Origin of the sequence: Pantoea brenneri (assembly GCF_038594305.1) — a bacterium.
Taxonomy (GTDB): domain Bacteria; phylum Pseudomonadota; class Gammaproteobacteria; order Enterobacterales; family Enterobacteriaceae; genus Pantoea; species Pantoea brenneri.
In genome coordinates this window covers 403701-461371 of record NZ_JBCGBG010000003.1, presented here as the reverse complement: position 1 = coordinate 461371, position 57671 = coordinate 403701, and the positions used below count along the sequence as shown (strand labels likewise).

The following is a 57671-nucleotide window of genomic DNA, read 5'->3' as shown; positions in this document are numbered from 1 at the left end:
CATGCTGCATTTCCTTGTTCAATCAGGCTGAGAATAGCATGAATAGTAAGGGTTTCTTGCGTCTTAATGCGTCATCAGGCCGCAGTCCGATCGGCTCTTGTTAAGGATACTAAACAAAACTCCGCTCATCACTGGTACGCTGCGGCGGTTCAGGCTATTGTGGACGCCTTACTCATCATCCCTTTTTGGAGTTGATCGCTTATGTCTTCGCGTGGTTATGATCCGGACAGTCGCCGCCAGGCGCTGATTAGACGCATTGAAGGTGACATCCCTGAGGCTGTCGCACGCGCTTTACAGGAAGATCTCGGCGGCGAAATTGACGCCGACCGTGATATCACCGCCCAGCTGTTACCTGCCGAAACGCAGGCCCATGCTCAGGTGATTACCCGTGAGGCGGGTGTTTTCTGTGGTAAACGTTGGGTTGAGGAAGTGTTTATTCAGCTTGGCTCGCACGCCACCCTGACCTGGCATGTAGAGGATGGCGATCGCATCGAGCCTGACCAGCCGCTGTTCGACATCGACGGTCCGGCGCGACTGTTGCTGACCGCTGAGCGTACCGCGCTCAATTTTGTCCAGACGCTTTCTGGCGTTGCCACCGAGGTCAGCCGCTATGTGGCGCTGCTGGCGAACAGCCAGACGCAGCTGCTGGACACGCGAAAAACCCTGCCCGGGCTGCGCACCGCCCTGAAATATGCCGTGCTGTGCGGCGGCGGCAGTAACCATCGCCTTGGCCTGTCCGATGCCTATCTGATTAAAGAGAATCACATTATTGCCAGCGGATCGATCCGTCAGGCGGTAGAAAAGGCGCAGTGGCTGCAGCCGGATGTGCCGGTAGAAGTTGAAGTCGAATCGCTGGAGGAGCTGGACCAGGCGCTGGACGCAGCGGCGGATATCGTCATGCTGGATAACTTCAGCCTGGAGCAGATGCGGACGGCGGTGGAGCGTAATCAGGGTCGTGCGCTACTGGAAGTCTCTGGCAACGTCACGGAAACCACTCTGCCTCAGATTGCGCAGACCGGCGTCGATTATGTCTCGGTAGGGGCGCTGACCAAGCATGTGCGCGCACTCGATTTGTCGATGCGTTTTCAGCAACAGTAAGACACTACGCCGTGTAACCGCACGGCGTTTTCTGCGATCCCGCTTCCATGACCCTTTCGGCTGTACTGCAAGCCACAAATATGTTCTCGCCCCCTTTTCCATTGTTTCATTCTGTGACTGTGATTCTTCTGCCCGCCTTTTTAGTCTGACGTTTTCTTAATCAGGAGGCGATGTAATGAATTATCAAGGCGGATTTACGCTGGTTGAACTGATGATTGTGGTGGGTATCGTGGCGATCTTAAGCGCTATTGGCCTGCCCGCTTATCAAAACTATCTGCAGCGCGCGGCGCTCACCGACATGCTGCAAACCATGGTGCCGTACAAAACGGCAGTGGAACTCTGCGCCATGGAGCGCGGCGATCCGGCGCAGTGTCAGGCTGGCGAGCACGGTATTCCTGCCGTCAGAAGCTCACGCTACGTTTCTGCCCTCAGCGTGACCAAAGGCATCATCACCCTGACCGGTCAGGAAAATCTGAAGGGCTTAAGCGTGGAGATGCTACCGGTGTGGGACAGCACGGAAGGTAGCATCAGCTGGCAACGGAGCTGCACCAGCAGCAATATCAGCCTGCGTGACAACTGCCTTGCTCAGTTCCGCTTTGCCGATAAAGGGGCGAATGATGAACAAGCCTGATGCAGCGATTGCGGCATTATGCCAGCGCTATCGCGCTCTGGTGCTGCACCACGATGCCAGCCAGTTACGGGTTGCCGTGGCGGAAAGTGTGCCGCAGGGGCTGGCTGAAGCGCTTAACTTCGCCAGCCAGTGTCAGATTGAGATTGAGTGCTGGCCGCAGGCGCGCCTCGATCAGCTGCAGCATGCTGAAACGCCGCTGTCAGCCCGCGAAGATGCACCGGCAGAGTCAGCCGTTGAGGCAACGCAACAGATACTGCATCAGGCGCTGGAACGTCGCGCGTCTGACATTCACATTGAGCCCTGGCGGGAGGGTCTGCGGGTCAGGTTGCGGATTGACGGCGTCCTGCATCCGCTCTCCTCACTGCCCGCCACCCAGCCTGCGGCACTGCTGGCGCGCCTGAAAATTCTCGGCGGACTGGATATTGCCGAACGCCGGTTACCACAGGATGGTCAGTTCAGCCTGGAGATTGCGGGCAAACCGGCTTCTTTTCGCCTCGCCACGTTGCCGATCCATGGCGGTGAAAAAGCGGTGGTGCGACTGTTGCAGAGCGAAAGCGCGGCATTATCGCTGGATAAACTGGGGCTTCCTGCCGCCCAGTTACGCCTGTTGTGCTCAGCGCTGGCCCAGCCGCAGGGGCTGATCCTGGTGACCGGACCCACCGGCAGCGGCAAAACCTTTACGCTTTACAGCGGGCTGAGCGCGCTGAATACGCCAGACAAAAACCTGTGCAGCGTCGAAGACCCGATTGAAATCCCGCTGCCCGGCATCAATCAGACCCAGATTAACAGTAAAAGCGGGCTCGACTTCCATCGCGTACTGCGTGCGCTGTTGCGCCAGGATCCGGACGTGATCATGGTCGGCGAGATCCGCGATGCGGAAACCGCTGAAATAGCCGTTAAGGCCGCGCAGACCGGACACCTGGTACTCTCCACGCTGCATACCAATTCAACCGCCGAAACCCTGACCCGCTTACGCCAGATGGGTATTCCCGGCTATCTGCTGGGATCGGCGCTACGGCTGATCGTTGCGCAGCGTCTGGTACGGCGGCTCTGCCCGCACTGTCGTCAGCCGGCTCAGGCGGTGGCGCACTATCCTTCCGAACTCTGGCCCGGCACCCTGCAGACCTTGCGCGCGCCTGGCTGCGATCACTGTTTCTCAGGCTACTTTGGTCGGCTGGCGCTGTTTGAGCTGCTGCCGGTAAACGCCAGGCTGCAAAATGCCATTGCAGCAGAAATGCCGCTTGAGAATCTGCTCAGTCTGGCAAAACAGCAGGGGCTGCGTACCCTGCTTGCCTCCGGGCTGGAAGCGGTAAGTCGCGGTGACACCTCGCTGGAAGAGATGCAGCGGGTTATCGGGCTGGAAGATGGCTAATCCGGCGTTGTTTCGCTGGCAGGCGGTTGACAGCCAGGGCGCGCTACAAAGCGGTCAGCTACTGGCTGTCGACAGTGAGAATCTGCTGCTGATGCTGGCGCAGCGCGATCTGCTGCCGGTCAGCTGGAAATGCGAAAAGGTCTGGCGGCAGTCCGCCTGGACGTGGCAGCACAAAACCGATCTGATACGCCAGCTGGCAACTCTGCTTAAGGCGGGCTTACCACTGGCGGAGAGTCTGATTCTGCTGGCTGAGGGACATCCGCACGCGGGCTGGCGGGCACTGATGCTGGCGTTGCATCATCGGGTTTTGAGCGGTCAGCCTTTTTCACAGGCGCTGCGTGAGTGGCCGCAAATCTTTCCGCCGCTCTATCCGGCCCTGATGGAGGTCGGCGAGCTGACCGGGCAGCTGGATGTCTGCTGCAGCGAACTGGCACAACAGCAGACCCGGCAGCAACAGCTGTGGCAACAGGTAGTAAAGGCGCTACGCTATCCACTGTTCATTCTGTTAGTCGCGATCGCTGTCAGCTGTGGCATGCTACTGTTCGTGCTGCCGGAATTTGTCACAGTGTATGCCTCGTTTGACGCACCGTTACCAGCGTTTACCGCTGCGGTGATGCAGCTTTCTGCCACATTGCAGCAGTGGGGACTGTTGTTAGCCAGCGTGCTGCTGCTGGTACTGGTGGGCTGGCAACAGCTGCGGCGACGTTCAGCCAGCTGGCAGCGGCGGGAGCAGCGTTTTTTTCTCCGCATCCCGCTGCTTGCCGGACTATGGCGCGGTTCGCAGCTAACGCAGATTTATACCATCCTGCAGCTGACACAGCACGCCGGACTCACCCTGTTGCAGGGTCTTGCCGCTGTTGAGGTTACCCTCTCCTCCCTGCTGTGGCGGGAAGCGATTGCTGCGCTGCAACAGCATATCGCCGCAGGCAAACCGCTGCATCAGGCGCTGGCGCAGCATCCGCTATTTACTGCACTTTGTGGCCAGCTGATTCGCGTCGGTGAAGAAGCAGGGGCGTTAGATCTGATGCTGGCCCGACTGGCGGAATGGCATGAAGCAGAGACCCGTGAGCGTGCTGACACGCTTGCTGCCTCACTGGAGCCGATGATGATGGTGGTGATAGGTGGCATTGTCGGTACGCTGGTGATTGCGATGTATCTGCCGGTGTTCGGGCTGGGTGATGCGATGCATTAAGGGGCGCGTTATGCGCCCCTTAACATGAAATCAGGTGAGTAATTGATGAAGTCTGATCAGTGACACCGGATAAGTAGCTGTCGAGGCTGAGCATCAATGGGCCACTGCCGGTGCGTCAGTATCGGAAATACCATCAAGTGCCTGATTGTCATTGAATCTCCATCAGTCACTGTCGGCCACTCCCTGACCCTGAATCGCTGACAACCGGCAGCTAACTATCGGTTAAACACCCGGTTTTCCTGCTCAGTCACCCGGATAAAAGTGGTGCGCTTGGTCAGTTCCTTTAGACGCTCTGCCCCTACGTAGGTACAGGCTGAACGCAGGCCACCCAGAATGTCGCGTGCCGTATCAGCTACCGGACCACGTAATGGCAGCTTCACGGTTTTGCCTTCTGCTGCACGGTACTCCGCAACGCCACCTACGTGACGCTTCATTGCCGACTCCGAACTCATGCCGTAAAACAGCATGAAGCTTTCGCCATTCTCTTCGATGACCTCGCCTTCACATTCATCGTGCGCTGCCAGCATACCGCCCAGCATTACAAAGTCGGCACCGCCGCCAAAGGCTTTAGCAATATCACCCGGCACCGCACAGCCACCGTCACTGACAATCTGTCCACCCAGTCCGTGCGCCGCATCAGCGCACTCAATCACCGCCGAGAGCTGTGGGTAGCCCACGCCGGTCTTTACGCGCGTGGTGCAGACTGAGCCAGGGCCAATGCCCACTTTGACAATATCGGCACCAGACAGAATCAGCTCTTCCACCATTTCCCCGGTTACTACATTACCGGCACAGATCGTTTTGCCAGGAAACGCTTCGCGGGCACGCTGCAGAAAATCGACAAAATGCTGCGAGTAGCCGTTAGCCACATCAATGCAGATAAACTGTAATTTCTCTGACAAGGCCATAATGGCGTTCAGCTTGGTAAAGTCCGCTTCAGAGGTGCCGGTAGAGACCATCACCGCGTTCAGTACCGGCGCGGGCACACGCTGAATAAACGCTCGCCAGTCATCTACGCTGTAATGCTTATGCACCGCCGTCAGGATATTAAAGCTGGCCAGCGCTTCTGCCATCAGAAAGGTACCGACGGTATCCATATTGGCGGCAATGATTGGGACACCGCTCCAGCTCAGGCCGGAGTGCTTAAAGGTAAAACTGCGCTCCAGCTCAACCTGTGAGCGGCTTTTCAGCGTGGAACGTTTTGGGCGAATCAGAACGTCTTTAAAGCCCAGTTTCAAATCTTCTTCAATACGCATGTGTCATGTCCTGGTGAGTGGCAACGAACCGCAGTTCGCGAAGCCAGCACGGCTCCAGTGACCTTATGATACGCGCCTGCCGTCCGGCGACAAGACTGCGAATTTCACTTTATTTACGCTACAATCCGTAAAATTTAGCTGAGCATTATCGTTGTGATCTGGCCCGCATTTTTGCGTTACTGATCCAGACCATTAACATGAACCTGTGTCCAAAAGAGAAGTCAGATGGGAAATAGGCCCTACACCATAGCGCTGACAGGGGGAATCGGTAGCGGTAAAAGCTCGATTGCCAGACAGTTCGCTGCGCTCGGGGTCGACATTATCGATGCTGACCTGATTGCGCGCGAAGTGGTTGAGCCAGGGACGCCGGCTTTACAGGCGATTGAAGCACGTTACGGTGCCGCGATCCTGACCGAACAGGGCACCCTGAATCGCGCGCGGTTACGCGAGATTATTTTTCAGACGCCAGAAGAGAAAAGCTGGTTAAACGCGCTGCTGCATCCGCTGATTAACGCCCGCACCCAACAGTTGATCGCTGCCGCCTCTTCACCTTATGTGCTGTGGGTGGTGCCGTTACTGGTGGAAAATCAGTTACAGCACCAGGCTGACCGGGTACTGGTGATTGATGTCGACGAAGCGACACAGATAGCCCGGACTCAGCAACGCGACCAGCTTTCTCTCGCCCAGGTGCAACGTATTCTTGCGGCACAGGCCACGCGGCAGCAACGCCTCGCCTGTGCTGATGACATTATTGATAACAGTGGCGAGCCTGAAGATGCATTGCCACAGGTTGCCGAACTCCACCAGCGCTACCTCAGGCTGGCGGCAACGAAACAGGATTAACACCATGAGCACACCCGTTCTGTTTGAACATCCCCTGAATGAAAAAATGCGAACCTGGTTACGGGTTGAGTTTCTGATTAATCAGCTGGATGAGACCACCCCGCTGGATAAAACCGTTAACGCCCTGACCTTTTTTCGTCTGATCGGTGAACTGCTCGATATTTTCGAGCGGGGCGACATGCGTACCGAGTTGTTGAAAGAGCTGGAGCGCCAGCAGCAGAAATTGCGCGCCTGGGCTGATGTGCCTGGCGTAGATATGACGCTGGTAGATGCCCTGCGTGAAAAGTTAAAAATGCAGTCAACCCAGCTGATGAATGCGCCGCGGATGGGGCAGCAACTGCGGGAAGACCGTCTGATTGCGCTGGTGCGTCAGCGCCTGAGCATTCCTGGCGGCTGCTGCAGTTTTGATTTACCCGGCCTGCATATCTGGCTGCATTTACCTCAGGAAGCGCGTGATGCCCAGGTGGAAGCCTGGATGCAGACGCTGGTGCCGCTGCATCATGCGCTGGCGATGATCCTCGACCTGATCCGTCAGTCCGGGGCGTTTCGCAATCAGACCAGCCTGAATGGCTTTTATCAGGACAACGCTGAGGGTGCCGACCTGCTCCGCCTGCAGCTGTCGCTGGAGGATGCGCTTTACCCGCAGGTCTCCGGACATAAAAGCCGTTATGCCATTCGTTTTATGCCGCTTGATAGTGAGCGTGGTGAAGTACCAGCCCGACTCGACTTTCAACTGGCCTGTTGTTAGAGGTGAATATGCAGCAAGAAGTCATGACCGTCGCCTGTCCACAGTGCGGCAAAGATGTTATCTGGGATGAACTCAGCCCGTGGCGGCCGTTTTGCAGTAAGCGCTGCCAGCTGATTGATTTGGGTGAATGGGCCGCTGAAGAGAAACGTATTCCCAGCAGCGGTGATCTGAATGACAGCGATAACTGGAGCGAAGAAGACCATTAATTGCCGGATGGGGTGAGTCGCCCCATCCTGTCAAAACTCGCCGGCAATCAGGCGGGCAATCAGTTGATGATTCGCCGGAGGAAACTCTTCGGCGATCAGCGCCTGTTGATCAACCCAACGCTGCGGCTGCCCCTCCTTGCCCCACGGCTCTCCCTTCCAGCCTTCAACCAGGAAGAAATGCAGCGTTACCCGCAGATCTTCATAGCTATGATCAGCCTGACCAATCGGTCGCGCTTCGGTGACCTCAATGCCGGTCTCTTCCTGCAACTCGCGAATCAGACCCTGTTCGGCGCTCTCACCCGCTTCAATCTTGCCGCCGGGAAACTCCCATTTATTGGCCATATAGGATGTCGCCGCGCGCTGGGCAAGGAAAATCTGTTTATCGGCATTGCGGATAATACCAACCGCGACCTGCAGGTGCTTCATGAAGAATATCCCGAGATTATTGGGTGAATGAGCAGTGAGTTTAAAACAGGGTGTGGCGGAAGTTAACCGCTTTAACCTGCTGAAACAACCAAACTCAGCGTCTGTCGCGGCCAGGCAGCAGCCAAAAAAAAGGAGCCAGTGGCTCCTTTTTCATCAGCGGTTAATCTCAGGCCAGGCGGCCGTGACACTGCTTATATTTTTTACCTGAACCACATGGGCAGGGATCGTTGCGTCCGACTTTGCGTTCACCACTCTGCTGCGCCAGCGCTTCGGCCGCCAGCGTCTCTTCTTCAACGTGGCTCAGTTGTTGCTGCTGAGCCAGACGTTCAGCCTCTTCGCGACGCTGCTGCTCCATCGCTTCAACTTCTTCCGGCATCCGCACCTGGACCTTGCTCAGGGTGCTGATCACTTCATATTTCAGTGACTCAAGCATGGCGGCAAACATAGCGAACGATTCACGTTTGTACTCCTGCTTCGGATCCTTCTGCGCATAGCCACGCAGATGGATGCCCTGCCGCAGATAATCCATCGCCGCCAGATGCTCTTTCCACAGCGAATCCAGCGTCTGCAACATCACGCCTTTTTCGAAGTTACGCATCATCTCAGCACCAACCACCTCTTCTTTGGCGGCATAGTTCTCCATCGCATGGGTCATGATGCGCTCACGCAGCACTTCTTCATGCAGATCGGGCTCTTTATCCAGCCACTCCGCAATTGGCAGATTAAGATCGAAGTCAGTACGCAGGCGCTCTTCCAGCCCTGGTACATCCCACATCTCTTCCAGTGACTGCGGTGGAATATAGGTATCAATGGTCGCTTTGTAGACGTCATGACGGATGCTGTTGATGGTTTCGCTCACATCCGACACATCCAGCAGTTCGTTACGCTGGCTGTAGATGGCACGACGCTGATCGTTGGCCACATCATCATATTCCAGCAGCTGCTTACGAATATCGAAGTTACGGCTCTCAACTTTGCGCTGCGCATTGGCAATCGCTTTGGTCACCCACGGGTGCTCAATCGCTTCACCCGGCTTCATCCCCAGTTTGCGCATCATGTTAGAGACGCGATCCGAGGCGAAAATACGCATCAGCGCATCTTCCATCGACAGGTAGAAACGGGAAGAACCGGCGTCGCCCTGACGGCCAGCACGACCACGCAGCTGGTTATCGATACGGCGCGACTCGTGGCGCTCAGTACCCACGATGTGTAAACCGCCGGAGGCCAGTACCGCGTCATGGCGAATCTGCCATGCGGCTTTAATCTCTTCGATCTGTGCTTCGGTCGGGTTTTCCAGCTCGGCCACTTCGGCGTGCCAGCTGCCGCCCAGCATGATGTCAGTACCACGACCGGCCATGTTGGTGGCGATGGTGACCGCGCCCGGCTGACCTGCCTGTGCCACGATTTCCGCTTCGCGGGCGTGGAATTTGGCGTTCAGAACGTTGTGTTTGATACCGGCACGTGTCAGTTCGTTAGAGACCACTTCCGATTTCTCAATCGAGATGGTCCCGACCAGCACCGGCTGGCCGTTGGCGGTACGTTCACGAATATCTTCGATGATCGCGTCGATTTTCTCTTTCTCGGTCATATAGACCAGATCGGCCAGATCTTTACGCACCATTGGACGGTTAGTCGGTACCACAATGGTATCGAGCTTGTAGATAGAGCTGAATTCGAACGCTTCGGTATCCGCGGTCCCGGTCATACCGGCCAGCTTTTCGTAGATACGGAAGTAGTTCTGGAAAGTGATAGAGGCCAGCGTCTGGTTCTCGTTCTGGATCTCTACCCCTTCTTTGGCTTCAATCGCCTGATGCAGTCCGTCTGACCAGCGACGACCCTGCATGGTACGACCGGTGTGCTCATCAACAATCACCACTTCGCCATCTTTCACGATGTAATCCACATCGCGGGTAAACAGCGCATGGGCGCGCAGCGCCGCAGTAACGTGGTGCATCAGCATAATGTTGGTCGGTGAATAGAGTGATTCGCCGGCTTCCATAATGCCCTGGCTGACCAGCAGCTCTTCGACCTTAACCAGTCCACGTTCAGACATGTGCGCCTGACGGGCTTTTTCATCCACCCAGAAGTCGCCTTCCCCCTGATGGGTTTCAGTGTCTTCTTTATCCTGACGAATCAGGTGCGGAATGATTTTGTTTACTTTGGTATAGAGCTCAGAACTGTCTTCCGCAGGTCCCGAAATGATCAGCGGGGTACGCGCTTCATCGATCAGGATGGAGTCAACTTCATCCACCAGTGCGTAGTGCAGTTTACGCTGCACGCGCTCTTCCGGGCTGAAGGCCATGTTGTCGCGCAGGTAATCGAAGCCATATTCGTTGTTGGTACCGTAAGTAATGTCAGCGGCGTAAGCTTCACGCTTCGCTACTGCAGGCAGACCCGACATGTTGATGCCGACGGTCAGACCGAGGAACTCAAACAACGGACGGTTATTCTCGGCATCACGCTGTGCCAGATAGTCGTTGACGGTAACGACGTGAACCCCTTTACCGGAGAGCGCATTCAGATAGGCTGGCAGCGTGGCGGTCAGGGTTTTACCTTCACCGGTACGCATCTCGGCGATGCAGCGATCGTTCAGTACCATGCCGCCGATCAGCTGGACGTCGAAGTGACGCATGCCGAACACGCGCTTACTCGCTTCACGCACGGTAGCAAAAGCTTCCGGGATCAGGCTTTCCAGCGTCTCGCCTTTTTTCAGGCGTTCACGGAACAGTTCGGTTTTGCCTTTCAGTTCATCATCAGAGAGCTTTTCAAAGTCCGGCTCCATCTTGTTGATGACATCCACCACTTTACGCATACGACGCAGAGTACGATCGTTACTGCTACCAAAAACCTTGGTTAACATTTTGATTAACATAGTAAATATATTCTCAATTCAGCCGGATCATTCCGGACTGCAAAATCTAAACAGAGTGAATAAAACCAAAAATATTAGCAGGACAATTGGGTGGGTCCGGCGCGGATGCCATGAACGCGGGCATGCCATTCAACCCATGAGCGGGTTACAGCCGTAAACAGCGGTGGAGTCGGGGTCGTCTGCGGCACAGCACGCAACGCAGAGTGTGACGTCAGTAAGTCATGCAGCGAATCGATCAGCGCCAGCTTTTGCGCCGCCAGCGGCAGAGTTTGTTGTTCCGCCTGCGCCTGGGGCGTTAGCGTGAAAGAGAGGTGTCGAATAACGGTGCGGATGGCGTGCTGGTGCCAGTAATCCACATTGAAGCTGGGGCGGCGTGCCGCTTCCTGCAGGCGAATCAGGTGATCAAACCGCGCGGCGTTGCCCATGAACAGGCTACTGGCCGGCGATTCAGATGAAGCATTGAGTTCAGAACTTTGCGCACAGGCAGGTAAGCCGAGACTGGCCGCGACCATCCCTAACAGGAGATGAGGCCAGAAATAGCGTCTACTTAATTGTCGCCAGCGCAGAAGAATTCCGATCACAACCTTTCCATCGCGCATGCTCTGTTGCGCTTCCGTTTTCGTTCGCCCGCCGCGAGCGGCAGCGGTATTCAGCCTGTAAAAGCGCCAGAGATAGTATCACTAATGTGGGGCATCCACACCTGGGATTAAAGTGGCGGTGCGAGAAATTGCGCGCGTTTGTTCAGCAATTCAGCAAAACGGACGGCGCGATGCGAGCAGGCTCGACATCAGCAGAGGCGGGGACCGGAGCAATAAAAAAACGGCTGGCGCCGCTGACCGGAGAGGGTGTCAGCATAACCAGCCGTTTCACGTTCTGAGGTAATTAAGCCAGAACCAGATTCGGTGCTTTGAATGCCAGCGGCAGTTCAGCTTCGTCTTCGAAGGTTGCCCATTCCCAGGCTTCCTGCTTAGCCAGAACCGCTTGCAGCAGCTTATTGTTCAGCGCATGACCCGATTTGAACGCCGTGAAGGCGCCAATGATATTGTGGCCACACATAAACAGGTCGCCGATAGCGTCCAGCATTTTGTGACGGACAAATTCGTCCTCAAAACGCAGGCCTTCTTCATTCAGTACGCGGAAATCATCCAGACCTATCGCACAATCTAAGCTACCGCCCAGGCACAGGCCTTTAGACTGCAGATATTCGATTTCACGCATAAAGCCAAATGTACGCGCCCGGCTGATTTGACGAACAAAGGCGTCAGCAGAGAAGTTCATCGCATAACGCTGCGAGCTGGAATCGATCGCCGGGTGTTTGAAGTCAATGGTGAAGTCGAGCGAGAAACCGTTGTACGGTTTGATCTCGGCCCATTTGTCACCCTCTTCCACACGCACGGTCTGCTTAACGCGCACAAATTTCTTCGCGCTGTTGAGCTGCTCAATGCCTGCATCCATCAGCAGATAGATAAACGGTGCTGCGCTGCCATCCATAATCGGGATTTCCGGTGCATCGACTTCAACAATGATGTTATCGATACCCAGACCCGCCAGGGCGGCATTAAGGTGTTCAACCGTTGAAATACGCACGCCTTCATCATTCACCAGGCAGGTACTCAGCATGGTGTCGCGCACGTATTTTGCATCAGCCGGAAAATCTACCGGTGGATTCAAGTCGGTGCGACGATAGATGACCCCGGTATTAGCCGACGCAGGGCGTAATGTCAGTGTGACTTTCTTGCCGGTATGTAAACCGACACCAGTCGCCTGAACAATACGTTTTAGTGTCCTTTGTTTGATCATCGTATTATCTCGCAATATTACCTTTCCGACCGCTAGTATACTTTACCAGCGGGCAGACACTTTAGCACAAAGAGCGGGGAAACCCAATTATAGGGTTAATCCTAGTCGGCCTGCTTACGCAAAAATGCCGGAATATCAAGGTAGTCTGGCTCTTTGTTTGACTGCGCAGCCTGGTCATTAACCACTTTAGCTGCCGGTTTCTGCTCCTGCGGCAGCGGTGACATACCGTGCTGCTGATAGCGATGATCCATAACCGGCTGGCTGGCTGGTTTATTGGTCACCAGGGTGATTTCCGGACGTTTGTCCATGCCGATACCGGTTGCCACCACGGTGACGCGCAGTTCGTCATTCATTTCTGGATCCAGTGAAGTACCGATCACCACTGTCGCGTTGTCAGAGGCGAAGGCGCGGATAGTGTTACCCACGGTTTCGAACTCATCCAGACGCAGGTCGAAGCCAGCCGTGATGTTGACCAGCACGCCGCGCGCACCAGACAGGTCGATATCTTCCAGCAGTGGGCTGGAGATCGCCATTTCAGCCGCTTCTTCAGCGCGGTCTTCACCACAGGCAACGCCTGAACCCATCATGGCGTAACCCATTTCGGACATCACGGTACGCACGTCAGCAAAGTCGACGTTCATCAGACCCGGACGGGTAATCAGTTCGGCGATACCCTGAACCGCGCCTTTCAGCACGTCATTGGCTGCGCCAAAGGCGTCCAGCAGGGAGATACCGCGACCCAGAACTTTCAGCAGCTTGTCGTTTGGAATAGTAATCAGTGAATCGACATGCTTAGAGAGTTCCGCGATCCCCTGCTCAGCAAACGCCATGCGTTTCTTGCCTTCGAAGTTGAACGGCTTGGTGACAACGGCCACGGTCAGGATACCCAGATCCTTCGCCACTTCCGCTACCACAGGCGCTGCACCGGTACCGGTACCGCCGCCCATGCCTGCTGCGATGAAGACCATGTCTGCCCCTTCCAGCGCAGAACGCAGTGCTTCGCGATCTTCTTCTGCAGAGTTACGGCCGACTTCCGGGTTCGCACCCGCACCCAGACCTTTGGTAATGTTATTACCGATCTGAATCGTCTGGCCGACAGCTGTTTTACGCAGCGCTTGCGCGTCGGTATTCACAGCAAAGAATTCCACACCTTCGATACGCTCGCGTACCATGTGCTCTACGGCGTTGCCACCGCCACCGCCGACGCCGATGACTTTAATCACCGCGTCATTGGTTAATTCCATAGGTTCAAACATGATTTCTCTCCGTTATGTGCCTGTCGCCTGGAGATCACTAAAGAAAACAGCATGATCCCCTTTTACAAAAATTAAAACTCTTTTTTCAACCAACTATTGATGCGCTTGAACCAGTTGCCTACTGAAACCCGTTTTTCGGTCTCTGCATCGCCGTTCATGTGCGACTCTTTGCCGTAATGCAACAGTCCCACCGCGGTGGAGTAGTACGATTCCTGCGCATAGTCAGTTAAGCCGGTAATATTCAGCGGTTGTCCGATACGCACCTGCGTATGGAATACGCGTTGCGCACAGGCCGCCAGTCCTTCGATTTGCGCGGCACCGCCGGTCAGGACAATGCCCGCCGCAAGATGGTGCTTCACGCCCTGCTGACGCAGTTGTTCCTGTAACTGCAGAATCTCGTCATTGACCAGATTCAAAAGCTCGGTATAACGCGGCTCAATCACTTCGGCCAGCGTCTGACGCTGCAGGCTGCGCGGTGGACGTCCGCCCACGCTCGGCACTTCAACGTTCTCATCTTTGCCGACAATCGAGCCCAGCGCGCAACCGTGACGCACTTTGATCGCTTCCGCATCGGTTGGCGGTGTGCCAAATGCATAGGCGATGTCGCTGGTGACCACGTTGCCTGCATAAGGAATAACCTTAGTGTGCCGTAAAGCACCGCCGGTATATACGGCAATGTCCATTGTACCGCCACCGATGTCGACAACACAGACACCCAGCTCACGTTCGTCTTCGGTCAGAACCGCAAAACTGGATGCCAGGCCGGCAAAAATCAGTTGGTCAACTTTCAGGCCACATCGTTCAACGGCTTTAACAATATTTTTCGCCATATCGTTGTGACAGGTGATCAGATGCACTTTTGCCTGCATCCGCACCCCGGAAAGCCCGACCGGATTTTTGATCCCTTCCTGATAATCAATGGCGTATTCCTGAGGAATAACATGCAGGATGCGATGCTCGTCACGCACACGCACCGACTTAGCGGTATGCACTACGTTCTCTACATCATCCTGAGTCACTTCCTCTTCGGAAATCGGAACCATCCCGATTTCGTTCTGACAACTAATATGTTTGCCCGATAACGCAAGGTAGACGGAGGAAATCTGGCAATCTGCCATCAGCTCAGCCTGATCGATGGCGCGCTGTACGCATTTCACCACCGACTCAAGGTCATTCACGCCACCTTTATCCATACCGCGGGACGGGCAGCTGCCCACCCCAATAATATTGACCATACCATCGGGCAGAATTTCCCCAACCAGGGCGGCAACCTTCGCGGTGCCAATTTCGAGTCCAACTACCAGTTTTCTGTCCGTTGCCTTGATCATTGTTGTTTAGCCTGTGCCTGGTTCTGTTGCTGATTACTGTCCTGTGGCTCCATCACGACCGGCGTCCAGCCAACAGAGGCGCCCGAGTCGTATCGTAAATCCACGTAGCTGATACGTTTGCTCTCGTTCTGACCTTGCTGTTGCAGCACCGGGTAGAGCTCAATAAAGCGGTTCAGACGCTTCATGGTGTCGCTGCGCCCCAGTTCGATGCGCACATCGTCACTGGTAACCAGCTGCCATGAACGCCGGGCCGTCATCGACGCGACCTTCAGGGTAAACTTTCTGGCCTTCAGTACATCGTCCATGCTGTGATAACCCGCCAGCACCTCTTTCTCACTGCCTTCTGGTCCATACAGCATCGGCAGGGTTTCTTTGCCGATATGGTTAGCCGGGACGCTGAAGGAGACGCCATCCGCGTCAACCATATGCAGATCGTTCCAGCGCGCCACCGGGGTATATTCCACCAGATGGATCTTCAGCTCGTCCGGCCACTGTTTACGCACGCTGACCTGCTTAATCCACGGCAGCCTCTCTATCTGCTGCTGCAGAATATCCACGTCCTGCGACATGAACGTGCCCGGCGCGCCAAGTGACAGAATCGCCTGGCGAATGTCATCGTGGGTGGTGTAATGGGTTTGCCCGGTCACCACCAGTTTCGATAACGGCAGCCGTGATGCATCGTTCATCCACTTCAGCACCACCAGCCCGCCAGAAATCATAATGCCTATCACGATCAGCAAAAAAACGATGCCGAACAGTCGGGCTCCGTTACTGCGCCCGGTGCGTATACGCTCCTGCGGTTCACGGTTTCGAACTCTCATCGCCGCCTGTGACATATCAGTCGGCCAACTCCAGAATATGCGCAACCAGCTGCGCGAAGCTCATGCCGGCCTGTTTCGCCGCCATCGGCACCAGGCTGTGGCTGGTCATTCCCGGTGAGGTATTAGCTTCCAGCAGCTGGAAATTGCCCGCACCATCGGTCATCACATCCACCCTGCCCCAGCCGCGACAGCCAAGCGCACGCCAGGCCGCCAGCACCAGTTGCTGTAATTCAGCTTCACGCGCCGGGCTCAGGTCGGCCGGACAGACGTACTGAGTATCGTCAGAAATATATTTTGCTTCATAGTCATAGAACTCGCTGGCGCTCTTTATTTCGATAGAGGGCAGGATGCGATCGCCCACAATCGCCACCGTGTACTCCGCGCCGCTGAGAAACGCCTCGACCAGCACGTTATCGTCGTGCTCAAAAGCGGTTGCCAGCGCGTCAGGCAAGGCGCTCAGCGCATTGACCCGGCTGATTCCCACGCTGGAACCTTCACAGGCGGGTTTGACGAATAACGGCAGTCCGAGCGCAGCAATGGCCGCTTCCGTCTCTGCATCCAGCCCGGCATCGAACTGCTGGCGCGTCAGCCAGACAAACTGCCCGGAAGGCAAACCGCGTCCCTGCCACAGCAGCTTGGTGCGCAGCTTGTCCATGGTGACCGCTGACGCCATCACGCCGCTGCCGGTGTAAGGCAGCTGCAGAAATTCCAGCACCGCCTGTAGCGTGCCATCTTCGCCGCCACGACCATGCAGAGCGATAAACGCTTTGGTAAAGCCCTGCTCTTTGAGCGTCAGTACCGACACATCGCGGGTGTCGACAGCGTGCGCGTCAATCCCGCTTTCACGTAGCCCGGCCAGCACCGCCTGACCAGACATCAGCGAAACCTCACGCTCGGCGGACGTCCCGCCCATCAATACTGCAACTTTGTCAGCCATGACGATCCTCCGCTTTACGTTCCGGCTGGAGCTTACAATCCGCCAGCTTGCGGGCAACCTTGCCGACGTTACCGGCACCCTGCACCAGAATCAGATCGTTGCCAGACAGCAGCGGTGCCAGCATTTCTGGCAATGCGTCATGCTCAGGCACCAGAATCGGATCAACCTTGCCGCGATTGCGAATCGCACGGCACAGCGAGCGACTGTCAGCACCAGGAATCGCCGTCTCGCCGGCAGAGTAGACATCCAGCATCAACAGGACATCGACCTGTGACAGCACGTTAGCGAAGTCATCAAACAGATCGCGGGTACGGGTATAGCGGTGCGGCTGAAATACCATCACCAGCTTTTTATCTGGCCAGCCGGCGCGTGCCGCTTTAATCGTCGCATCGACTTCGGTCGGATGATGACCATAATCATCCACCAGCATCGCACTGCCCACCTGACCGTTTACCGGTTCGGTCGGGAATTCACCCAACAGATCGAAACGGCGGCCGGTGCCCTGGAAACTCTCCAGCGCGGCCAGAATCGCGTTGTCATCGATGCCCTCTTCGCTAGCCACGGCTACGGCCGCCGCCGCGTTCAGTGCGTTATGACGACCCGGCGCATTCAGGGTAATCTGCAGCAGCGGTTTATCCTGACGGACCAGCGTAAAGTGCCCTTGTGAGCCGCGCTGATGATAATTTTCAATGCGGAAGTCCGCATCATCACTGAAGCCGTAAGTGGTGATTTGACGTCCCACGCGCGGGATCAGGTCACGAATAACCACATCATCCACACACATCACTGCACGGCCATAAAACGGCAGGTTGTGCAGGAAGTTAATAAAGGTCTGCTTCAGGTTCTCGAAGTCGCCCTGATAGGTATCCATATGGTCGGCTTCGATATTGGTGACAATCGCCACCATCGGCTGCAGGTGCAGGAACGACGCATCGCTCTCATCGGCCTCCGCAATCAGGTAACGACTGCTGCCCAGGCGCGCATGGGTACCTGCGGCTTTCACCAGACCGCCGTTAACAAAGGTCGGATCGAGACCGCCCTCTGCATAAATACTCGACACCATCGCCGTGGTGGTGGTTTTGCCATGGGTACCGGCAACGGCGATGCCATGACGGAAACGCATCAGTTCAGCCAGCATTTCGGCCCGGCGGATCACCGGGATGCGCTGCTCACGTGCAGCGACCAGCTCAGGGTTGTCCTGCGCAACGGCGCTGGAGACCACAACCACACTGGCGTCGGTCACATTCTCAGGGCGATGGTTGAAATAAATGGTGGCACCCAACGCAATCAGGTTCTGGGTCACCGGGTTAGGGGCCAGATCTGAACCGCTGATATGGTAGCCTTCATTTGCTAACACTTCGGCAATACCGCCCATGCCAGCACCGCCGATGCCGACAAAGTGGATGTGCCGGACGCGACGCATCTCGGGCACGATAGTTCGCAGTTTTGCCAATTGTTGTGTATTCATCGCTCTCAATTACCTGCTCTTTCAGTTTGTGCTCAACCCGAGCACGGGTCAGACGCGCTGACCGGAATGATTACTTTGCCGCGCGAGCCACTTCCTGCGCGACCCGCTCGGTCGCATCGGGGATCGCAACCTGACGGGCCTGTTCGGCCATCGTCAGTAATGTCGGGCGATCCCAGTGGCGCAGCAGATCCGCTACCGCCTCCGCCGTAAACTGCGGCTGCTCAAAAATTCGGGCCGCGCCCGCTTTCTCCAGCGGCAGCGCGTTCCAGTACTGCTGGCGATCCTTGTGCTGAAACGGCACAAAAATCGCCGGTAAACCGGCAGCAGCCACTTCGCTCACCGTTAAGGCGCCGGAGCGACAGACCACCACATCAGCCCATGCATAGGCTGCGGCCATATCATCAATAAACTCGGTCACCTTGTGCTGGGTCTGACCGACCTGCTGATAGGCTTTTTCAACTACCGGCAAGCCGCCTTTCCCGGTCTGGTGCCACAGCGTGATCTGATCACCCAGTTCAGCGGCAACCTGCGGCAGCGTCTGGTTCAGCACCCGCGCGCCCTGACTGCCACCAATCACCAGTACCCGTATTGGGCCACTGCGCTGGGCCAGACGTTCAGCCGGCAGCGGCAGCGCCAGCACATCGGTACGCACCGGATTGCCGACCACATCCGCCCGGGGAAACGCGCCGGGAAATGCCTGCAGCACTTTGGTGGCGATTTTCGCCAGCCACTTGTTGGTCAGGCCGGCAATGCCATTCTGCTCATGCAGCACCACCGGGATACCGCAACTCCAGGCCGCTAAGCCGCCCGGTCCGGAGACATAACCGCCCATCCCCAGTACTACATCCGGTTGCCAGGCTTTCATGATGCGACGCGCCTGACGCCATGCGTTGAAGATGCGCAGCGGAGCCAGCAGTAACGCCTTAACGCCTTTGCCGCGCAGTCCGCTGATGCGAATGAAATCGATGTCGATGCCGTGCTTCGGCACTAAATCCGCTTCCATACGGTCGGCAGTACCTAACCAGCGGACCTGCCAGCCCTGTTCCATCAGATGATGGGCAACAGCCAGACCGGGAAAGACATGCCCACCGGTTCCGCCTGCCATCACCATCAATCGCTTACTGCTCATCGACCACCTCGGGTAAACGCCTGCGCTTTCGCCAGGCGCGTTTCATAATCTATGCGTAACAAAAAGACGATGGCGGTCGACATAATAATCAGACTCGACCCGCCGTAACTGATCAGCGGCAGGGTCAGACCTTTAGTGGGCAGCATACCTGCTGCCGCGCCGACGTTAACCAGAGCCTGAAAGCTAAACCAGACACCAATTGAACAGGCCAGAAAGCCGGAAAAACGCTGATCCAGCTCCAGTGCACGGCGGCCAATCGACATCGCACGAAAAGCGACGAAGAATACCATTAACAGCGCCATAACCACACCGATGTAGCCGAGTTCTTCACCGATAATCGAGAAAATAAAGTCGGTGTGCGCTTCCGGCAGATATTCCAGTTTTTGCACCGAGTTACCCAGCCCCTGGCCCCAGAATTCACCGCGGCCAAATGCCATCAGCGACTGGGTCAGCTGGTAGCCGCTGCCGAACGGATCTTCCCACGGGTTCCAGAACGATGTGACGCGGCGCATACGGTACGGTTCGGCGATAATCAGCAGCACCACGGCAAAAATGCCGGAGCCGATGATGGCCAGGAACTGCCACAGTTTGGCACCGGCCAGGAAGAGCATGGCCAGCGTGGTGACGAACAGCACCACCACCGTACCGAGGTCCGGTTGCGCCAGCAGCAGTACTGCCAGCACCACCATCACGCCCATCGGCTTACAGAAGCCCCAGAAGTTGTTACGCACCTCTTCCACTTTGCGCACCAGATAGCTGGCGAGATAGCAAAACAGGGTAAGTTTGGATAACTCGGCTGGCTGGATACGCAGCGGTCCGAGGGCGATCCAGCGCGATGCACCGTTAACCGAACTGCCGACCACCAGTACAATCAGCAGCATGGCGACGGATGCCATTAACATCACGTTGCTGTAGCGCTGCCAGAAATCCATCGGCACCCGCAGCGTGACCAGCGCCATACCGACCGCCAGCGCGATATAAAACGCATCACGCTTGGCAAAATAGAACGGGTCATCATTGAGACGCTGACCAACCGGCATTGAGGCGGAAGTCACCATCACAAAACCAATCACTGCCAGGCCGAACGTCAGCCACAGCAGCGTGCGGTCATACAGCACCAGCGAGGTATCATCGCTTTCGCGCGATCCCATCACCCAATCTTTCAGACGACCCGAGAAGAACCGCGCCAGACCCGCGCCAGGAATATGCATCAGCTCAGCTCCTTCGCCAGTTGGGCGAACTGTTCGCCACGCTGTTCAAAGTTACGGAACTGATCAAGGCTGGCGCAGGCGGGTGACAACAGCACCATATCGCCTGACTTCAGCTGCGGGACGATCTGTTCCAGCGCCTGACGCAGGGTTTCGGTGCGCACCGCAATCTCCGGACGCAGCGAAGCCAGCGCATCGCCATCGCGGCCAAAGCAGTAGGTCCGCACGTTGTCACCCTGCAGATAAGGCGTCAGCGGTGAAAAATCGGCTGATTTACCGTCGCCGCCCAACAGCAGCCACAGGGTGCCGGTAACCTGCAGGCCATTCAGCGCCGCCTCGGTACTGCCCACGTTGGTGGCTTTGGAATCGTTGATCCAGCGCACGCCCTGATGCTCAAGCACCAGCTGGAAGCGATGCGCCAGACCATTAAACTGGGTTAATGCAGCCAGGCTGGAAGCGCGCGGCAGTCCTACTGCATCGGCCAGCGCCAGCGCCGCCAGCGCGTTGGTGTAGTTGTGTTGTCCCACCAGCTTCATTTCAGCGGTGTTCAGCACCTTCTCGCCTTTCACCCGCAGCCAGACATTGCCCTGCTGCTTATTAAGATGATAGTCACCGAAGTCAATGCCAAAGCTGACGCAACGCGCATCTGCGCCGCGTACCGGCATGGTCAGCGCGTCATCTGCATTGACGACGCACACCTTCGCATTTTCATAAATACGCAGTTTGGCAGCACGATACTGCTGCATGCCCAGCGGATAGCGATCCATATGATCTTCACTGACGTTAAGTACCGTCGCCGCTGCCGCTTTCAGGCTGTGAGTGGTTTCAAGCTGGAAGCTGGAAAGTTCCAGTACATAAAGTTGCGCCGGTGACTGCAACAGGCTGAGCGCCGGCAACCCGATATTGCCGCCCACGCCGACCTGCCAGCCGGCCGCTTTCGCCATCTCACCCACCAGCGTAGTCACGGTGCTTTTACCATTGGAGCCGGTAATCGCCACGATCGGCGCCTGGGCTTCACGGCAGAACAGCTCAATGTCGCCGACGATTTCAATGCCGGCTTCTACCGCTTCGCTCAGAATCGGATGGGCCAGCGCGACGCCTGGGCTGGCGACAATCAGGTCGGCATCCAGCAGCCAGTCACCGTTAATGCCACCCAGATGGCGTTCCACCTGCGCCGGCAATTTCTCCAGCCCCGGCGGCGACACACGGGTGTCCATCACGCGAGGCGTTACGCCCTGCGCTAAAAAGAAATCAACACAGGAGAGACCGGTCAGGCCTAACCCGATGATGACAACTTTTCTTCCCCGATAGTCAGCCATGATTAACGCACCTTCAGCGTGGCCAGGCCAATCAGCACCAGCATTAGCGAAATAATCCAGAAGCGCACAATGACGCGCGGTTCCGGCCAGCCCTTCAGTTCATAGTGGTGATGGATCGGCGCCATGCGGAAAATACGCTGGCCGCGCAACTTAAACGATCCCACCTGCAGGATCACCGACAGCGTTTCAACCACGAATACGCCACCCATGATCACCAGTAAAAACTCCTGACGCAGCAGCACCGCAATAGTGCCCAGTGCGCCGCCTAACGCCAGCGAACCCACATCGCCCATAAAGACCTGAGCCGGATAGGTGTTGAACCACAGGAACCCCAGCCCTGCCCCGACGATAGCGGTACAGACAATCACCAGCTCACCGGCATGACGCAAATAAGGAATGTGCAGATACTCGGCAAACTTCACGTTCCCGGTTGCCCAGGCCACCAGCGCGAAGCCAGCCGCCACAAATACCGTTGGCATAATTGCCAGCCCATCAAGGCCATCGGTCAGGTTGACGGCATTGCCGGTGCCGACAATCACAAAGTAGGCCAGCAGCACATAAAACAGCCCCAGCTGCGGCATGATGTCTTTGAAAAACGGCACCACCAGTTGCGTTGCGGGGGTATCCTTGCCGGCGACATACAGGGCAAACGCCACGCCGAGCGAAATCACCGACATCCAGAAATATTTCCAGCGGGCGATCAGGCCCTTAGTATCTTTGCGCACCACCTTGCGGTAGTCGTCGACAAAACCGATGATCCCGAAGCCGATCAGCACCACCAGCACGCACCAGACATACGGGTTTGACGGATAAGCCCACATCAACACCGAAATGGTGATTGAGGTGAGGATCATGATGCCGCCCATGGTCGGGGTGCCGCGCTTGCTGAAGTGCGATTCCGGGCCATCGTTACGGACTACCTGACCAATCTGCAATTTTTGCAGCCAGGCAATCAGGCGCGGCCCCATCCACAGGGAGATAAACAACGCGGTCAGCAGGCTGACAATGGCGCGAAACGTCAGATACGAAAAGACGTTAAAGCCCGAATAAAAAGCGACCAGATGCTCGGCCAGCCAAACTAACATGTTCCTTTCTCCTGTAAGCTCTGTACTACCTGCTCCATGGCGGCACTACGCGAACCTTTAATCAAGACAGTCATTTCTTTGTGTTCGGACAACAGCTGACGTAAACGTTCAGTCAGGGCGGTTTTATCGCTGAAATGTTCGCCAACGCCGCTGCTTTCGCTGATCAACTGGCTAACGTTCCCCACGCTCAGGACCTTATCGATACCGGCAGCACGCGCCGCCAGCCCGACTTCACGGTGACACTGTTCGGTCTCTTCACCCAGTTCCGCCATATCGCCAGTGACCATCACCCGATAACCCGGCATTTCTGACAGTACCTGCGCCGCAGCGGTCATCGATCCGACGTTAGCGTTATAGCTGTCATCCAGCAGCAACTGGTGCGCAGATAAACGTATCGGGAACAGGCGGCCCGGCACCGACTGCAGGGTTTTTAGCCCTTGCTGTATCGCACTCAGCGGAGCATCAACCGACAGCGCCAGAGCCGCCGCGGCCAGCGCGTTGGCGACGTTATGCCGTCCCGGCAGCGGCAGCGTAATCGCCACCTCACCGCGCGGCGTCACCATCACAAAGTGGGTGCCACCATGCGCAATGCTGATATCACGAGCAGAGAAGTCACATCCGGCCGCCTGCGGCGAGAAGCGCCACACCGTCTGGTCCTGCAGATGCGCCTGCCAGTTCGGCCAGTCATTGCTATCCGCATTAAGGATCGCCGTACCGTTGGCGGGCAATCCCATAAATATTTCACCTTTGGCTTTAGCGACGCCTGCCAGCGAGCCAAATCCTTCCAGATGCGCCGCCGCCAGGTTGTTGACCAGCGCGCTCTCCGGCCGCACCAGATCGGTGGTGTACGCGATCTCGCCCTGATGATTAGCACCCAGCTCAATCACCGCATACTGATGCTCTCTGGTCAGACGCAGCAGCGTCATCGGGACGCCAAAATCGTTGTTAAGGTTACCGGCGGTATAGAGGGTTTCACCGCACTGGCGCAGGATCGCTGCGGTCATCTCTTTGACCGACGTTTTTCCGGATGAACCGGTCAGCGCTACGACCCGGGCTGTCGCCTGCTGGCGTACCCAGGCCGCCAGCTTGCCAAAGCCCAGTCGGGTATCTTCAACCACTACCTGCGGAACGGCGACAGGTAAATGCTTACTCACTAACAGCGCCTGCGCGCCGCTAGCAATTGCATCACCCACAAAGTCATGGGCATCAAAACGTTCGCCAACCAGCGCGATAAACAGGCTGCCTGCCGTTACCTTGCGGGTGTCCGTGGTGACGTCCGTCACGGTTAAATCACTGCCATACAGCGTGCCGCCGGTGATGTCAGCGAGCGTCTTTAAGGAAACCGGGATCATGCCGCACCTCCCAGCAGCGCCGCTACCGTGGCACGATCGGAGTAATCCAGCCGGCGATTGCCGATAATCTGGTAGTCTTCGTGGCCTTTACCCGCCACCAACACGATATCTTCCGGCTGCGCCTGCATGATGGTGTTGGTCACCGCCTGCGCACGCCCGGAGACGACGCGGGCGCGCCCCGGGTCCAGCAGGCCGGTCAGGATATCTTTCACAATCGCCTGCGGATCCTCACTGCGTGGGTTGTCATCGGTGATCACCACTACATCGGCGAATTGCTCAGCAATGGCGCCCATTAACGGACGTTTGCCTTTATCACGATCGCCGCCGCAGCCAAACAGGCACCACAGTTTTCCTGTGCAGTGCAGGCGTGCGGCTTCCAGCGCTTTTTCCAGCGCATCCGGGGTGTGGGCATAATCAACCACTACCGTCGGTTTGCCATCAGCACTAAACACTTCCATCCGGCCGTTGACCGGCTGCAACTTCGATGCTGCGTTGATCAGTGCGTCAAGCGGATAGTCAAGTGCCAGCAGCGTCGCCAGCGCCAGCAGTAAGTTGCTGACGTTGAACGCTCCCATCAGACGGCTGTCGATCTCGCCTTCGCCCCAGCTGGAGCTGAAGCGGATGTGCGCGCCGTTATCGTGATACTGCACCGCGTCGGCTTTCAGCCAGCGGCCGTGGCAGCCAGGCTGTAAATTATTTTCCATCGTCACGGCAACGGCATCAGGCAGGCTGGCCAGCCAGCGACGGCCGACTTCATCATCGGCGTTGAGAATCGCCTGACCAACCTGATGCTCAGAGAACAGCAGCCATTTGGCGGACTCATAGCGCTGCATATCGCCGTGATAATCGAGGTGATCGCGGCTGAGATTGGTGAACACGGCGGCCGCAAACGGCAACGCCGCGACACGGTGCTGAACCAGGCCGTGTGAAGAAACCTCCATCGCGGTCAGTGTGGCACCTTGTTCCGCCAGATCGTGCAGCAGATGCTGAACATCGACCGCTGAGCCGGTGGTGTTTTCCGCCGGCACAAGCTGGCCGATCAATCCGTTGCCCACCGTCCCCATCACTGCACTGGTTTTGCCCAGCAGGTTGGCCCACTGCGCCAGCAACTGGGTGGTGGTGGTTTTTCCGTTGGTGCCGGTGACGCCGATCAACGTCTGTTTTTCGCCCGGCTGCTGATAGAAACGTCCGGCTAATGCCGACAGACGCTGATGCAGCTGCGTCAGATAGATAACCGGTACGCCGTGCATTTCACGGATTTCGCCGTCGGCCGCTTCCCCTTCGGCTTCGGCCACCACGGCGGCAACGCCTTGTGCAATCGCCTGCGGGATGAAACGGCGTCCATCGGCCTGATGGCCTGCAATAGCGACAAACAGATCGCCGGAAGCCGCGGTACGGCTATCCAGTGTCATGTCACGCAGTGGACGCGCCGGCGCGCCTGGCACCCAAGGGCCGAGTAAGTCGCGCAGGTTACGATCTGTCACTTGATTCCTCACTTCTGTTAGTCACCAACTCGTTCTTGTCATTGGTTGGTAACGCATCCGGCTCGATGTTCATGGTGCGCAGTACGCCGCCCATGATGGCACCAAACACCGGCGCAGAAACCGCACCACCGTAGTACTTGCCGGCCTGGGGATCGTTGATCACCACCACCAGCGCGAATCGAGGATGACTGGCAGGCGCGACGCCTGCGGTATAAGCAATGTATTTATTGACGTAGCGTCCATCCGGCCCGACTTTTTTAGCGGTACCGGTTTTGATGGCGATGCGATAGCCTTTAATCGCCGCTTTCACCCCGCCGCCGCCGGGCAGCGCCACGCTTTCCATCATGTGCATCACGGTTTTAACCAGTGACTCATCGAAAACGCGTTGTCCCGCGACAGGGGGATCGACCTTAGTGATCGACAGCGGACGGTTGATGCCGTAGCTGCCAATGGTTGCGTAGACTCGCGCTAACTGTAACGGCGTTACCATTAGCCCGTAGCCGAAAGAGAAGGTGGCCCTCTCTATGTCAGACCACCGTTGTTTTTGAGGGTATAAGCCACTGCTTTCCCCGACCAGCCCCAAATTGGTCGGTTTGCCTAGCCCAAAGCGCGCGTAAGTATCTACCAGCGCTGAGGAAGGCATCGCTAACGCCAGACGTGAAACCCCGACGTTACTCGATTTCTGTAAGACCCCGGTCAGGGTCAGTTCGCTGTAGCGCGCCACGTCTTTGATCTCATGACCATTGACGCGGTACGGCACGGTATTCAGTACGCTATTCTCTTTGACCACACCGCGCTGCAGGGCGGTCATCACCACCATTGGCTTGACGGTAGAACCCGGCTCGAAGATGTCGGTGATGGCGCGGTTACGCATCAGATCTTTCGGCGTGTTGCTGAGGTTATTCGGGTTGTAAGCCGGGCTGTTGGCCATCGCCAGCACTTCGCCGGTATTCACGTCTACCAGCACCGCAGTGCCCGATTCAGCTTTGTTAAAGGCGACGGCGTTGTTCAGTTCGCGATAGACCAGCGCCTGTAAGCGCTCATCGATGCTCAGGGTCAGGTTATGCGCAGCGCGGCTATCCACCGAGGAGATATCTTCGATTACCCGACCAAATCGGTCTTTACGCACCGTTCGTTCGCCCGGTGCACCGGTCAGCCATTTATCAAAGCTTTTTTCGACCCCTTCGATACCCTGACCGTCGATATTGGTAAAACCAATCAGATGAGACGTGACCTGCCCCGCCGGGTAGTAACGGCGTGACTCTTCACGCAGATGAATACCAGGCAGTTTCAATTTTTTGACGTACTCGCCGATGGCCGGATTGACCTGGCGCGCCAGATAGACAAAGCGGCCTTTGGGATTGGCGTTAACCCGCGCGGCCAGCTGGTCGAGCGGAATCGAAAGCGCATCCGACAGCGCCTTCCAGCGGCTGTCCAGCGTTACGCCGCCGCCGGCATGCAGCTCTTTGGGATCGGCCCAGATAGCGTTGACCGGCACGCTCACTGCCAGCGGTCGTCCGGCGCGGTCGCTGATCATACCGCGCGACGTCGGCACCGCCTGAACGCGCAGCGAGCGCAGATCGCCCTCTTTCACCAGCCTGTCAGGATTAATCACCTGCAGCCAGGCAACACGCGACAGTAATCCTCCCAGCGCCAGCAAAATACAGCCGCACAGCAACGCAAAACGCCAGCTTACAAAGCTGGCTTTATCTTCCGGTTTCTTCAACTTCAGCGTTCTGCCTGCGCCGCTCATTCGCTATCTGAGGTCCTTATTTCTGCACCACAATATTTTCTTGTGAAGGATCAACATGCTGCAATTGCAACTTCTCGGTTGCGATTCGTTCAACACGACTGTGATCGCCCAGGGCGTTCTCTTCCAGGATCAGGTTGCGCCATTCGATATCCAGCGCATCCCGCTCCAGTACCAGCTGTTCACGTTGCGCCGTCAGCAAGCGCGTTTTGTGCGTGGTGGTGACCACCAGTACCGCAGAAACCAGCACGGCGATCAGCAGCAACACCGGAATCTTGCCTTTCCGCAGCAGATCGCCGCCAATCACGCCAGGCAGGCTGTGGCGCTCATTACCGATCATGCGTCGGTCTTCTCCGCGATTCGTAGTACCGAGCTGCGCGCGCGTGGGTTCTCAGCCACTTCAGCCTCGCCCGGCGACAGTTTGCCCAGCAACTTCAGTTCTCGTCCGCCCAGCGCGCGTAACTGCTGTTCCGTCATTGGCAATCCAGCTGGCACCTGCGGCCCGCGGCTCTGATCGCGCATAAAGCGCTTCACCAGCCGATCTTCCAGTGAGTGGAAGCTGATGACCGACAGACGTCCCTGCGGTGCCAGCACCTCAACCGCGCCTTTCAGCGCAATGTCGATCTCTTCCAGTTCACTGTTGATCCAGATTCGAATCGCCTGGAAGCTGCGCGTCGCCGGATGCTTAAATTTATCTTTCACCGGCGTGGCGATGGCGATCACCTCAGCCAGCTCTTTGGTGCGTGTCATCGGCTGCTCGCGGTTGCGCTCAACAATGGCGCGGGCGATACGTTTGGCGAAACGCTCTTCGCCATAGGTCTTCAGCACGAAAGCGATGTCGGCTTCTTCAGCGTGGAGCAACCACTCAGCGGCGGAATGACCCCGCGACGGGTCCATTCGCATATCCAGTGGTCCGTCGCGCATAAAGGAGAAGCCGCGTTCGGCATCATCCAGCTGCGGCGACGACACGCCTAAATCCAGTAAAATGCCGTCAATTTTGCCGACTAATCCCCGTTCAGAAACGTACTCCGCCAGCGCGGAAAAAGGACCATGAATAATGGAGAAGCGCGGATCGGTGATCTCAGCGGCCGCGGCAATAGCTTGCGGGTCACGATCGATAGCGATGAGCTTTCCCTTCGCCCCAAGCTGCGAAAGAATTAAGCGCGAATGACCGCCACGACCGAATGTGCCGTCGATGTAAATCCCGTCTTCCCTGATATTGAGGCCGTTAACCGCCTCATCCAACAGCACGGTGGTATGTTTAAAATTTTCCTGCATAGCTATAGCGACAAGTCCTGCAACCGCTCAGATAAAGGCTCCTGAGCCGACTGTTCTGCGTCAATATCGTCCCTGACTTGTTGATACCAGGTCTGTTCATCCCACAGTTCAAACTTATTGAACTGTCCAACCAGCATCACTTCTTTGGTTAATTTAGCGTGTTGGCGAAGCGTATTCGCCAGCAACAAGCGCCCTGCATTATCCATCTGACACTCACTGGCATGGCCCAGTAACAGGCGCTGCACGCGGCGCTCAAGTGGATTAATACTGGATAAGCGGGCCAGCTTTTTTTCAATGATTTCCCATTCGGGCAGGGTATAAAGCAACAGGCATGGCTGGTGGAGGTCGATGGTACAGACCATCTGCCCCTGAGACTCGCTGTTCAGTAAATCGCGATATCGCGTTGGTACTGCGAGCCGCCCTTTACTGTCGAGATTGACTAACGTTGCTCCGCGGAACATGCCAGCCTTACCCCCCGCTCACCCATTTGCGCCACTTTATCCCACTTTTTACCACGAAACGAGTTTAAGGACCCGATGAAATCCTTGTCAAGCCGGAGCGGCAGTTGAATATCACTATTTGCAGACCGGTGAATTAGCGTCTGGCGACGTTATATTCAAATAAAAGGCAAAAATAAAAATTAAGCTGATGAATACCTGAATAAAAATAGCGGGCCGGGGAAAAACGGCTAAAAATGAAACAATGTAAAGCGCTAAATATTTATCGCAGTTTCTGAGACAGCGGCGGCATTTTAGGGGATTTCTTAAAGGAAGCCCAGCGGCTTCAGGCGGGACGGGAACAGAAGGTTTGTTGAAGTTGTAAACAAATAATAAAAAATAAAGCTTTTTGATTTGTTAGATTCAGTGAGCAGAATTTACGCTTTTTTACCTCCTCCCGCTATCAGAACCGCCAAAGGCCACAATTTAAAACAGGCGGGCAGCTTAATACTGCCCGTCACTCATTTAACTTTTCGGCTTAATTGTCCGCGACGGTATAAATTACGCCGGATGCGGGTTAACCCCGGTTTCGGTTTTCTCGGTTCGTCTAAGGAGGCTAAAACTAATTCCAGTACCCGCTCCGCCACGTCACGATGGCGCTGACCCACCGCCAGCACCGGACACTCAAGAAAGTCCAGTAATTCGTGGTCGCCAAAGGTCGCGATAGCCAGCTCGGTCGGGAGCCGTCCGTCACGTTTCAGCGTCACATCCATCACGCCCTGTAGCAGGCCAAACGACGTGGTGAACAGCGCCTCAGGCATCGGATGATCTTCAAGGTACTTTTCGAACAGCGCCGCAGCAGCGGTACGCTCAAAACTGTTGCAGTAGATGTAGTCGATTGGACGACTATCCTCTTTCCACGCGTCGCGGAAGCCCATCTCACGCAGGAAACTGACCGACAGTTCGGGTAGCGCGCCGAGAAACAGCACATTTTTAACCTCGAGCTGACGTAATTCGGCGGCCAGCGTATAGGCATCATCCTGATCGGCACCCACCACGCTGGTGAAGTGCTCGCGATCGAGGGCGCGGTCTAAGGCGATGATGGGCAGAGGATCGTTGATCCAGCGCTGATAAAAAGGATGCTCTGGCGGTAATGAAGTAGAAACGATGATCGCATCAACCTGCCGTTGCAGCAGATGCTCAATGCAGCGCATCTCATTATCCGGCTGATCTTCTGAACAGGCGATCAGCAACTGATAACCCCGCTGCCGTGCCTGACGCTCAAGATAATTCGCGATGCGGGTATAGCTGGTATTTTCCAGATCGGGAATGACTAAGCCAATGGAACGGGTGCGCCCGGCGCGCAGTCCGGCCGCCACTGCATTCGGGTGGTAATTGTGCTCACGCACCACCGCCATCACTTTCTCAACGGTTTTGTCGCTGACACGATACTGCCGCGCTTTGCCATTAATCACATAACTGGCCGTGGTACGCGACACGCCCGCCAGACGCGCAATTTCATCCAGTTTCACGATAACCCTCAATCAAAGCCGTTCGCACGACTAAAATAGCCGCAGTTAAGCTATGGACAACTCATGGTTATCATCTAACAGCAGAAAAGTGCGCGGAGCAACCGCTTTTCTGAATGTAACTGGTCTGGCGCATAAAAAATAAAAAAACCCGGCATTTCGCCGGGTTAGAGTCATCCTGAGTGATTACGCAAGGTGATTAACGCATGATGCGATCGCCACGCGACACCCCGACGATTCCGGAGCGTGCCACTTCGACAATCTCCGCCACATCGCGCACGGTATTCAGGAATGCGTCCAGTTTGTCGCTGGTGCCGGCAAGCTGAACCGTATACAGCGTCGGGGTCACATCAATAATCTGGCCCCGGAAGATTTCCGCATTGCGCTTCACCTCTTCCCGGCCGTAGCCGCTGGCCTGAATTTTCACCAGCATAATTTCACGCTCAACGTACGCGCCCTGCCCCAGTTCGGTCACGCGCAGCACATCAACCAGCTTGTGCAGCTGCTTCTCGATCTGCTCCAGCACCTTCTGATCGCCGACGGTCTGTATCGTCATTCGCGATAGCGTCGGATCGTCCGTTGGCGCAACGGTCAGGCTTTCGATGTTATAGCCACGCTGTGAGAACAGGCCGACCACGCGGGATAATGCGCCGGATTCGTTCTCCAGCAGAACCGATAAAATGCGACGCATAGTTATGTCCTCTCCGTTTTGCTTAACCACATCTCATCCATGCTGCCACCGCGAATCTGCATCGGATAAACGTGCTCACTGCCGTCGACGGTGACATCCACAAATACCAGCCGTCCCTGCGCCAGTGTTTCCAGCGCCAGCGTCAGCTTCTCTTCCAGCTCCGCCGGATGCTCAATGGCGATTCCGACATGCCCATAGGCTTCTGCCAGACGGACAAAATCAGGCAGCGATTCCATATAAGACTGGGAGTGGCGGCCGGAATAGATCATGTCCTGCCACTGTTTCACCATGCCGAGGAAACGGTTGTTAAGGTTCAGCACCAGCACCGGCAGATTGTACTGCAGCGCGGTCGACAGCTCCTGAATGTTCATCTGGATACTGCCGTCGCCGGTGACACAAATAACGGTTTCATCCGGCAACGCCATTTTCACGCCGAGCGCGGCAGGCAGGCCAAAGCCCATGGTGCCGAGACCGCCGGAGTTGATCCAGCGACGCGGCTTATCAAACTGGTAGTACAGCGCCGCAAACATCTGATGCTGACCGACGTCAGAGGTGACATAAGCGTCGCCTTTGGTCAGGCGGCAGATGGTTTCAATAACCGCCTGCGGCTTAATTTTTGCGCTGGTACGATCAAATTCCAGGCACTGACGGCTGCGCCAGCTTTCAATCGATTGCCACCAGTCACGCAGGCTGTCGAGCGGCTGTTTGCTGTCAGTCTGGGCCAGTAGCTCCAGCATCTGCTGCAGCACCTGGCGGGCATCGCCAACGATCGGGATATCGGCCGCCACCGTTTTTGAGATGGAGGTGGGATCGATATCAATGTGCATCACCGTGGCATCCGGGCAATATTTTGCCAGGTTGTTAGTGGTACGATCATCAAAGCGAACCCCAACGCCGAAAATCAGGTCGGCATTGTGCATGGTCATATTGGCTTCGTAGGTGCCGTGCATCCCCAGCATGCCGACGCATTGACGGTGAGTACCAGGAAACGCGCCCAGCCCCATCAGCGAGGTGGTGACCGGGATGTTCAGGCTCTCCGCCAGCTGCAGCAGTTCCGCCTCACAGCCTGAGGTGATCGCGCCGCCACCGACGTAGATCACTGGCTTATGGGCTGCCAGCAGCGTATTCAATGCACGTTTGATCTGCCCTTTGTGCCCCTGAATCGTTGGATTGTAAGAGCGCATGCTCACTTCTTCCGGCCAGTGATAAGGCAGTTTATTGGCCGGATTAAGAATGTCTTTTGGCAGATCGATCACCACCGGCCCCGGACGTCCGCTCGACGCCAGCCAGAACGCCTTTTTCAGCACGGTCGGGATCTCTTCGGTGTTTTTCACCAGGAAACTGTGTTTCACCACCGGACGGGAGATGCCGACCATGTCGCACTCCTGAAAGGCGTCATAGCCGATCAGCGACGAAGGCACCTGCCCCGACAGAATCACCAGCGGGATTGAATCCATATAGGCCGTGGCGATACCGGTAATCGCATTGGTGGCGCCGGGTCCGGACGTCACCAGCACCACGCCGACTTCGCCGGTCGCGCGCGCCAGGCCATCGGCCATGTGCACCGCGCCCTGTTCATGGCGCACCAGAACGTGGTCGATTCCCCCGACCGTTTGCAGCGCGTCGTAAATATCCAACACCGCGCCACCCGGATAACCGAATACCTGCTTAACGCCCTGATCGATTAACGAACGGACGACCATTTCGGCTCCTGACAACATCTCCATCTTCTGCCTCCAGGCGTGAGGGCCAGGCTGCGTTAACGCGCGTGGTGCGTTACGTCATCCAGGCACCTGCTTTGCCAATGTAAGATCAAAACCTTATGTTTATGCCCGCATGGCGGAAACGCGTTCCGCCCTGCGGATACAGAGAAATCTGTTGAGTTCATTGTTTTGAGAGTAGGACGATTACCATAACCGCAGTTAACCTGGCAGGCAAACCGCAAACTCGCGCAAATTAAACCGCGCCAACGTAAAGGCTCTGCGCGATAAGAAAGGGCTACGCGGAATACACTAATCACGTCGCATAACCGCAGAGGAAAATGCTGGCGATGAAATTATTTTCAGCGTGATCTAAGAAATAGCGAAAAGTTATTGCCGCTTACCGCAGCCCACAATTTGCTGTGGCATTTCTTTTCTGGCGTAATTAACCTTAAAATCATTAAAGTTCATACGATTATGCTGAAGCAGCGAAAATAAATCCGGTTACTCCGACTGAAAGATAAATTATAAAACCCTTTAATTTCAGTGAATTAATAAAATACAAAGCCACAGCCAGCCGCCACCGATCGTCTGTTTTAACCCGCGCCGCGTGCGCAGTTGTTCAATACGCTGGCTGGCCGATATCTGACAGAATATTTTCCTTATTTAGCCGCATAAATAGCCCTTCATTGAAGGTTGACATCCCACCGGGATTCCAGTACCAATATGTGCAGCACACAATTTTATGAGGTTTGAATCCATGTTTCGTTCTTCTCGCCTACTCGGTCTACTACTAAACGCATTCAGTTTGCGCGGTAGACTTGTGGGCGGAATCAAACACTGATTCAAACCTGCTGAAAGTTAAAAACCCGCGCCTGTCGCGGGTTTTTTTATGCTCGTTGCAAGGCAAGAAATGCATAAGGATGAATACGATGAGCCAGCAAGTCATTATTTTCGATACCACTCTGCGCGACGGTGAACAGGCATTACAGGCCAGCCTGAGTGTGAAAGAAAAATTGCAGATTGCGTTAGCGCTGGAGCGCATGGGCGTAGACGTGATGGAAGTCGGTTTTCCGGTTTCCTCACCCGGTGATTTTGAATCTGTACAAACCATTGCGCGGACCATCAAAAACAGCCGGGTTTGCGGCCTGGCGCGCTGTGTAGAAAAAGATATCGACGCCGCCTACGAGTCACTGCGCGTTGCCGACGCCTTCCGTATTCATACCTTTATCGCCACCTCACCGATGCACATCGCCACCAAACTGCGCAGCACGCTGCCCGAGGTCATTGAGCGTGCAGTGAAGATGGTGAAACGCGCCCGTAACTACACCGACGACGTTGAGTTTTCCTGTGAAGACGGTGGCCGTACCCCGATTGACGATCTGTGCCGGATGGTTGAAGCGGCAATTAATGCCGGTGCCCGTACCATTAACATCCCGGATACCGTCGGCTATACCCTGCCGGGTGAATATGCCCACATCATCAGCCAGTTGATTCAGCGCGTACCGAACATCGATAAAGCGATTCTGTCAGTGCATACCCATGATGACCTGGGCATGGCGACCGGTAATGCGCTGGCTGCGGTTCAGGCGGGCGCCCGCCAGGTTGAAGGCACGCTGAATGGATTGGGTGAACGTGCCGGTAACTGTGCGCTGGAAGAGGTGATCATGGCGATCAAAACCCGCCAGCAGATCATGAATGTCCACACCAATATCAATCATCAGGAAATCTACCGCACCAGCCAGATGGTCAGTCAGATCTGTAATATGCCGATCCCGGCTAACAAAGCAGTGGTCGGCTCAAACGCCTTTGCCCACTCCTCTGGTATTCACCAGGATGGCGTGCTGAAGAACCGCGAGAACTATGAAATCCTGACCCCTGAATCGATTGGCCTGCACAAAATCCAGCTCAACCTGACCTCTCGTTCTGGCCGCGCCGCGGTTAAACACCGTATGGAAGAGATGGGCTATGCAGAGCACGATTACAATCTGGATACCCTGTACGACGCCTTCCTGAAGCTGGCCGATAAAAAAGGTCAGGTATTTGATTACGACCTGGAAGCGCTGGCCTTCATCAATAAACAGAATGAAGAGCCGGAATATTTCCAGCTGAACGAATTCAACGTCCAGACCGGTTCGAGCATTACCGCCACGGCCTCGGTCAATCTGGGCTGCGGCGAGAGCACCAAATCAGATGCCGCCACCGGCAATGGTCCGGTTGACGCCGTTTATCAGGCGATCAATCGCATCACCCAGCTGGATGCAGAACTGGTTAACTACAAACTGACCGCGAAGGGCCACGGCGAAAATGCGCTGGGTCAGGTGGATATCGTGGTGAGCTACAACAACCGTAAATTCCACGGCGTCGGTCTGGCGACCGATATCGTCGAATCTTCTGCCAAAGCGATGGTTAACGCCCTGAATAACATCTGGCGTGCCAGACAGGTTGAACAAGAATTGCAGCGCAAATTTAAAGATCAGAAGGAAACGGTATAACTATGTCCAGCTCTTCCCATATTGCAGTTTTATCGGGTGACGGTATCGGCCCGGAAGTGATGGCGCAGGCAATGAAGGTGTTAGATGCGATTCGTCAACGCTTCGACATGCGCATCACTACCAGCGAATACGCGGTTGGAGGCATCGCCATCGATCAACACGGCGAGCCGTTACCGCCAGCTACCGTGGCAGGCTGTGAGCAGGCCGATGCTATTCTGTTCGGTTCGGTTGGCGGGCCAAAGTGGGAACACTTACCGCCAGCATCTCAGCCTGAACGTGGTGCGCTGTTGCCGTTGCGTAAACACTTCCGTCTGTTCAGCAATCTGCGTCCGGCAGCACTCTACAGTGGACTGGAAGCTTTTTGCCCGCTGCGCAGCGACATCGCCGCCCGCGGCTTCGACATTCTGTGCGTACGTGAACTGACTGGCGGCATCTACTTCGGCCAGCCGAAAGGCCGCGAAGGCAGCGGTCCGCACGAGCGGGCATTCGATACCGAGGTTTACCACCGTTTCGAAATCGAACGCATCGCCCGCATCGCGTTTGAGTCGGCGCGCAAACGTCGTCATAAAGTGACCTCAATCGATAAAGCCAACGTGTTGCAGACCTCGGTAATGTGGCGCGAGATCGTCAACGAGGTTGCTAAAGATTATCCGGATGTACAGCTGAGCCACATGTATATCGACAATGCCACCATGCAGCTGATCAAAGACCCGTCGCAGTTTGACGTGCTGCTCTGCTCTAACCTGTTCGGTGACATTCTCTCTGATGAGTGCGCCATGATCACTGGCTCAATGGGCATGCTGCCTTCCGCCAGCCTGAATGAAGAGGGTTTTGGTCTGTTTGAACCGGCCGGTGGCTCTGCGCCAGACATTGCGGGCCAGAACATCGCCAACCCGGTGGCGCAGATCCTGTCACTGGCGTTGCTGTTACGTTACAGCCTGAATGCCGATGACGCCGCCGACAGCATTGAGCGCGCCATCAGCCGGGCGCTGGAAGAGGGCTACCGCACCAAAGATTTAGCCGGCGACGGCCCTGCGGTCAGCACCGATGAGATGGGCAGCATCATTGCCCGCTTTATCGCCGAGGAAAAATAAAATAATGAAAACCTTATACCAGAAGTTATTTGATGCACATGTCGTCCACGAAGCGCCAGATGAAACGCCATTACTCTACATCGATCGTCATCTGATCCATGAAGTGACCTCGCCACAGGCGTTTGATGGCCTGCGCGCGCACGGACGTAAAGTCCGTCAGCCTGAAAAAACCTTCGCCACCATGGATCACAACGTCTCAACCCAGACCAAAGATATCAACGCATCGGGTGAGATGGCGCGTATTCAGATGCAGGAGCTGATGAAAAACTGCGCCGAGTTTGGCGTCCAGCTGTATGACCTGAATCACCCGTTCCAGGGCATCGTTCACGTTATCGGTCCTGAGCAGGGTATGACCCTGCCGGGCATGACCATCGTCTGCGGCGACTCGCACACCGCCACACACGGCGCGTTTGGCTCGCTGGCCTTTGGTATCGGCACCTCAGAAGTCGAGCATGTGTTTGCCACCCAGACGCTGAAACAGGGTCGGGCGAAAACCATGAAGATTGAAGTGCTGGGCGAAGCCGCGACCGGCATCACCGCCAAAGATATCGTGCTGGCGATCATCGGCAAAACCGGCAGCGCGGGCGGTACCGGTCACGTAGTGGAGTTCTGCGGTCCGGCGATTGAAGCGCTGAGCATGGAAGGCCGTATGACCCTGTGCAATATGGCGATTGAGATGGGTGCCAAAGCGGGCCTGGTCGCGCCGGATGAGACCACATTCAACTACCTGAAAGGCCGTCAGTTCTCGCCAAAGGGTGAGAAATGGGAACAGGCTGTGGCCTACTGGCGTACCCTGAAGTCAGATGAAGGCGCGAAATTTGATGCAGTCGTCACTCTGCACGCAGAAGAGATCGCTCCTCAGGTCACCTGGGGTACCAATCCGGGTCAGGTGATTGCCGTCGATCAGGTGATCCCGAATCCCGCCTCGTTCGCCGATCCGGTCGAACGCGCCTCGGCGGAGAAAGCGCTGGCCTACATGAACCTGCAGCCGGGCATTAAACTGACCGATGTGGCGATTGATAAGGTGTTTATCGGCTCCTGCACCAACTCACGCATTGAGGATCTGCGCGCTGCCGCCGCCATCGCCAAAGGCCGCAAAGTCGCGCCTGGCGTGATTGCCATGGTGGTGCCAGGTTCCGGTCCGGTCAAAGCTCAGGCTGAAGCCGAAGGTCTGGATAAAATCTTCCTCGACGCTGGCTTTGAATGGCGTCTGCCCGGCTGTTCAATGTGTCTGGCGATGAATAATGACCGTCTGAATCCAGGCGAGCGTTGCGCCTCAACCAGCAACCGTAATTTTGAAGGTCGTCAGGGCCGCGGTGGCCGGACCCATTTAGTCAGCCCGGCGATGGCCGCCGCCGCCGCCGTTTCCGGCCATTTTGCCGATATCCGTCAACTGACGACAGGAGCTTAACCGATGGCGAATAAATTCACCCAGCACACCGGTATTGTTGCGCCACTGGATGCGGCTAACGTCGATACCGATGCCATTATTCCTAAGCAGTTTTTGCAGAAAGTAACCCGCACCGGTTTCGGCCAGCACCTGTTCCACGACTGGCGTTTTGAAGATGATGCCGGCACCGTACCGACGCCCGGTTTTGTGCTCAACAAGCCCGAGTTCAAAGGCGCCAGCATCCTGCTGGCGCGTGAAAACTTCGGCTGCGGCTCATCACGTGAGCATGCGCCCTGGGCGCTGACCGATTTCGGTTTCCACGTGGTGATTGCGCCGAGCTTCGCGGACATTTTTTACGGCAACAGCTTCAATAACCAGCTGTTGCCGGTGAAATTAAGCGAACAGGAAGTGGATGAGATGTTTAAACTGGTGGCGGCGCAACCCGGCATTCGCTTTACGGTCGATCTGGAAGCTCAGACGGTCACTGCGGGTGATAAAGTCTATCCGTTCGAACTCGACAGCTTCCGCCGCCACTGCATGATTAACGGCCTCGACAGTATTGGCCTGACGCTGCAACACGAAGCGTCGATCTCGCAATATGAGCAGAACCAGCCCGCCTTCCTGCGCTGATTGAGTCAAAGCAGGGCGACATCGGGTCGCCCTGCTGTTACTGACAACCTCTGCTCTGCCCCAGTGGTTAGACCGAGCCTGCGAAGGGAACACGGTCAGATCGGAAAGTCGCGTAAACCATCCCTGACCGCTCGTCCCGCGCCTTCCTCCTTTGCCGGTGTTCTCTGCGAATAGAGCTTGTCAGCTGCGGTCCGGTTCACCCGGATTTGGGTTTATCAGCACAATGAGGGCGGCATCCTGTCGCCCTTCTTCTTTATACGTTGCGTACCCGCGCTGACATAATAAAAGCCGCTATCGCCAGCACAAATGCCAGCCAGTAGACTGCTTCATGTCCCAGCCGCTCACTTAACGTTCCCTGAATAACCCCAGCCAGAATCATGCCGGTCGAGATCGAGTTGGTGAACATCGTTGTCGCGGCACCTGGCCGCCCCGGCATTAAATCCTGGAACCACAACATTCCGATGCCAGCGATAATCCCGACAAACACCGCATTAAACAGCTGTAGAACCATCAGTGAGGTGCGCGAGTTGAACAGCACCAGCCCGAGATAAAACAGCACCCCTGCCGCCACCGCCAGCAGCATCAGCCGCCGCTTGCCCAGCCTGCGGGCGTAATGCCCGGCCAGCAGCATCACCGGAATCTCCAGCCCGGCCGCGGTCCCCATCAGCAAACCGGCCAGCTTTTCCGGCAATCCCAGCGTGGTACTGATGTAGAGCGGCATGTCGATGATGTACATGGTGTTGCAGGTCCACATGGTCACCGAGGCCAGAAACAGCAGCCGCACATCCCGGTCACGCCAGCCGCTTAACGGCAGACCACCGCTTTGCAGCAGCGGCTCAGCACGCGGCACCGACGGCAGGGTAAACCACACCAGTACGATGCAGATCAGGAACAGCGCCGCCGCCACCATAAACAGCGTCACGAAACCGTAGTTCAGCGCCAGGGCGAACGACAGCGGCGGTCCGATCACCCACGCCAGCGACAGCTGCGCACGCATCACCGAACTGAACATCACCGCTTCCCGCGCCGACTGGTCAGCATATTCACGCGCCAGCGCGAACAGCTGCGGCATCGACACGCTGGCTAAGGCAGACAACAGCACCCCGAGGGTAATCAGCGTCAGATAATGACGGGTAAAGGCAAACAGCAGCGCATTGACCAGCGCCATCAGGCAGCAGAACAGAATGATGTTGCGGCGATCGCCGACGCTGTCCGATCGCTTTGCCACCAGCATGCTTACCACAATACCGGCCACCGCATTGATAGTGAAAAAAAGCCCGACCCAGAATGGGCGGGCCTGCACCTCACGGGTCAGAAACAGGCTGAGGGTCGGTGCCTGCAATGCGCCCGCCACACCGAGCATGAACGAGGCGACCATAAAAGCGAGGTAAACCGGATTGATGCGGCGCTGCCGCGTTAACAGCGATTTCATACCGAAATCCCTTACAGGATGAACAGGGGAAGAGAAGAAGCGTAGACGATACCGTGCGGCATGAAAAAAGCCAGCAGAGATCATCTGCTGGCGGTGTAATTGCACCCTACTCAGAAAAGCATCCCGCTGAACAGCGGCATGAGGGTCGAACGCCATTCATAGCTGAATGCCTCCCGCTCTTCCCATAGAGCAAAGTTTGCCCTTAAAATGAGGCAAGAAAAACAGAGCGCTTTTCACCGGGAGTTCCCCTTTTATGTCCTCATCTCGCCTGAAGCAGCAGTTCATACGCCTGTGGCAAAGCTGCCAGGGTCAGACGCAGGAGATCACCCTGAGTGAACTGGCTGACCTGCTACACTGTTCACGCCGTCATATGCGCAACTTACTCAACCGGATGCAGGCGGCTGGCTGGTTAATCTGGCAGGCCGAAGCCGGACGCGGTAAGCGCTCACAACTCACCTTCTGCTACACCGGACTGGCGCTACAGCAGCAGCGCGCTGAGGATCTGCTGGATCAGGATCGCATCGATCAGCTGGTGCAGCTGGTCGGCGATAAGAATCAGGTCAGGCAGATGATTGGTGCTCACCTTGGCCGCAGTTTCCGTCAGGGAAAACACATTCTGCGGGTGCTTTACTACCGCCCGCTGCTGAATCTGCTGCCGGGCTCCGCCCTGCGCCGCTCCGAAACCCATATTGCCCGTCAGATTTTTAATGGCCTGACGCGCATAAATGAGGAAAACGGGGAAATTGAGGCCGATATTGCCCACCACTGGCAGCAGACTTCCCCGCTCCACTGGCGCTTCTTTCTGCGTCCGGCGATTCGCTTTCATCATGGCCGCGAACTGGAGATGGCCGATGTTATCGCCACGCTGGAACGTCAGCGTCAGCAGCCGCTGTTTTCCCATATTCAACAGCTCGACTCGCCCGCTCCGTGGACGCTGGATATCACCTTAAGCCAGCCCGACGACTGGTTACCCTGGTTGCTGGCCAGCGTCAGCGCGATGATCCTGCCACGCGAATGGCCCACGCAGCCTGACTTTGCCCGCCAGCCGATCGGCACCGGTCCTTACAGCGTGATCCGTAATCAGGAAAGTCAGCTGAAGATAGAAGCCTTTGATGATTACTTTGGCTTTCGCGCGCTGATTGATGACGTCTCTATCTGGGTATTGCCGGATATCAGCGATGAGCTGGTCTACGCGGGCGTGCGCCTGCAGGGCGACGGCGCGGATGAGATCCAGGAAGAGAGCCGGCTGGAAGAAGGCTGCTACTATTTGTTGTTCGATCAGCGTTCGGAAAAAGGCCGTGACGAGGCGATACGGCGCTGGGTCAGCTATCTGTTTAATCCTATCGCCCTGCTCAACCACGCCGGCGTCGGCTATCAGCGCTACTGGTTTCCGGCGTATGGTCTGTTGCCGCGCTGGCATCACCGCCGCGATCTGGCCCCGGTCGAAAAGCCGCCCGGCCTGACTCATCTGACGCTCACCTGGTACAGCCAGCACGTTGAGCACGAAGGGATCGCTAATGCGTTACGTCCGCTGCTGGCGCAGCACGGCGTCACGCTGGAGACGCGCGAGGTCAGTTACGAATGCTGGCATCAGGGCGACGCCGACAGCGACATCTGGCTCGGCAGCGTGAACTTCACACTGCCATTGGCCTGGTCGCTGTTCGCCCAGCTGTATGAGGTCCCGCTGCTGCATCACTGCCTGCCGATCGACTGGCACGCTGATGCCGCCCGCTGGCGTGAAAAAACGCTGCCGCTGGCCGAATGGAGCAAGCGGTTAGTGGAAGAGGCCGGTCTGCATCCGCTGTTCCATCACTGGCTGCTGCTTGAAGGTCAGCGCAGCATGCGCGGCGTGCGGATGAATACCCTCGGCTGGTTCGATTTTAAATCTGCCTGGTTTGCGCCGCCCGCGCTGTAACGCTTTCGCGCTGACGCTGAAATGACTAGAATGTGACGTTCTCAACGGGGTGCCGCCTGCTGACCGCAAACGGCTGAGAGAGACCCGTCGAACCTGATTCGGTTAATACCGACGTAGGGATTTGAGAGACCTGCTGCTCAGATCCTTTGCGACTCATCCCCTATTCTCCTGAAGGAGCGCAAAGTGTTTAACAAAGTTCTGCCACTGCTGCTGTTACTTTCCACCCCGGTACTGGCTGCCAAACCGGTTCTGACGGTTTACACCTACGACTCCTTCTCCGCTGACTGGGGCCCCGGTCCGGCGGTCAAAAAAGCCTTTGAAGCCCAGTGCGATTGCGAACTGAAATTTGTCACGCTGGAAGATGGCGTGTCGCTGCTGAATCGCGTGCGAATGGAAGGCAAAAACAGCAAAGCGGATGTGGTGCTGGGACTGGATAACAATCTGGTGCAGGCGGCGCAAAAAACCGGTCTGTTTGCCGCCAGCAAGGTCGATACCGCGCAGCTGACGCTGCCGGGCGGCTGGCACGACAGCACCTTTGTTCCGTTTGATTATGGCTATTTCGCCTTCGTCTATGACAAAACCCGCCTGAAAAATCCGCCGAAAAGCCTGAAAGAGCTGGTAGAGAGCCCGGAAAAATGGCGGGTCATCTATGAAGATCCGCGTACCAGTACCCCGGGATTAGGTCTGCTGCTGTGGATGCAGAAAGTCTATGGCGATCGGGCCCCGCAGGCATGGCAAAAGCTGGCGCAGAAAACCGTGACGGTAACCAAGGGCTGGAGTGAAGCCTACGGTCTGTTCCTGAAAGGCGAAGGCGATCTGGTGCTGAGCTATACCACCTCGCCGGCCTATCACATTATCGAAGAGAAAAAAGAGAACTACGCCGCCGCACCGTTTGCCGAAGGCCACTATCTGCAGGTCGAGGTTGCTGCGCAGTTAGCCAGCAGTAAACAGCCGAAACTGGCGCAGCAGTTCATGCAGTTTATGGTCTCGCCGGCGTTCCAGAACACCATCCCGACCGGCAACTGGATGTATCCGGTGATCGATACCACCCTGCCTGCTGGCTTCGCCACGCTGCAGGTGCCCGCCACCGCGCTGCACTATTCGCCGGAAGAGGTAGCCAGCCAGCGCTCTGGCTGGATTAGTCAGTGGCAACGCGCCGTCAGCCGCTAATGCCGCGCTGGCTGATCCCCGGTTCGCTCGCCACGCTGCTGTTAATCAGCGTGGCGCTGTTCGCCTTTATCTCACTGTGGAATGCCGCGCCGGTCACCGACTGGCGTAGCGTGCTGCTGGATGAGTACCTGCAACACGTTGTGGCGTTCTCCTTTGGTCAGGCGCTGCTCTCCGCCCTGCTGTCGCTGCTGCCTGCGGTGCCGCTGGCGCGCGCCCTCTATCGCCGCCGCTTTCCCGGCCGTCAGCTGTTGCTGCGTCTGTGCGCCATGACGCTGGTGCTGCCGGTGCTGGTGGCGGTGTTCGGCCTGCTGACGGTTTATGGCCGCGTCGGCTGGCTGGCACAGTTGTGTCAGTGGTTGGGCATCGACTATCACTTCTCGCCCTATGGATTGCAGGGCATTTTGCTGGCGCATGTCTTTTTTAACCTGCCGCTAGCTACGCGCCTGATGCTACAGGCGCTGGAGAGCATACCGGCGGAGCAGCGTCAGCTGGCCGCACAGCTTGATCTGCGCGGCTGGCACCACTTTCGCCTGCTGGAATGGCCGTGGTTGCGTCGTCAGCTGCTGCCGACCGGCGCGCTCATCTTTATGCTCTGCTTCGCCAGCTTCGCCACCGTGCTGTCGCTGGGCGGCGGCCCCCAGGCCACCACCATTGAACTGGCGATCTTTCAGGCACTCAGCTACGACTACGATCCCGGTCGCGCCGCATTGCTGGCGCTGATTCAGCTCAGCTGTTGCCTGACGCTGGTGCTGCTCAGCCAGCGATTCAGTAAAGCGATACCCGCCGGCACCAGCCAGCTGCACGGCTGGCGCGATCCGCAGGATTCGCGTCTGGCCCGGCTAACGGATGGGTTGCTGATTCTGCTGGCGTTACTGCTGCTGCTGCCGCCGCTGGCGGCGGTAGTGGTGGATGGCTTGCACGGCGGACTGCGCGGCGCACTGGCCCAGCCAGCGTTGTGGCAGGCGACCCTGACCTCATTGCGCATCGCGGTCGGTGCCGGCCTGCTGTGCGTGATACTGACGCTGATGCTGCTGTGGAGCAGTCGCGAATTGCGTCTGCGTCAGCGCCCGCTCGCCGCACAGCTGATCGACACCAGCGGCATGCTAATTCTGGCGATGCCCGGCATCGTGCTGGCGACCGGCTTCTTTCTGCTGTTTAACGCCACCGTTGGCCTGCCGGCGTCGGCAGACGGGCTGGTGATCTTCACTAATGCGCTGATCGCCATTCCCTATGCGCTGAAAGTGCTGGAAAACCCGATGCGTGACGTCGCCGAGCGCTACGGCAGGCTATGCGATTCACTGGATATCCACGGCTGGAACCGGCTGCGGTTGATAGAACTGCGTGCGCTGAAACGTCCGCTGGCACAGGCGCTGGCGTTTGCCTGCGTGCTGTCGATCGGTGATTTTGGCGTGGTGGCGCTGTTTGGCAATGCCGACTTCCGCACCCTGCCGTTCTACCTTTATCAACAGATCGGTGCCTATCGCGGTGCCGACGGTGCAGTGACCGCCCTGCTGCTGCTGCTGCTCTGTTTGTTGCTGTTCACCCTGATGGAAAAATTACCGGGCCGCCATGCTGACACTGAATAACCTTACTTACCTTTATCAGCATCTGCCGATGCGCTTCAGCCTGCACGCCGAACGTGGCGAGCGGCTGGCGATCCTCGGGCCAAGCGGTGCCGGAAAAAGTACGCTACTCAGCCTGATCGCCGGTTTTCTGCCGATCCGCCAGGGCACGCTGATGATTGATGGTCAGGATCATAGCCACAGCGTGCCAGCCAGACGGCCGGTATCGATGCTGTTTCAGGAGAACAATCTGTTTCCGCACCTCAGCGTGCAGCAGAACATGGCGCTGGGCTTGCACCCGGGATTGAAGCTCAACGCGGAGCAGCGCCAGCAGCTTGCTGCGCTAGCCGAACAGGTGGGATTAGGCGATCTGCTGGCGCGACTGCCGGGCGAATTGTCGGGGGGCCAGCGTCAGCGGGTGGCGTTGGCACGCTGTCTGCTGCGCGATCGCCCGGTGCTGCTGCTGGATGAGCCCTTTTCGGCGCTGGATCCGGCGCTGCGCAGCGAAATGCTGCAGCTGGTGCGCTCGGTGTGCGAAGCCCGCAGCATCACGCTGCTGATGGTGTCGCACAGTCTGGAAGATGCGCAACAGATCGCGCCGCGCAGCGTGGTAATTGTTGATGGACGGGTTTACTGGGACGGCGAGACCCGACAGTTGCTGTCGGGCGAGACGCGGGAGGCTGATGTCCTGGGCATCCCGCGCCGCTAACCGGTGATTATTCGAAAAAGACCTGCCACAGCAGATGACGGAAAATCGGCATCATCGGATGGAACTGAATGCCGACCAGGGCGGCGATGGCGATCACCAGCCCCAGCGGTCCCAGCCAGCGCAGTCGTTCCGGCGGCAGCCAGGCGGTCGCCCAATCCTGACTCTTGCCGCTGCGCCACCAGCGCCAGCCTAACCAGCCGCCCAGCCACACCACTATCGCTGCCGTCAGCAGCAGCCACTTAAAGTTACCGCCCTGCGCCGCCTCGGGCACATCGACTGCCACACCAGCCAGAATGCCGGGCAGCAGATAGAGCGGTGGCCACAGCAGGCAGCCAATCAGATTCGGCGGCAGGAATTTACGTACCGGCAATTCCAGCATACCGGCCGCCAGTGGGATCAGCGGGCGCGTCGGGCCGACAAAGCGTCCGACCAGAATGGTAAACATACTGTGCTGATGCAGCGCATGTTCGGTTTTATCCAGCAGCCCTTTGTACTTTTGCAGATACTTCCAGCGATGCAGCGGTCCCTGAAATTTCCAGCCGATACCGTAAGAGACCCAGTCGCCAATCAGGCAACCGGCAAACCCGGCCGCCCAGGCCGGATAGAGACCAATTTGTCCGCTCCCGACCAGCGCGCCCAGACTCGCCATCAGCACGGTTCCCGGCAGCAACAGCCCGACCAGCGCCAGAGATTCCAGAAAAGTGACCAGCGCAACCGCAAACAGCGCCCACTCCAGCGACTGCGTAAACAGGTGTTGAACCCAGGCTTCCATAAACTTCCTTAGAAAAAGCAGAAGGCTGGATTGTCCTGAGCCAGCCGCACAGCGTCAAGGCAAGAATTGTAGGACAATATTGACAAAAGCCAACCGCGGGAACTGTATAAATATCCATGTTATACTGAGCGGGTTTTATCACCGTTCAAAAATCCTGAGTCTGGAGACGATGTGAATAGGCCCCGCGCAGGTTTTCTGCTTACCCGCCACTGGCGCGACACCCCGCAAGGCAGTGAAATTGTTCTCTGGCTCGCCACCGATCAGGGTGCCCAGCGCGTGGTGCTGCCGGCTCAGGAGTCGGTCGCGTTTATTCCGCGTGAGTTTCAGTCTCAGGTCAGTGAGCTGCTGAAAGATGAGCGTCAGCTGCGCATCCAGCCGCTTGAACTGAAAGATTTCCGCCAGCGCCCGGTAGCCGGGATCTACTGCCGGCAGAATCGCCAGCTGCAACGCATCGAAAAGCTGCTGCGCGAACAGGGCATCCCGATCTATGAAGCCGATATCCGCCCGCCCGAGCGCTACCTGATGGAGCGCTTTATTACCGCGCCGGTCTGGTTTGACGGCGAGCCGCAGGGCGACAGCGTGGTAAATGCCCGGCTGAAACCGCATCCCGATTATCGGCCGCCGCTCAAGTGGGTTTCGCTGGACATTGAAACCACCCAACATGGCGAGCTTTACTGCATCGGGCTGGAGGGTTGCGGCCAGCGCCAGGTCTATATGCTGGGTCCGCCCAACGGCGATGCCAGCGCGCTCGATTTTGAGCTGATCTATCTGGAGACGCGGCCGCAGCTGCTTGAGGCGCTGAACCAGTGGTTCGCGCAGCACGACCCCGATGTGATCATTGGCTGGAACGTGGTGCAGTTTGATCTGCGGGTATTGCAGAAACATGCCGATCGCTACGCTATTCCGCTGCGTCTGGGCCGTCAGCAGACGACGCTGGAGTGGCGTGAGCACGGCTTTAAGCCCGGCATATTTTTCGCCCAACTCAGCGGCCGGCTGATCATTGACGGCATCGATGCGCTGAAATCCGCCTTCTGGGATTTCCCGTCATTCAGTCTGGAATCGGTGTCGCAGCAACTGTTGGGAGAAGGCAAGGCGATCGATAACCCGTGGCAGCGCATGGATGAGATCAACTGGCGCTTCGCCAATGATAAACCGGCTCTGGCGCGCTATAACCTGAAAGACTGCGAGCTGGTCACCCGGATTTTCCACAAAACGGCGATTATGCCGTTTCTGCTGGAGCGTGCGGCGGTGAATGGCCTGGCGGTCGATCGTCACGGCGGCTCCGTCGCGGCATTCAGCCATCTCTATATTCCGCGGATGCACCGCAGCGGATTTGTCGCGCCGAACCTCGGCGATGTGGCCCCGGAAGCCAGTCCCGGCGGTTACGTGATGGATTCGCGTCCGGGACTCTACGACTCGGTGCTGGTGCTGGATTACAAAAGCCTCTATCCGTCGATTATCCGTACCTTTCTGATCGATCCGGTTGGCCTGGTGGAAGGGCTGGCGCATCCTGACGATGCTGATTCGGTGGCCGGCTTTCGCGAAGCGCGCTTTTCCCGTCATACCCACTGCCTGCCCGCCATCGTTGAGCAGATCTGGCTGGGCCGCGAAGCCGCCAAACAGCAGGGCAACCAGCCGCTGTCGCAGGCGCTGAAGATTATCATGAACGCCTTTTATGGCGTGCTCGGCACCAGCGCCTGCCGCTTTTTCGATCCACGGCTCGCCTCTTCGATTACCCTGCGTGGCCATGCCATTATGCAGCAGACCCGCACGCTGATTGAGGAAGAAGGCTACGATGTGATTTACGGCGATACTGACTCGACCTTCGTCTGGCTGAAATCCGCCCACAGCGAGCAGGACGCCGCCGCGATTGGTCAGCAGCTGACGCAAAAAGTAAACGCCTGGTGGCGTGACCATCTGCAGCAGACTCAGGGGCTGACCAGCGCACTGGAGCTGGAGTATGAAAATCACTTCTGCCGTTTCCTGATGCCCACCATCCGTGGCGCCGAACAGGGCAGTAAAAAACGCTATGCCGGACTGATCCGTGAAGCGGCGGGCGAACGTATGGTGTTTAAGGGACTGGAATCCGTTCGCACCGACTGGACGCCGCTGGCACAGCAGTTTCAGCAGCAGCTCTACAGCCGTATTTTTCGCCGTGAGCCGTGGCAGGACTATATTCGCACCACCGTAGCGCAGCTGCTGGCCGGCGAACTCGACGATCAGCTGATTTATAAGAAACGTCTGCGCCGTCCGCTGATAGAGTATGAACGAAATGTGCCGCCGCACGTGCGCGCCGCCCGGCTGGCGGATGAGCAGAATCGCAAATTAAACCGGCCGTTGCAGTACCAGAAGGGGGGCCGGATTCGTTACGTGATGGCGACGGCTGGCCCGGAGCCGCTGGAGGCTCGCACCACGCCGCTGGATTATGATCACTACGTCAGTAAGCAGTTACAACCGGTTGCCGACGGCATTTTACCCTTCGTCGGAGGGGATTTTGCTACACTGATTACCGGGCAGTTGGGTCTTTTTTGACAGGTGACGAATGCCCTGCCATCCAGTACCATAGCGCCCTTCCTGAAACTCACCGCGCTAAGAGAGACTCTCCAGACCTTTTCGTTTGGATGAAATGCTATTGCCTGAGTATCCGGGAGCACCTTCAAAAACGTTAAAAATTCGAGCTAAAAATATATGGTTTTTACATTAGGTCAGCGCTGGATTAGTGATACGGAAAGTGAACTGGGACTGGGCACGGTGGTGGCGGTCGATACCCGCATGATCACCCTGCTGTTCCCGGCCACCGGGGAAAACCGCCTCTACGCCCGCAACGATTCGCCTGTTACCCGCGTCATCTTCAATCCGGGTGACACCATCACCAGTCATGAAGGCTGGCAGATGCGCGTCGATGAAGTACGCAACGAAAATGACCTGATGACCTATATCGGCACGCGTCTTGATACCGATGAAAGCGACGTGATGCTGCGCGAAGTGATGCTCGACAGCAAGCTGGTCTTCAGCAAGCCGCAGGATCGCCTGTTTGCCGGCCAGCTCGACCGGATGGATCGTTTCGCCCTGCGTTTCCGCGCCCGCAAATACCAGAGTGAGCAATATCGTCTGCCGATCAGCGGCTTGCGCGGTATGCGCACCAACCTGATCCCGCATCAGCTGCATATCGCCCATGATGTGGGCCGTCGCCACGCGCCACGCGTGCTGCTGGCGGATGAAGTCGGTCTCGGGAAAACCATTGAAGCCGGGATGATCATACAGCAGCAGCTGCTGGCCGGACGTGCCGACCGCGTGTTAATCGTGGTGCCGGAGACCCTGCAGCATCAGTGGCTGGTCGAGATGCTGCGCCGTTTCAACCTGCGTTTCGCGCTGTTTGATGACGATCGCTATACCGAAGCCCAGCACGACAGCGATAACCCGTTTGAAACCGAACAGTTAATTATCTGTTCGCTCGACTTTGTGCGCCGTAACAAGCAGCGTCTTGAGCTGCTGGCCGATGCCGAGTGGGATCTGCTGGTGGTGGATGAAGCGCATCATCTGGCATGGTCAGAAGGCCAGCCGAGCCGTGAATATCAGGTGATTGAACAGTTGGCGGAAAAAACCGCCGGGGTACTGCTGCTGACCGCGACCCCGGAACAGCTGGGCATGGAGAGTCACTTCGCCCGCCTGCGCCTGCTCGATCCTAACCGCTTCCACGACTTTGCCGCTTTTGTTGAAGAACAGCAGCATTTCCGCCCGATCGCCGATGCGGTGACCTCGCTGCTGGCTGACCAGCCAATCTCACAGGATGAGATGAACCGGATTAACGATCTGGTCGGCGAGCAGGACATTGAACCGCTGCTGCAGGTTGCTAACAGCGATCGCGACGGCAAGCAGGACGCGCGCCAGGAACTGATTTCAATGCTGATGGATCGCCACGGCACCAGCCGTGTGCTGTTCCGTAACACCCGTAACGGCGTCAAAGGCTTCCCGAAACGCGAACTGCACCAGATTCGTCTGCCGCTGCCGGCGCAGTATCAGACCGCGATTAAAGTCTCCGGCATTATGGGTGCCCGCAAAAGCGCAGAAGAACGCGCGCGTGACCTGCTCTATCCGGAACAGATTTATCAGGAATTTGAAGGCGACAGCGGCACCTGGTGGAACTTCGATCCGCGCGTGGAGTGGCTGATGGGTTATCTCACCAGCAACCGCAAAGAGAAAGTACTGGTGATCTGCGCCAAAGCCGCCACCGCACTCCAGCTGGAGCAGGTGCTGCGTGAGCGCGAAGGTATCCGGGCGGCGGTGTTCCATGAAGGTCTGTCGATCATTGAACGTGACCGTGCCGCCGCGTGGTTCGCCTCAGAAGAGAACGGCGCTCAGGTGCTGCTCTGCTCGGAGATTGGTTCTGAAGGCCGTAACTTCCAGTTTGCCAGCCGTCTGGTGATGTTTGATCTGCCGTTCAACCCGGATCTGCTGGAGCAGCGTATCGGGCGTCTTGATCGTATCGGTCAGGCGCACGATATCCAGATTCTGGTGCCGTGGCTGGAGAAGACCGCGCAGGCGGTGTTACTGCGCTGGTATCACGAAGGGCTGGATGCGTTTGAACATACCTGCCCGACCGGCCGGACCATTTATGACAGCGTGCATTCACAGCTGATCGACTATCTGGCCGCACCAGAAAACAGTGACGGCTTCGATGCCTTTATCACTGACTGCCGTAAGCAACACGATGCCCTGAAACTGCAGCTGGAACAGGGACGCGATCGCCTGCTGGAGCTGAACTCCAACGGCGGCGACGCTGCTCAGGCGCTGGCTAACGCCATCGGCGAGCAGGACAACGATACCGGTCTGGTGAACTTCGCGCTCAACCTGTTTGATATCGTCGGTATCAATCAGGAAGATCGCAGCGATAACCTGATCGTGCTGACGCCGTCCGATCACATGCTGGTGCCCGATTTTCCCGGCCTGCCGGAAGATGGCTGTACCATCACCTTTAACCGCGACCAGGCGCTGTCACGCGAAGATACCCAGTTCATTACCTGGGAACATCCGCTGATCCGTAACGGTCTCGATCTGATCCTGTCGGGCGACACCGGCAGCAGCGCTATCTCGCTGCTGAAGAACAAGGCGCTACCGGTCGGTACGCTGCTGGTCGAACTGATCTACGTGGTCGAAGCGCAGGCACCGAAGCATTTGCAGCTGACCCGCTTCCTGCCGCCGACGCCCATTCGTCTGCTGCTGGACCGTAACGGCACTAACCTTGCGGGCAAGGTGGAGTTCGAAAGCTTTAACCGTCAGCTGAATGCCGTCAATCGTCACACCGGCAGCAAGCTGGTTAACGCGGTACAGCAGGATGTGCATGCCATTCTGACCCAGGGTGAAGAGAAAGTGGTCAGCGAAGCGCGCGCAGTGATTGATGCTGCCCGTGCCGAGGCGAACGAGAAGCTGGGGGCGGAACTGGCCCGTCTTGACGCGCTGAAAGCGGTTAATCCGAACATCCGTGAGGATGAAATTGAGGCGCTGGAAAGTAACCGTCAGCAGGTGCTGGAAAGTCTCGATCAGGCTAACTGGCGTCTCGACGCGCTGCGCCTGATTGTGGTGACTCACCAGTAAGCTCAGGGGCCGGGATGAATCTGGCCGCAACTGAGAAACTCAGGATGCAGGGAAAGGAAAGCGTCCCGCGCCATAAATGGTGCGGGCCGGGCCTGTCAGGGATGACAGCTTTTGCGTCTTTCCGATCTGCCCGTGTTTCCTGCGCTGGCACGCTATCACAGCTAATCGGGCCAGACTTTGTAAACAATCTCAGCCGCAGGCCCCTTATTTTTGGAAAGAACCATGGAACCCTACAATCCACCGCGTGAACCCTGGCTGCACATTCTCTATCAGGATGCGCACATCATGGTGGTTAACAAACCCAGCGGCCTGCTTTCGGTGCCCGGCCGGCTGGACGAACATAAAGATAGCGTGATGACACGCATCCAGCGTGATTACCCGCAGGCGGAATCGGTGCACCGGCTGGATATGGCCACCAGCGGCGTGATTGTGGTGGCACTGAACAAAGCCGCAGAACGCGAGCTGAAACGGCAGTTTCGTGAGCGTGAACCCGCAAAGACCTATGTGGCCTGCGTCTGGGGCTATCCGGCCGCGGAGAAGGGAGTGGTTGATTTGCCGCTGATTTGTGACTGGCCAAACCGTCCAAAGCAAAAAGTCTGCTTCGAGACCGGCAAAGCCGCGCAGACCGAATATCAGGTGCTGGAGTACCGGGCTGATAACAGCGCACGCGTATCGCTCAAACCGATTACCGGCCGTTCACACCAGCTGCGGGTACACATGCTGGCGCTGGGCCATCCGATTCTGGGCGACAATTTTTATGCTCATCCTGAGGCTAAAGCGATGGCGCCGCGCCTGTTGCTGCACGCCGAGTCACTGACGATTACCCATCCCGCATTCGGTAACGCCATGACCTTCCGTCAGCCCGCCGACTTTTAATCTCAGTCTGACCTTGCGCCCGTGACGTCTGCCCCAGGGCAAAACGTCACGGTAACCTGGATTTATTTAAAGCCTTTTTCTTTGCGGATCAGGTCATAAGCGGCCTGAATTTCCTGCGCTTTCTGCTTGGCCATCTCCATCATCTCCGGCGGCAGGCCTTTCGCCACCAGCTTATCCGGATGGTGTTCACTCATCAATTTACGGTAAGCGCGTTTGATGGTGGTGGCGTCATCGCTGCTCTTCACGCCCAGCACGCTACAGGCATCTTCCAGCGTCGGTCCGCGTCGCGCCTGCTGGAAACCGCCCGCAGAACGCTGGCCGCCGCCAAATTGCTGACCGCCTTCCATCATCCGCAGGAACTGATCGAACTGACCGCGTGAAATTCCCAGCTCTTCCGCAATCACATACAGCACCTGGCGCTCATTAGGATGCAGCGAACCGTCCGCGAAGGCGGCCTGAATCTGAATCTCAAGGAACATCCGAATCAGGTCAAAGCGGCCGAAACAGGCGCTACGCAATTCACGCAGTTTGCTGCGCAGCGGATAATCGGCCTGTTTACCCTCGCGAAACGCCCGCTGAGCAGCGGTACGTGACTCCCCGTGCAGCTGCATCCGCTCCATTAACAGCGAGGCAATCTGGATATCCGCTTCGGTGACGCGCCCTTTTGACTTGGTCAGATGGCCCATCACCTGAAAGGTGGTGCTGAAAAACAGCGTCTGTCGGGTTTGATTATTTGAGAAGTAAGCCTTGCCTTGTGCGCCGCGAACTTTGTCAATCATATGGCCAATGATCAAACCGATCACAATACCCCAAAAGCCTGCGCCGGAAAGTAAACCCAGTGCCAGACCCACAACTTTTCCCCAGTAGCGCATAAACTCCTCAATTCGCCATGCTTGCGGCTGAAAATTGCATTATCATACCTGTCATTTATCTCAGCGCCTAACGGCAACGCGGACAGAAAAGGATTAACACTGGCACAACGCCGGGCAGTAAGTTAGTCTCTGACCCGATTGTCGGCATGATGCCAGTTTTCATGGAATTCTCGATACCGCGTATGAAAAAACATATACCTACCCTGCTGGCCACTCTGATCGGCTCAGCCATTAGCCAGCAAGCCTTTGCCGACGATTTAATGTCGCAGTGTATGTTAGGCGTGCCGAGTTATAACCGCCCGCTGGTCAGTGGCGACACTAACCAGCTGCCGGTGACCATTCACTCCGACGCCGCAAAAGGGAATTACCCTAACGATGCGGTCTTCACCGGCAATGTGAATATTGAACAGGGCAACAGCCGGATGCAGGCTGATGAAGTACAACTTCATCAGCGTCAGCAGGAGGGCCAGACTACGCCGGTGCGTACCGTCGATGCCCTCGGTAATGTGCACTACGACGACAATCAGGTCATCCTGAAAGGTCCGAAAGCCTGGTCAAACCTCAACAGCAAAGATACCAACGTCTGGAATGGCGACTACCAGATGGTGGATCGTCAGGGACGCGGTAACGCCGACCAGATGAAGCTGCGCGGCAACAACCGCTACACCATTCTGGAAAACGGCAGCTTTACTTCCTGCCTGCCGGGCTCGAACAGCTGGAGCGTGGTGGGATCGGAAGTGATCCAGGATCGGGAAGAAGAAGTGGCGGAAATCTGGAATGCCCGCTTCAAACTCGGTTCGGTACCGGTGTTCTATAGCCCCTATCTGCAGTTACCGATCGGCGATCGTCGTCGCTCTGGTTTCCTGATCCCGAATGCAAAATATGGCAGCAACAACGGCTTTGAGTTCGTGCTGCCCTATTACTGGAACATTGCGCCTCAGGCCGATGCCACCATTACGCCGCACTACATGAGCAAGCGCGGCATGCAGTTCGAAAACGAATTCCGTTATCTGACGGTGGCAGGCGCGGGCCTGGTCGAATTCGACTATCTGGGCTCGGACAAACAGTACGATAACGACAAAGCGGTGCGTGGCATCTCAGAGAATGACAGCTCCGATCGCTGGTTATTCTACTGGCGTCATGCCGGCGTGTATGACAAAAACTGGCGCTTCAGTGCGGATTACACCAAGGTCAGCGATAAGTACTACTTCAACGATCTCGACTCGAAGTACTACAGTTCAACCGACAACTACGCCACGCAGAAATTCAGCATTGGCTACGCGGAGTCCAACTGGGACGCCACGCTCTCGACTAAAGACTTCCAGGTGTTTGGCGACACCAGCAGCAGCAATGTCTACCGTGCGATGCCGCAGCTGGACCTGAATTTCTATCAGAACGATATCGGTCCGTTTGACGGCCGCATCTATGCCCAGGCGGTGAAATTCACTAACGTCAGCGATCGTTATCCTGAAGCGACCCGTTTGCATGTTGAACCGACGCTTAACCTGCCGCTCTCCAATGGCTGGGCCAGCCTGGATACCGAAGCGAAACTGCTGGCGACCCATTATCAGCAGACTGACGTCGAGTACTACAACAACAATTTCGCGGGCGTGAACGGCAAGAGTGGCGCGCTTGATGAGTCTGTAAACCGCACCCTGCCGCAATTTAAAGTCGATGGCCGGATGGTGTTTGACCGCGACATGAGTTCGGCGGCGGGCTATACCCAGACGCTGGAACCGCGGGTGCAGTACCTCTATATCCCGTATCGCGATCAGAGCAACATCTATCCGTACGACTCGACCCAGCTGCAAACCGACTACACCGGTCTGTTCCGCGACCGCACTTATAGTGGTCTGGATCGCATCGCCTCGGCCAATGAAGTGGCCACCGGTGTGACCTCACGTATTTATGATGCCGATCTGGTTGAACGTTTTAACGTTTCCGTGGGTCAAATCTACTCGTTTACCCCTTCACGCACTGGCGTTAATCAGACCAGTGAAGAAGATGATACCGGCAGCCTGATCTGGGCTGGCGATACATACTGGAAAGTAAGCGATCGTTGGGGCGTTCGGGGTGGGATTCAGTATGATACCAAACTCGATAACGTCTCCCAGGGAAATGCCGTCCTGGAATACCGTCGTGACGCCGATCGTATGGTGCAGCTGAGCTACCGCTACAGCAGCCCGGAATACGTGGCGACCGCACTGAATGACAGTACGCTGGTGAATAACCCGATCTTCAAAAACGGGATTTCTCAGGTCGGCACCACGGCCAGCTGGCCGATCGCGGATGCATGGTCTGTGGTAGGGGCTTACTACTACGATACCCGCAACACGCGTCCGGCATCGCAACTGGTTGGTCTGCAATACAGCTCATGCTGTTACGCGATTCGCCTGGGCTACGAGCGCAAAATTAACGGTTGGGAAAACAACGACAGTAAGTATGACAACCAAATCTCATTCAACATTGAGCTGCGTGGTCTGAGTTCCAACTATGGCTTAGGCACCAACCAAATGCTGCGTCAGGGCATCATTCCTTACCAGCGCGCTTTCTGATGTTGTGATGTTTGACAGGCAATCCCGCAGTGCGGAACCAACAATGGATAAAGTATGAAGAACTGGAGAATGCTGATTCTTGGTGTGGCGATGAGTGCCAACACCGCGTTCGCAGCACCACAAGTGGTTGATAAAGTTGCAGCCGTGGTCAATAACGGCGTGGTTCTTGAGAGCGACGTGGACGGTATGATGAGCACCGTCAAATCTCAGGCCCAGCAGGCAGGTCAGCAGTTGCCAGATGACAAAACGTTGCGCCACCAGATTCTGGAACGTCAGATCATGGACAACATCATTCTGCAGATGGGCGAAAAAGCGGGTGTTGAGATCAGCGATCAGCAGCTGGATCAGGCCATTCAGAACATCGCTGCGCAGAACCACATGAGCCTTGATCAGCTGCGTAGCCGCCTGGCGTACGACGGCATGAACTACAGCACTTATCGCTCGCAGATCCGTAAAGAGATGCTGATTGCGGAAGTGCGTAACAACGAAGTGCGCCGTCGCGTCACCATCCTGCCGCAGGAAGTGGATACGCTGTCAACGCAGATCGCCTCCCAGAATAGCCAGGGTACCGAGCTGAACGTCAGCCATATCCTGCTGCCGCTGCCAGAGAACCCGACGCAGCAGCAGGTCGATGAGCAGGAAACCCTGGCCAAACAGCTGGTGGGTGAACTGAAAAACGGCGCAGACTTCGGCAAAATGGCGGTCACCTACTCGGCTGACTCACAGGCGCTGAAAGGCGGCAACATGGGCTGGGGCAAAATCGAAGAGTTACCTACCCTGTTTGCGCAGGCACTGGCAACCGCGAAAAAAGGCGATATCGTCGGTCCGGTTCGCTCCGGTGTCGGCTTCCACATTCTGAAGGTGAACGATCTGCGCGGTGAGAGCAAAAACGTCTCGGTCACCGAAGTGCATGCCCGTCACATCCTGCTGAAGCCGTCGCCAATTATGACTGATAACCAGGCACGTGCGCAGTTAGAGCAGATTGCTGCCGATATCCGCAGCGGGAAAACCACCTTCGCCGCCGCCGCCAAACAGTACTCTGACGATCCCGGCTCAGCTAACCAGGGCGGCGATCTCGGCTGGACCTCTCCGGAAGCCTTTGATCCGGCGTTCCGTGATGCGCTGCTGCGCCTGCAAAAAGGCCAGACCAGCCAGCCGGTTCACTCCTCTTTCGGCTGGCATTTAATCCAGCTGCTGGATACCCGTCAGGTGGATAAAACCGATGCGGCCCAGAAAGAGCGTGCCTATCGCATGTTGTTCAACCGTAAGTTTGCTGAAGAAGCGCAGACCTGGATGCAGGAACAACGCGCCAGCGCCTACGTGAAGATTCTGGATAACAATGCAAAGTAATGCCCGAGTGGTGATCACGCCCGGCGAACCCGCCGGGA

General features: G+C 56.8%; 49 protein-coding genes and 1 riboswitch (2 of these 50 cut by a window edge). Of the genes, 22 read left to right on the top strand and 27 right to left on the bottom strand.

Translation table 11 applies throughout. The features are described from left to right. Positions 1-3, bottom strand: the 5' portion of a protein-coding gene (gene ampD, locus AABB92_RS15645) for a 1,6-anhydro-N-acetylmuramyl-L-alanine amidase AmpD (protein WP_031376693.1). It extends 549 nt beyond the left edge of the window; 3 of the gene's 552 nt are visible here — the first part of the coding sequence; the start codon lies at positions 1-3; its stop codon lies off the left edge, out of view. 198 nt (positions 4-201) lie between these two features. Between ampD and nadC the strand changes: the two genes are divergently transcribed. The 4 genes from nadC (at position 202) to hofC (ending at position 4293) form a co-directional block, all read left to right on the top strand. After that, complete coding sequence (gene nadC / locus AABB92_RS15640) at positions 202-1098, top strand: carboxylating nicotinate-nucleotide diphosphorylase (RefSeq protein WP_031376694.1); 897 nt, start codon at positions 202-204, stop codon at positions 1096-1098. Between the two features lie 175 nt (positions 1099-1273). Further along, positions 1274-1729, top strand: a complete 456-nt coding sequence (gene ppdD, locus AABB92_RS15635; RefSeq protein WP_031376695.1) for a prepilin peptidase-dependent pilin — start codon at positions 1274-1276, stop codon at positions 1727-1729. Continuing rightward, the gene (gene gspE, locus AABB92_RS15630) at positions 1716-3101 is read left to right on the top strand and encodes a type II secretion system protein GspE (RefSeq protein WP_031376696.1); all 1386 of its coding nucleotides are present in this window, start codon (positions 1716-1718) and stop codon (positions 3099-3101) included. Before ppdD ends, gspE begins: the two co-directional genes overlap by 14 nt. Then, positions 3094-4293: a protein transport protein HofC gene (gene hofC, locus AABB92_RS15625; protein WP_031376697.1), complete on the top strand. Its 1200-nt coding sequence runs from the start codon at positions 3094-3096 to the stop codon at positions 4291-4293. Before gspE ends, hofC begins: the two co-directional genes overlap by 8 nt. A gap of 215 nt (positions 4294-4508) precedes the next feature. On the opposite strand, the gene AABB92_RS15620 is transcribed toward hofC, so the two are convergent. Further along, positions 4509-5549 (bottom strand): GMP reductase, encoded by a 1041-nt coding sequence (locus AABB92_RS15620; RefSeq protein WP_031376698.1) that lies wholly within the window; start codon positions 5547-5549, stop codon positions 4509-4511. A 225-nt stretch (positions 5550-5774) separates the two neighbouring features. On the opposite strand from AABB92_RS15620, the gene coaE reads away from it, so the two are divergent. Genes coaE through yacG form a run of 3 tightly spaced genes read left to right on the top strand, consistent with a single transcriptional unit; the run spans position 5775 to position 7346 of the window. Then, positions 5775-6392: a dephospho-CoA kinase gene (gene coaE / locus AABB92_RS15615; RefSeq protein WP_031376699.1), complete on the top strand. Its 618-nt coding sequence runs from the start codon at positions 5775-5777 to the stop codon at positions 6390-6392. 4 nt (positions 6393-6396) lie between these two features. After that, positions 6397-7140, top strand: a complete 744-nt coding sequence (gene zapD / locus AABB92_RS15610; protein ID WP_046289189.1) for a cell division protein ZapD — start codon at positions 6397-6399, stop codon at positions 7138-7140. An 8-nt stretch (positions 7141-7148) separates the two neighbouring features. Beyond that, on the top strand, positions 7149-7346 hold the full coding sequence (gene yacG, locus AABB92_RS15605; RefSeq protein ID WP_031376700.1) for a DNA gyrase inhibitor YacG: 198 nt from the start codon (positions 7149-7151) through the stop codon (positions 7344-7346). Positions 7347-7376: 30 nt separating this feature from the next. Here yacG and mutT read toward each other — a convergent pair whose 3' ends face one another. From mutT to ilvI, 22 genes are all read right to left on the bottom strand, one after another. Continuing rightward, positions 7377-7772, bottom strand: a complete 396-nt coding sequence (gene mutT, locus AABB92_RS15600) for an 8-oxo-dGTP diphosphatase MutT (RefSeq protein ID WP_031376701.1) — start codon at positions 7770-7772, stop codon at positions 7377-7379. Between the two features lie 166 nt (positions 7773-7938). Then, positions 7939-10644: a preprotein translocase subunit SecA gene (gene secA, locus AABB92_RS15595; RefSeq protein ID WP_031376702.1), complete on the bottom strand. Its 2706-nt coding sequence runs from the start codon at positions 10642-10644 to the stop codon at positions 7939-7941. Between the two features lie 74 nt (positions 10645-10718). After that, positions 10719-11225, bottom strand: a complete 507-nt coding sequence (secM, locus tag AABB92_RS15590; protein WP_334316394.1) for a secA translation cis-regulator SecM — start codon at positions 11223-11225, stop codon at positions 10719-10721. Between the two features lie 301 nt (positions 11226-11526). Further along, the gene (gene lpxC / locus AABB92_RS15585) at positions 11527-12444 is read right to left on the bottom strand and encodes a UDP-3-O-acyl-N-acetylglucosamine deacetylase (RefSeq protein ID WP_031376704.1); all 918 of its coding nucleotides are present in this window, start codon (positions 12442-12444) and stop codon (positions 11527-11529) included. Between the two features lie 101 nt (positions 12445-12545). Next, positions 12546-13700, bottom strand: coding sequence for a cell division protein FtsZ (gene ftsZ / locus AABB92_RS15580; protein WP_009092127.1), 1155 nt, complete (start codon positions 13698-13700; stop codon positions 12546-12548). Between the two features lie 71 nt (positions 13701-13771). Next, positions 13772-15028, bottom strand: a complete 1257-nt coding sequence (gene ftsA, locus AABB92_RS15575; RefSeq protein WP_003854739.1) for a cell division protein FtsA — start codon at positions 15026-15028, stop codon at positions 13772-13774. Further along, positions 15025-15864: a cell division protein FtsQ gene (gene ftsQ, locus AABB92_RS15570; protein WP_031375972.1), complete on the bottom strand. Its 840-nt coding sequence runs from the start codon at positions 15862-15864 to the stop codon at positions 15025-15027. The genes ftsA and ftsQ overlap by 4 nt, the downstream gene beginning before the upstream one ends. 1 nt (position 15865) lies before the next feature. Then, positions 15866-16786 carry a D-alanine--D-alanine ligase gene (locus tag AABB92_RS15565; RefSeq protein ID WP_031375973.1) on the bottom strand — a complete coding sequence of 307 codons (921 nt, stop codon included), beginning with the start codon at positions 16784-16786 and terminating at the stop codon, positions 15866-15868. After that, entirely contained in the window at positions 16779-18254 is a 1476-nt protein-coding gene (gene murC, locus AABB92_RS15560; RefSeq protein WP_031375974.1) for a UDP-N-acetylmuramate--L-alanine ligase, read from the bottom strand. Before murC ends, AABB92_RS15565 begins: the two co-directional genes overlap by 8 nt. A gap of 70 nt (positions 18255-18324) precedes the next feature. Further along, on the bottom strand, positions 18325-19383 hold the full coding sequence (murG, locus tag AABB92_RS15555) for an undecaprenyldiphospho-muramoylpentapeptide beta-N-acetylglucosaminyltransferase (RefSeq protein ID WP_031375975.1): 1059 nt from the start codon (positions 19381-19383) through the stop codon (positions 18325-18327). Then, a complete protein-coding gene (gene ftsW / locus AABB92_RS15550) occupies positions 19380-20594 on the bottom strand; it encodes a cell division protein FtsW (protein ID WP_031375976.1) in 1215 nt (404 codons plus the stop codon). Before ftsW ends, murG begins: the two co-directional genes overlap by 4 nt. After that, entirely contained in the window at positions 20594-21910 is a 1317-nt protein-coding gene (gene murD / locus AABB92_RS15545) for a UDP-N-acetylmuramoyl-L-alanine--D-glutamate ligase (protein ID WP_031375977.1), read from the bottom strand. Before murD ends, ftsW begins: the two co-directional genes overlap by 1 nt. Positions 21911-21912: 2 nt before the next feature. After that, positions 21913-22995: a phospho-N-acetylmuramoyl-pentapeptide-transferase gene (mraY, locus tag AABB92_RS15540; RefSeq protein WP_031375978.1), complete on the bottom strand. Its 1083-nt coding sequence runs from the start codon at positions 22993-22995 to the stop codon at positions 21913-21915. Then, positions 22989-24347, bottom strand: coding sequence for a UDP-N-acetylmuramoyl-tripeptide--D-alanyl-D-alanine ligase (gene murF / locus AABB92_RS15535; RefSeq protein ID WP_031375979.1), 1359 nt, complete (start codon positions 24345-24347; stop codon positions 22989-22991). Before murF ends, mraY begins: the two co-directional genes overlap by 7 nt. After that, complete coding sequence (murE, locus tag AABB92_RS15530; RefSeq protein WP_031375980.1) at positions 24344-25831, bottom strand: UDP-N-acetylmuramoyl-L-alanyl-D-glutamate--2,6-diaminopimelate ligase; 1488 nt, start codon at positions 25829-25831, stop codon at positions 24344-24346. The genes murF and murE overlap by 4 nt, the downstream gene beginning before the upstream one ends. Continuing rightward, on the bottom strand, positions 25818-27584 hold the full coding sequence (locus AABB92_RS15525; protein ID WP_031375981.1) for a peptidoglycan glycosyltransferase FtsI: 1767 nt from the start codon (positions 27582-27584) through the stop codon (positions 25818-25820). The genes murE and AABB92_RS15525 overlap by 14 nt, the downstream gene beginning before the upstream one ends. A gap of 16 nt (positions 27585-27600) precedes the next feature. Beyond that, a complete protein-coding gene (ftsL, locus tag AABB92_RS15520; RefSeq protein WP_031375982.1) occupies positions 27601-27921 on the bottom strand; it encodes a cell division protein FtsL in 321 nt (106 codons plus the stop codon). Continuing rightward, a complete protein-coding gene (rsmH, locus tag AABB92_RS15515; RefSeq protein ID WP_031375983.1) occupies positions 27918-28859 on the bottom strand; it encodes a 16S rRNA (cytosine(1402)-N(4))-methyltransferase RsmH in 942 nt (313 codons plus the stop codon). Before rsmH ends, ftsL begins: the two co-directional genes overlap by 4 nt. Positions 28860-28861: 2 nt before the next feature. Further along, a complete protein-coding gene (mraZ, locus tag AABB92_RS15510; protein ID WP_031375984.1) occupies positions 28862-29320 on the bottom strand; it encodes a division/cell wall cluster transcriptional repressor MraZ in 459 nt (152 codons plus the stop codon). 497 nt (positions 29321-29817) lie between these two features. Further along, positions 29818-30828: a catabolite repressor/activator gene (gene cra / locus AABB92_RS15505; protein ID WP_031375985.1), complete on the bottom strand. Its 1011-nt coding sequence runs from the start codon at positions 30826-30828 to the stop codon at positions 29818-29820. A 196-nt stretch (positions 30829-31024) separates the two neighbouring features. Next, the gene (gene ilvN, locus AABB92_RS15500; protein ID WP_010253849.1) at positions 31025-31516 is read right to left on the bottom strand and encodes an acetolactate synthase small subunit; all 492 of its coding nucleotides are present in this window, start codon (positions 31514-31516) and stop codon (positions 31025-31027) included. Positions 31517-31518: 2 nt separating this feature from the next. After that, entirely contained in the window at positions 31519-33243 is a 1725-nt protein-coding gene (gene ilvI / locus AABB92_RS15495; RefSeq protein ID WP_031375986.1) for an acetolactate synthase 3 large subunit, read from the bottom strand. A 718-nt stretch (positions 33244-33961) separates the two neighbouring features. Between ilvI and leuL the strand changes: the two genes are divergently transcribed. From leuL to leuD, 5 genes are all read left to right on the top strand, one after another. Further along, positions 33962-34060, top strand: a complete 99-nt coding sequence (gene leuL / locus AABB92_RS23480) for a leu operon leader peptide (RefSeq protein ID WP_193387671.1) — start codon at positions 33962-33964, stop codon at positions 34058-34060. Positions 34061-34148: 88 nt separating this feature from the next. Further along, complete coding sequence (leuA, locus tag AABB92_RS15490; RefSeq protein ID WP_046289188.1) at positions 34149-35711, top strand: 2-isopropylmalate synthase; 1563 nt, start codon at positions 34149-34151, stop codon at positions 35709-35711. 2 nt (positions 35712-35713) lie between these two features. Further along, complete coding sequence (gene leuB, locus AABB92_RS15485) at positions 35714-36805, top strand: 3-isopropylmalate dehydrogenase (RefSeq protein WP_046289187.1); 1092 nt, start codon at positions 35714-35716, stop codon at positions 36803-36805. 4 nt (positions 36806-36809) lie between these two features. After that, positions 36810-38216 carry a 3-isopropylmalate dehydratase large subunit gene (gene leuC / locus AABB92_RS15480; protein WP_031375987.1) on the top strand — a complete coding sequence of 469 codons (1407 nt, stop codon included), beginning with the start codon at positions 36810-36812 and terminating at the stop codon, positions 38214-38216. A 3-nt stretch (positions 38217-38219) separates the two neighbouring features. Beyond that, positions 38220-38825: a 3-isopropylmalate dehydratase small subunit gene (gene leuD / locus AABB92_RS15475; RefSeq protein WP_031375988.1), complete on the top strand. Its 606-nt coding sequence runs from the start codon at positions 38220-38222 to the stop codon at positions 38823-38825. 253 nt (positions 38826-39078) lie between these two features. On the opposite strand, the gene AABB92_RS15470 is transcribed toward leuD, so the two are convergent. Next, entirely contained in the window at positions 39079-40257 is a 1179-nt protein-coding gene (locus AABB92_RS15470) for an MFS transporter (protein ID WP_031375989.1), read from the bottom strand. A 253-nt stretch (positions 40258-40510) separates the two neighbouring features. Between AABB92_RS15470 and sgrR the strand changes: the two genes are divergently transcribed. The 4 genes from sgrR (at position 40511) to thiQ (ending at position 45613) form a co-directional block, all read left to right on the top strand. After that, entirely contained in the window at positions 40511-42172 is a 1662-nt protein-coding gene (gene sgrR / locus AABB92_RS15465) for an HTH-type transcriptional regulator SgrR (protein ID WP_046289186.1), read from the top strand. A 35-nt stretch (positions 42173-42207) separates the two neighbouring features. Continuing rightward, a riboswitch (TPP riboswitch) is annotated at positions 42208-42310 on the top strand. Positions 42311-42355: 45 nt separating this feature from the next. Further along, a complete protein-coding gene (thiB, locus tag AABB92_RS15460; protein WP_046289185.1) occupies positions 42356-43342 on the top strand; it encodes a thiamine ABC transporter substrate binding subunit in 987 nt (328 codons plus the stop codon). Next, positions 43318-44928 carry a thiamine/thiamine pyrophosphate ABC transporter permease ThiP gene (thiP, locus tag AABB92_RS15455; RefSeq protein ID WP_031375990.1) on the top strand — a complete coding sequence of 537 codons (1611 nt, stop codon included), beginning with the start codon at positions 43318-43320 and terminating at the stop codon, positions 44926-44928. The genes thiB and thiP overlap by 25 nt, the downstream gene beginning before the upstream one ends. Continuing rightward, positions 44912-45613 (top strand): thiamine ABC transporter ATP-binding protein ThiQ, encoded by a 702-nt coding sequence (thiQ, locus tag AABB92_RS15450; RefSeq protein ID WP_031375991.1) that lies wholly within the window; start codon positions 44912-44914, stop codon positions 45611-45613. The genes thiP and thiQ overlap by 17 nt, the downstream gene beginning before the upstream one ends. A 7-nt stretch (positions 45614-45620) precedes the next feature. Here the strand turns inward: thiQ and AABB92_RS15445 are convergent, their stop codons facing one another. Further along, a complete protein-coding gene (locus AABB92_RS15445) occupies positions 45621-46385 on the bottom strand; it encodes a DedA family protein (protein WP_031375992.1) in 765 nt (254 codons plus the stop codon). Between the two features lie 171 nt (positions 46386-46556). Between AABB92_RS15445 and polB the strand changes: the two genes are divergently transcribed. The 3 genes from polB to rluA all read left to right on the top strand — a co-directional run bounded on the left by polB (position 46557) and on the right by rluA (position 52856). After that, positions 46557-48917 (top strand): DNA polymerase II, encoded by a 2361-nt coding sequence (gene polB, locus AABB92_RS15440; RefSeq protein ID WP_031375993.1) that lies wholly within the window; start codon positions 46557-46559, stop codon positions 48915-48917. 156 nt (positions 48918-49073) lie between these two features. Beyond that, on the top strand, positions 49074-51980 hold the full coding sequence (rapA, locus tag AABB92_RS15435) for an RNA polymerase-associated protein RapA (RefSeq protein WP_031375994.1): 2907 nt from the start codon (positions 49074-49076) through the stop codon (positions 51978-51980). A 222-nt stretch (positions 51981-52202) separates the two neighbouring features. Then, positions 52203-52856, top strand: a complete 654-nt coding sequence (gene rluA, locus AABB92_RS15430) for a bifunctional tRNA pseudouridine(32) synthase/23S rRNA pseudouridine(746) synthase RluA (protein ID WP_031375995.1) — start codon at positions 52203-52205, stop codon at positions 52854-52856. Between the two features lie 62 nt (positions 52857-52918). Here rluA and djlA read toward each other — a convergent pair whose 3' ends face one another. Further along, on the bottom strand, positions 52919-53728 hold the full coding sequence (djlA, locus tag AABB92_RS15425; RefSeq protein WP_031375996.1) for a co-chaperone DjlA: 810 nt from the start codon (positions 53726-53728) through the stop codon (positions 52919-52921). A gap of 182 nt (positions 53729-53910) precedes the next feature. Between djlA and lptD the strand changes: the two genes are divergently transcribed. The 3 genes in view from lptD to pdxA are tightly spaced (at most 54 nt apart) and all read left to right on the top strand, a layout consistent with a single transcriptional unit that may run on beyond the window. Continuing rightward, positions 53911-56283, top strand: a complete 2373-nt coding sequence (lptD, locus tag AABB92_RS15420) for an LPS assembly protein LptD (RefSeq protein ID WP_046289184.1) — start codon at positions 53911-53913, stop codon at positions 56281-56283. Between the two features lie 54 nt (positions 56284-56337). Then, a complete protein-coding gene (gene surA, locus AABB92_RS15415; RefSeq protein WP_031375998.1) occupies positions 56338-57633 on the top strand; it encodes a peptidylprolyl isomerase SurA in 1296 nt (431 codons plus the stop codon). Continuing rightward, positions 57623-57671, top strand: partial view of a 4-hydroxythreonine-4-phosphate dehydrogenase PdxA gene (gene pdxA, locus AABB92_RS15410; protein ID WP_031375999.1) — the start only. Its footprint extends 944 nt past the window's final position; the window shows 49 of its 993 coding nt (coding positions 1-49); the start codon lies at positions 57623-57625; its stop codon lies beyond the right edge, outside the window. The genes surA and pdxA overlap by 11 nt, the downstream gene beginning before the upstream one ends.

Excerpts from the sequence above, each read along its gene's own strand:
- yacG (WP_031376700.1), top strand. The coding sequence starts at position 7,149 with ATGCAGCAAGAAGTCATGACCGTCGCCTGTCCACAGTGCGGCAAAGAT.
- mutT (WP_031376701.1), bottom strand. The coding sequence starts at position 7,772 with ATGAAGCACCTGCAGGTCGCGGTTGGTATTATCCGCAATGCCGATAAA.
- lpxC (WP_031376704.1), bottom strand. The coding sequence starts at position 12,444 with ATGATCAAACAAAGGACACTAAAACGTATTGTTCAGGCGACTGGTGTC.
- zapD (WP_046289189.1), top strand. The coding sequence starts at position 6,397 with ATGAGCACACCCGTTCTGTTTGAACATCCCCTGAATGAAAAAATGCGA.
- leuA (WP_046289188.1), top strand. The coding sequence starts at position 34,149 with ATGAGCCAGCAAGTCATTATTTTCGATACCACTCTGCGCGACGGTGAA.
- mraZ (WP_031375984.1), bottom strand. The coding sequence starts at position 29,320 with ATGTTCCGCGGAGCAACGTTAGTCAATCTCGACAGTAAAGGGCGGCTC.
- ftsL (WP_031375982.1), bottom strand. The coding sequence starts at position 27,921 with ATGATCGGTAATGAGCGCCACAGCCTGCCTGGCGTGATTGGCGGCGAT.
- ftsZ (WP_009092127.1), bottom strand. The coding sequence starts at position 13,700 with ATGTTTGAACCTATGGAATTAACCAATGACGCGGTGATTAAAGTCATC.
- ilvI (WP_031375986.1), bottom strand. The coding sequence starts at position 33,243 with ATGGAGATGTTGTCAGGAGCCGAAATGGTCGTCCGTTCGTTAATCGAT.
- sgrR (WP_046289186.1), top strand. The coding sequence starts at position 40,511 with ATGTCCTCATCTCGCCTGAAGCAGCAGTTCATACGCCTGTGGCAAAGC.
- ilvN (WP_010253849.1), bottom strand. The coding sequence starts at position 31,516 with ATGCGTCGCATTTTATCGGTTCTGCTGGAGAACGAATCCGGCGCATTA.
- leuD (WP_031375988.1), top strand. The coding sequence starts at position 38,220 with ATGGCGAATAAATTCACCCAGCACACCGGTATTGTTGCGCCACTGGAT.
- hofC (WP_031376697.1), top strand. The coding sequence starts at position 3,094 with ATGGCTAATCCGGCGTTGTTTCGCTGGCAGGCGGTTGACAGCCAGGGC.
- murG (WP_031375975.1), bottom strand. The coding sequence starts at position 19,383 with ATGAGCAGTAAGCGATTGATGGTGATGGCAGGCGGAACCGGTGGGCAT.
- lptD (WP_046289184.1), top strand. The coding sequence starts at position 53,911 with ATGAAAAAACATATACCTACCCTGCTGGCCACTCTGATCGGCTCAGCC.
- ppdD (WP_031376695.1), top strand. The coding sequence starts at position 1,274 with ATGAATTATCAAGGCGGATTTACGCTGGTTGAACTGATGATTGTGGTG.
- AABB92_RS15525 (WP_031375981.1), bottom strand. The coding sequence starts at position 27,584 with ATGAGCGGCGCAGGCAGAACGCTGAAGTTGAAGAAACCGGAAGATAAA.
- AABB92_RS15445 (WP_031375992.1), bottom strand. The coding sequence starts at position 46,385 with ATGGAAGCCTGGGTTCAACACCTGTTTACGCAGTCGCTGGAGTGGGCG.
- leuC (WP_031375987.1), top strand. The coding sequence starts at position 36,810 with ATGAAAACCTTATACCAGAAGTTATTTGATGCACATGTCGTCCACGAA.
- AABB92_RS15620 (WP_031376698.1), bottom strand. The coding sequence starts at position 5,549 with ATGCGTATTGAAGAAGATTTGAAACTGGGCTTTAAAGACGTTCTGATT.
- ftsW (WP_031375976.1), bottom strand. The coding sequence starts at position 20,594 with ATGCATATTCCTGGCGCGGGTCTGGCGCGGTTCTTCTCGGGTCGTCTG.
- ftsA (WP_003854739.1), bottom strand. The coding sequence starts at position 15,028 with ATGATCAAGGCAACGGACAGAAAACTGGTAGTTGGACTCGAAATTGGC.
- mraY (WP_031375978.1), bottom strand. The coding sequence starts at position 22,995 with ATGTTAGTTTGGCTGGCCGAGCATCTGGTCGCTTTTTATTCGGGCTTT.
- AABB92_RS15565 (WP_031375973.1), bottom strand. The coding sequence starts at position 16,786 with ATGGCTGACAAAGTTGCAGTATTGATGGGCGGGACGTCCGCCGAGCGT.
- djlA (WP_031375996.1), bottom strand. The coding sequence starts at position 53,728 with ATGCGCTACTGGGGAAAAGTTGTGGGTCTGGCACTGGGTTTACTTTCC.
- surA (WP_031375998.1), top strand. The coding sequence starts at position 56,338 with ATGAAGAACTGGAGAATGCTGATTCTTGGTGTGGCGATGAGTGCCAAC.
- AABB92_RS15470 (WP_031375989.1), bottom strand. The coding sequence starts at position 40,257 with ATGAAATCGCTGTTAACGCGGCAGCGCCGCATCAATCCGGTTTACCTC.
- leuB (WP_046289187.1), top strand. The coding sequence starts at position 35,714 with ATGTCCAGCTCTTCCCATATTGCAGTTTTATCGGGTGACGGTATCGGC.
- thiQ (WP_031375991.1), top strand. The coding sequence starts at position 44,912 with ATGCTGACACTGAATAACCTTACTTACCTTTATCAGCATCTGCCGATG.
- rluA (WP_031375995.1), top strand. The coding sequence starts at position 52,203 with ATGGAACCCTACAATCCACCGCGTGAACCCTGGCTGCACATTCTCTAT.
- rapA (WP_031375994.1), top strand. The coding sequence starts at position 49,074 with ATGGTTTTTACATTAGGTCAGCGCTGGATTAGTGATACGGAAAGTGAA.
- murF (WP_031375979.1), bottom strand. The coding sequence starts at position 24,347 with ATGATCCCGGTTTCCTTAAAGACGCTCGCTGACATCACCGGCGGCACG.
- leuL (WP_193387671.1), top strand. The coding sequence starts at position 33,962 with ATGAGGTTTGAATCCATGTTTCGTTCTTCTCGCCTACTCGGTCTACTA.
- gspE (WP_031376696.1), top strand. The coding sequence starts at position 1,716 with ATGAACAAGCCTGATGCAGCGATTGCGGCATTATGCCAGCGCTATCGC.
- ftsQ (WP_031375972.1), bottom strand. The coding sequence starts at position 15,864 with ATGTCACAGGCGGCGATGAGAGTTCGAAACCGTGAACCGCAGGAGCGT.
- secA (WP_031376702.1), bottom strand. The coding sequence starts at position 10,644 with ATGTTAATCAAAATGTTAACCAAGGTTTTTGGTAGCAGTAACGATCGT.
- nadC (WP_031376694.1), top strand. The coding sequence starts at position 202 with ATGTCTTCGCGTGGTTATGATCCGGACAGTCGCCGCCAGGCGCTGATT.
- coaE (WP_031376699.1), top strand. The coding sequence starts at position 5,775 with ATGGGAAATAGGCCCTACACCATAGCGCTGACAGGGGGAATCGGTAGC.
- rsmH (WP_031375983.1), bottom strand. The coding sequence starts at position 28,859 with ATGCAGGAAAATTTTAAACATACCACCGTGCTGTTGGATGAGGCGGTT.
- murD (WP_031375977.1), bottom strand. The coding sequence starts at position 21,910 with ATGGCTGACTATCGGGGAAGAAAAGTTGTCATCATCGGGTTAGGCCTG.
- murC (WP_031375974.1), bottom strand. The coding sequence starts at position 18,254 with ATGAATACACAACAATTGGCAAAACTGCGAACTATCGTGCCCGAGATG.